The following is a 56020-nucleotide window of genomic DNA, read 5'->3' as shown; positions in this document are numbered from 1 at the left end:
GTGATGACCGACGATGGACCGCAACAAGCCTGGGTGGTGGCCACCAACGTGTACGCCAAGACCGCGCAGGGCTGGCGCCTGGTGGCGCACCACGCCAGCCCGGGCACGCGCACCGAGCCACCCGAGGTGCTGACCGCCAAGCCGGTGCTGCATTGAATTCGAACGGCTTCGCCTACCGCGCGCCGTGGTGGCTGCCCGGCGGCAATGCACAGACCATCTGGGCCGCCGTGGCCAGTCGCCGGCATTCCGGCGTGGCGCCGCGCTGGCAACGTGAGCGCTGGGCCACGCCCGATGGCGACTTCATCGACGTCGACCGAGCCTCGCACGCGTCCCCGGTAGACGCGCCGCTGCTGGTGCTCTTCCATGGTCTGGAGGGCTCATCGGCGAGCCAGTACGCGGTGGCCTTTGCAGACTTCGCCGCCGCCCACGGTATTGCCTTTGCCGTGCCACACTTTCGGGGCTGTTCGGGTGAACTCAACCACGCACCCCGCGCCTACCACTCGGGCGACTTCGCCGAAGTCGACTGGATCCTCCAGCAGTTTGCACAGGCCCACCCGCAGCGTCCTTTGCTGGCGGTGGGCGTCTCGCTGGGCGGCAACGCCTTGCTCCGCTGGGCCGGTGAAATGGGTGCCGCCGCGTCGCAACGCGTTCGTGCAGTGGCCGCCGTGTGCTCACCGCTGGATCTGGCCGCCGGGGGCCACGCCATCGGGCGCGGGTTCAATCGCCTGATTTACACCCGCATGTTTCTTCGCTCCATGGTGCCCAAGGCCTTGAAGAAGCTGGAGCAGCACCCCGGCCTGTTCGACCGCGCCTCGCTGCTGGCCGCGCGCGATCTGTACGAATTCGACAACCTCTTCACCGCGCCGCTGCACGGCTTTCAGGGCACGGATGATTACTGGAGTCGCGCATCGGCCAAGCCTGTGCTGCACCGCATCCGCGTGCCTGCGCTGGCGCTGAATGCCCGCAACGATCCCTTCGTGCCGGCCGCTTCACTGCCCACCGCGCAGGAGGCTGGGTCGCACGTGACACTGTGGCAGCCGGGGCAGGGTGGCCATGTCGGCTTCCCCGTGGCTTCCGGACCCTTCGGCCTGCCGGGCCATGTGCGTGCGATGCCCGAGGCCGTGGGAAACTGGCTGCTCTCCCACGTCTGATCGCACCCACCCATGGACGACATCGTCAAGGCCGCCATGGCCAAATGGCCCAACGTACCGCATTGCTTCGGCTGGCTCGGCCTGGATGCACGCGGCCAGTGGTACATGCGCGACGATCGCGTCCAGGCGGCCGGCAAATTCCAGGAAGCACGCGGCTCGCTGCTGCAGCACGAAAAGCTCATTGACTTCATCCACCGCAATTACGCCGCCGACGAGCGCGGCCAGTGGTATTTCCAGAACGGCCCGCAACGCGTGTATGTGGAGCTGGACATCACGCCCTGGATCTGGCGGCTGCAGCCGGACGGGCGCGTGCACAGTCACACCGGCCTGGCCGCCGAGGTGAAGGACAGCCTGCTCGACGAACACGGACATCTCTACCTGGTCACCGACCGGGGGGTCGGCCTGGTGCACAGCGCCGACATGGCCCTGGCCGCCGAAGCCGTCGATGCGGGAACCTGGTCGCCGCACGCGGTACGGGCTGACGATCTGCCTGCCCGATTCAACTACCTGCTCAGTCCCCAGGCAGCGCAGGCGCAGACGTAAAAAAGCCGGTCATCGACCGGCTTTTTCATGGGTGGGTGCAAATCCTACTTGGCCGCGTCCACCATGTATTGCACCGCGGCGCGAATCTCCGCATCCGAAGCGGCAGATCCGCCCTTTGGCGGCATCGCGCCCTTGCCCTTGATCACGCTCGCCGTCAGGGCGTCGATGCCCTGTGCAATGCGCGGTGCCCAGGCGGCCTTGTCGCCAGACTTCGGCGCGCCGGCCACGCCCGCTGCGTGGCAGACCGTGCAGGATTGCTTGTAGAGCGCTTCGCCCGCGCCAGCCGCCACCGTGGCGCCGGGGGCTGCGGCTGCCGCAGGTGCCGCTGCGGCGGCTGGCGCAGCGGCCACGGCAACAGGCGCAGGCGCTGCGGCCGCCGGGGTGGCGGGTGCTGCTTCTGCCACCGGGGCTGCGGCAGCCGGCGCCTGCGGCTCGGCAAACTTGCCACCGGCGGAATTGGCCAGGTGCACCACCGCGCGACCGATCTCGACGTCGGTGAAGGCACCACCCGCTTGCGCGCCCATCGCACCCTTGCCCTTGAGCGCGGAATTCAGCAGGGCTTCGTAGCCGGTGGCAATGCGCGCGGCCCAGGCGCCGGCATCACCGAACTTGGGCGCGCCCGCCAGACCCGCACCGTGGCAGGCCACGCATTGCGCCGCGTACACGGCCTCGCCCGACTGCAGCGGACGGTTGGCGTCGCGGAGCTCCACCGTGCCCACGCGCTGGATGCGTTGCGCCGTGGCCAGCTCCTGGTCCACCGCGCCAGCCGCAGGCTTGTCGCCCGAGGTCACGTAGTACACCAGGCCGATGATGATGAAGACAGGAGCGACAAACGCAAAAAAGGACGTCCACAGCAGTTGGGCGGGCGTCTTGATCGGGCCGGTGTGATGTTCGTGCGCGTGGTCGCTCATGGTGTCCTCAGGGGGTGGCGAGTCGGTGCCGGGGCGGGCTGTGTCGTGGGGCGTTAAAGCAACCCATGATTATAGCCAAGGGGCCTGAACCCCCGCCTTCCGCATGACCCCGCCTGATAGAATGCCCGTCTCGATGCGGCTGTAGCTCAGTGGATAGAGTATCGGCCTCCGAAGCCGAGGGTCGTGGGTTCGATCCCCGCCAGCCGCACCAGAAATTCAACGCACCCGGCCCCTTGCGCGGCCGGCATTCGCGAAACCCTCCCCTGTTTCCTCCGACGTGGCCCGCGATGCGGGCCGATGGTCAGGGGGTCTGACTGAAGTTCAGGCTGCCAAACAGGTGGACGGTGCCGACGGCGATGCAACTCGTCAAGTCGTTCTCCGGGCTTGAGGCCGATGGAAAGAATGCTGCAGATCAACCGGCACTTCTTTCTTTCCACTTCATGCCAGGAGTCAACATGGACAGGTCGGGTCAATCCAGTTTCAAGCCACAGGGACGCGGCGCCACCAGCCCCTTCCCGGCCCGCCAGGGCGGTTTCACGCTGGTGGAAATGGCGGTGGTCCTGGTCATCATCGGCGTCATCCTCGGCGCTGTCATGATCGGCCGCGATGCGCAACGCAACGCGGAATACCTGCGGATTCGCCAGACGTTCGTGAACCAGTGGGCGGTGGCTTACAACTCGTTTGTGCAGCGGACGGGGGTGCCGCCGGGGGATGACGTAACTGCGCCGCGATTGATGGTGAATGGGCTTGGTTTTGTTGTACCGCCGGGCGGTGTGTTTGCGGCGGGCGCCGCGGGACCTGGTGTTTTGTGTGAAGCTGCAGCGCCTCCGGCGGCCTCGGTTGGTCCGGCGGGGCCTGCGCCCGGCCGGGGAGCCGCGGCCCTAAACATGCGCAACCTGTTTTTGCAAATGGGTATTGAACTGCCCAATGGCCGGGGGCTGACTCTTGAGGACAGATACGTCTATCTGGACACCAATGGTGTTCCGCAGCAACTCCAGGTCTGCTTCCAGTGGAATCCACCGGGTACCGCTTCCGGTGCAGGTAATGTGATGGTGATATCTGGCCTGACGCCCGACTTGGCGAGGTCACTGGATGCTGCGATTGATGGCCAGGCGGCTGCCAACGGAGGGAGTTTTCGACAAGAGGGCGCCTTGCCTGGGGCGGCTGGCGCGTTCTGGACAGGAAACAACACGCAGAATGCTGCCGGCGGCGCGGGGACTCGTGACGACCAAGTGGCCAACGTCACCGCCCACTACAAGATGAACCAGTAGTGGAGCGCCCCATGAACGCCCACATCGACCCCAGCGAGGCCCGCCTCGCGGTAACGCGCCGATCTCTGGGGCGCAAACCGCGCTGGTCGTGGGTGGTGGGGGCCTTGCTGCTGCTGGTGGCCGCGGTCGCCTTCTTCTACTGGAGCGACCAGAACCTCACCGCTTCCAGGCAGGCGCTGGCCTCCACGCAGCAACTGTTGGCCGAAGCCAGGCAGGAAGAGGCGAACGCCATTGACGAAGCAAAGCGCGCGCAGCTGGCCAACGGGCTCATGCGGCACGCCGCCGAGCAAGGGCTGGAGCACTCGGCCTGGGCCGAGCGGCGCTTCAACGTGAGGCAGGCCACGATGACCCGGGCCTCGGCCAACGCCTTGTTGTCCGAGATGGTCAGTTCGCCGAACCGGCTGTTCGGCGCCGAAAGTTTCGAGATCTCCGTCACGCGGCGCAGTGAAAGCCTGTTCTCCGACGTCAAGGACCCGGAGTCGCAGGTGCAGGTCTCGGTGCGGGGCAGCCTGTTGTTCCGCACCACCGGGAGTGGGTCATGACGATTCTCGTGATGGGCCCCCGCTGGCTGGCGACCGAACACGGTGGCAGTCAGTACCGGGCGCTCGGCCACTACCCGGCCCTGCAGCGGGCCAGCAACCTGGTGTGGCATCCCGAGCAGGTGAGTGTTGGCATGGCGTCGTTCGAGGGGGATCCCCGGCATGCGGTCACGCTGCTGGAGCGCCGGTTGCGTTCGCAGGGCGAGATCTCGTCCGACGTGAAGATTCTCATCCTGCAACTGCAGCGCACCGGCCGCAGCTACCAGGTGCTGTACGTCACAGTGGCGCTGGACGAATGGCAGCAGATGCTGTCGTGGGCGGCGGCACAGGCCCACATCTGCCGTGTGTCGCTCATGGCGGTGCTGGCGTACAAGTTCGTGCAGCCGGGTCGCGCGGTCGTGCTCCAGGCGGACCGCCACTTCCATTTCTTCGCCCGGCACGAAGGCCAGCTCGTGCACCTGCAAGCGGTGGCGGTGGACCACACCCTGGCCGATCTTGAGGGCGTGGCGTCCATGCTGGGCCTGCAGGCCCGCGAAGAAATGGCGGCCAAGGGATGCACCGACTTCAATGTGGTGTGGCTGCCGGTGGCGTTCGAAGGGCCGCGCTCGGAGCTGGACGTGGTCACGGCAGCCTTTTCGCAGGCGGCGCAGGGCGTGTCGGTCAAGGTGGAGAGCGAAGCGCTGCGAGCGAGCGATGGTTCGGCTGCCGTGCTGCACACGGGCCTGAAATCCATGGTCCGCCAGGCGCAGTCGAAGGACCTGGTGAACGAAGGCAACGACCTCTGGCATGTGCTGGCGCGTGAATACCTGCCGTTTGGCGCCCTGGCGGCGCTTGCCCTCTCGACCGTGCTGGCCTACCTGGCGTACGGCTGGATGGTGCAAGCTGATGTGCTGCGGCAGCAGGCGCAGCGCCTGCAAGCCCAGGAAGCGGACATCCGCAAGAACATCGCTGTGATCCGGCGGGACACGAGGCTGGACGCGCCCGGCGTGAAGCGACAGGTGGAAGTCCTGACTTTGTTGAAGAAGATCCAGGGCGACCACGACCCCGTGCGCCTGCTGGATGCCTTGCGACAGGGCGCGCAGGGTGGCATCCGGATTCTTTCCGTGGGCACCCAGCGCTCGGGCTCTGGGGCGGGAGAAACGACCACCCGCGCCAGCGAGCCAGCCATCGTGGTCGACGGCACCCTGCCCGAGAACCTGATCAATTCGGATCGGGACACGCGCTCTCTATCGACGCTGGTCAAGACGCTCAACGATCACGGCTACCGCGCCGAACCGGTGGACATCCGCACCGGCGTGAGCGGCCAGGACAGCTCGACCCGCCTGTTTGCCTACCGGTTGACCCGGATCGAGGCCCGGCAGGAAGGTGGGCCATGAAACCCTTGCTGAAACCTCGCTGGAAACCGTTGGTGGGCTGGGCGATGCTGGTGCTTCCCGGCCTCTTCAGCACCTGGGTCATCTACCAGCGCCCGGTCATCTACGCCGGCCCGGCCCCCGCTCCGGCAGCGGCGCCCGCGGGGCAGGACGCTGTCGCGCAGGCTCTCAAGGATCTCGAATCCATCAAGGCATCGCCGTGGCTTCGGGGCAGCGTGACAGGGCCCTCGGACAACAGCACCCACATCATCGCGCCCTCGCCGGAAGCCGCCGCACTCGCGGCGGACGCAGCGGCCAGCGACGCCGCGGACCCGTCCCTCAAGGGTGCGGTGGTGGTGAGTTCGGGCAAGCGCCGTTACCTCGTGTTGGGCGACAAGCGCTACCGCGTCGGTGCCCGCATCGGCACCGGTGAGGAAATCCGCGCCCTGAACTTGCAGTCGGTGGAGCTGGTGTCGCCGGAAGGGCGCGCCCGCAAGGTGGACATCGGGCGGGGCATTGGCCTGCCTGCAGAACCTTTTGCCTGGTAGGAGATTTGGATGAAGAACCTGAAGATGGTGGTGGGCTCAGTGTTTGTCGTGATGTTCCTGGTCCTGGCTTACGTGGTGTTCAAAGGCGGCTGGCTCACTTCGCGCGAGGGCGCGCCGATGGGCATGGACGCCGCGGCCGTTGCGCCGCGAGCACCCGTGGGGGCAGAGGCCTTGGGATCCCCGGATAGGGTGACGGCGCCTGCGCGACCCGAGCCGGTGGAGCGAATGCGCTGCCGGCGTGGATGAATGGAAGCGACGAAGCCACGGTACCGGGCGCCGTGCCGCCCACCGGCGCCGCCACCAGCCAGGCACAGGCGGACCGAAGCCTGCGCATGCAGGCCGCCGTCCAGAAGCTGCAGACGCTGCAGGCCAAAGGGGCGGCCATCGATCCGCTGGAGGCCGAGCGCGCACTGAGTGATCTCGAGAAGGCCAACGGCTCCAGCGTCCTGCAAGGCATCCGGCTGGACGTGCTGCGTGAAAACCTGCGGGTGGCAGCGCAAATGCAGAAGGCCGCCGAGGAACTCCAGGTGCTTCAGCGTGGCGACAACAGCGCGGCCAAACAGGCCGAGATCGGCCGCAAGGTGGCCGAGGTGCAGGCGCTGCAGAAGCAGCTCCGCATGGATTTCCAGACCACGCAGTCCGCCCCTGCAGCGAGGCCGTGATGCCGCTGTGCCGATCCCTTCACACCCTTTCCTCCACGCGACGGCAGTCGGGTGCGGTGCTGCTGGAAGTGGGACTCGTGCTGCTCGTGGTGGGGGTCCTCACGGTGGCCACCTTTGAACTCCAGTCAACGCTGCGCCAGCGCCAGATCAACCAGGACGCCGACCACGTGCTGCATGCGGTCGACGCCGCGGTCCGCACGTTTGCCGTTCGACAGCAGCGACTGCCTTGTCCGGACACGACGCGCGACGGGGTGGAGGACCAAAGGGATGGGGTCTGCGGTGCCACCACGGGCGGCGTGCCCTTCTTCAGCCTCGGGATGGACCGCCCGCAGTTCGCGCAGAGCCGCGATCTGCGATACGGCGTGTCGGGCGCGCTGTTCAGCGCAGACCCTGCGTCGCCGTTTGTCACACGCGCGCGAGACGCCAGCCTGGCCGACGGCGCCTCCGATCCCCTGGTCGCAGGCATCGATGGCGCGGGGTACTTCACGGCCTGCGACACACCGGCTTTCCGCCCCGCCTACGCGCTGATGTGGACGCCACCCAACGCCGCAGTGCCCGCTCTTTGCTTTCGCGAAAGCGCAGACGGGCAGATGGGCGTGCTGGCGGTGGGGCGGGTGGAGTTCCTCGGCTGGCTCCAGTCGACGCTGGTGCGCTGAGCGGTAGCGACTTTTGAGGCACGGCCCCTGATGGATTCGATGTTGGAGAAACAGAATGAGACGTGAAATCGCCTTGATCGGCACGCTGCTGGCGCTGGGTGGGTGTGCCCATCTCCAGGAGCCGGCAGAAGTGTCCGCGGCGCAGAAGGCGGCCGAGGCCGAATCGCTGGCGCGCGCAGGCCAGCTGCTTGACAGCGATTCCGAGCGGCTGCGCGCCACTCAGGACGCCCTGGCGCGCGAGCTGGAGATTCGGTCCATGGCGCCCGTGGTGGCTGCGGCGCCTGAGAACGATCACCCGGGCATTCCGAGCGCGGGTGTGCTGGTCTCCAGGAAGTTCGGCATGAGCATGCAGGACGCCCGCATCGGCCAGCTGCTCTGGATCCTTGCCATGGAATACGGCATGGGCCTGTCCATCGATCCCGAGGTGCTGGCCACCGAGAAGACGGTGAACCTCTACCTCAAGGACGTCACCGGTCGCCAGGCGCTGGTGCATATCCTGCAGGCCTTCGATGTCCATGGCCGGGTGGGCGACGACAACGTGTTGCGCGTCAAGGCGCTGGAAGAACGCATCTTTCCGGTGGACGCCCTGGCCGTCACCGGCGCGCTGGGCGTCAACACGGGGGGCGATGCCCTCGGCGGCGGAGGCGACGCAGGTTCCAATGGCCTGCGCGACAGCGTCACGCTGACGGGAGGCATGGGCGACGGCAAGGCCGACGCGTGGACGCAGCTGGGCAAGACCATCGAAGTGCTGCTGGCCGAAGAGGAAGGCAAGAAGACTTCCGCCAGTGCTGCCGAGGCGGCCCGCTACACCCTGGACCGTTCCAGCGGAAGCCTTTACATCAAGGCCAGGCCGTCGAAGATCCGCATGGTGGAGAGGGTGCTGCAGCAGGGGCGCGCCTTCCGCGGCCGGCAGGTGCAGATCGATGCGCAGTTGCTTGACGTGACGCTCAACAACAACTCGCAACTGGGTATCAACTGGACATCGCTGGGCAACAGGGTCATGTCCACACTGGGTGCGGCGCCGGTCAACATCGGCCAGACCATGGGCACGGTGGGCGCCACGCCGAACCTGCTGGGCCGATCGGTCACGATTCCTTCGCAGGTGATGGGCACCACCGGTGCCACGGGTGGCGGCATCACCTTCTCGAACCGGGTGTTCTCGGCCACCATCAACGCGCTCGAAACCTACGGCCATGTCAAGGTGTTGTCCAACCCGTCGATCCGGGTGAACAACGGCATGCCCGCCTACATGAGCGTCGGCACCAACTTCCGTTACGTCAAGGAAATTACCAGCGCGGCCGGCTCGACCGCCAGCGCACCCACCGCCGTGACGCCCATCACCATGGAGGTGAAGACGGACTCCGTGTTCTCCGGCGTGGTGCTGGGGCTGGGCGCCGTGGTGAAGGACGGCGGCGAGATCGAACTCTTCGTGCGACCTTCGCAGACGCAGGTGGAACGCGACAGCCTCACGCTCGTGGAATTGGGCGGCGGCAACCGGTTGACGCTGCCGATCGTGAGCACCAAGAGCATCACGACCATGCTGAGCATGCGCGATGGCGACGTCGTGCTGCTCGGCGGCCTGATCGATCAGGAGGCGTCCAACGGACGCCAGGGTCTCCCGGGCCTGGGCGATGTGCCCGGCGTGGGCGCGCTGTTCCGTTCGTCGTCGCAGCTGGGCGGCACGCGCGAACTGGTGATGGTGCTGCGCGCACGCATCATCCAGTAAACACCTCCGGACCCACCCCATGTCCCAGGCGACCCGGCTCAGCGCAGAACAGCAGTCTGAACTGCTGGGGCAGATGCTCATCAGCAAGCGCAGGCTGGATGCGGTGGAACTCGAGTATGTGCGGCAGAAGCAGGCCGCAGGTGGCGGGATGCTGCGCACGATCCTCGCCCAGGAAGGGCTGGTCAGTGAACAGGACGTGGTTCGCGAGCTCAGCGAACTGCAAGGGCTGCCCTATGCGATCGTGAGCACGCTGGACGCACCGGAAAACGCGCTGCTGGCCATGTTCCCGCGCGAGTTGTGCCTCACCGCGCGCTTCCTGCCGCTCAGTCGCAAGGACCAGCAGCTCACCGTGCTGCTGGGCGACGCCGAACCTGAGGAAGTGGCGCAACTGGTGCTGCGGCGAACGGGCATGCGCTCGAACTTCGTGCGTGGCCAGTTCTCGGAAGTGATGCGCTTCATCCGCCACTGCTACCACTTCTCCCGGCATCCGCCCGAGGAAGACGTGAAGCGCGAGATCGAGCGGCTCATCGGCGACACCGAGCACGCGCATTCGCCCGAGAACTTCGTTGACAGCCTGATGCACTGGGCGGTGCGCGAGCGCGCCACCGACATCCACATCACGCCGGGTGCGAAGGGTTATCACATCCTCTGCCGCATCGACGGCGTGCTGCAGCCCATGATCGCCCTGCCGCCAACCTTGAGCCGGCTGACCAGCTACCTCAAGTTGCGCGCGGAAATGGACATCTCCGAGCAGCGCCGACCGCAGGACGGCAGCTTCCGTGTGGTGGTGTTCGAAGTGCCCATCACCATCCGCGTGTCCACCATCGTGACCGAGTACGGTGAGCGCATGGTGCTGCGGCTGCTGCCCGAGGCGCACGACATCCAGGATCTGGCCACGCTCGGCTTCTTCGAGGAAGACGTGGCGGCCATTGCCCGCGTGATGGAGAACCCGGTCGGCATGGTGCTCATCACGGGGCCCACCGGATCGGGCAAGAGCAGCACGCTGCATGCCGGCCTTCGCATGCAGCACCTCATTGAACGCAATGTGCTCACGGTGGAAGACCCGCTGGAATACCGCGTTCCCGCCGCTGGGCAGACCGAGGTGAACCGTCGCGCCGGCTACGACTTCGGCACCGCCTTGCGCCACTTTCTGCGGCACGATCCCGACGTGATCCTGGTCGGCGAAATGCGGGATGCAGAGACCGCGCAGGCCGCCTTCGACGCGGCTGCCACCGGGCACCTTGTGCTCAGCACGCTGCACGTCACCACGGTGTTCGGCGTGGTGCCGCGGTTGCGCCCGATGTCGCTGTCTCCGCAGGTGATCGCCGAGAACCTGAAACTGGTCATCAACCAGCGGCTGGTGCGAAAACTCTGCAGTGTCTGCGCCGAAGAGAAGCCGTTCACCGACGACGAGTGCGACTGGCTCGGCGTGCAGCACGGCACCTACGGATTCGCCGCCGTGGGCTGCACGCGCTGCCGCGGCACGGGATTTCATGGCCGGCTGCCCCTCTACGAACTGCTGATGGTGGACGACGACATGGCCAACGCCATTGCAGACGACGCCGGCCGCGAAGCCATCCGTACGCTGGCTTTCTCCAAAGGCTTCACCCCGATGACGGCGGTGTCCCGGCGCCGCGTGCTGCTCGGCCAGACCACCACCGCAGAGATCTTCCGGGTCACCGGCGAGGGGCCTGCGCGATGAGCGGCGTCTTCTTCTACGTGGTCATGTTCCCCGGCGGGCGAACAACGAAGGGCGTGGTGATCACGCCTTACGAAAGCGTCGACGCCGCGTCCACCTGGATCGAGAAGCGCACCAACGGCACGCTGGTGTACCTGCGCCGCATGAACAGCGGCCTGGCACAGGTGTACCGCTGGGGCCGGGCGGTCACGCACCTCTCGCCCAGCTCCAAGGACGTCGCGGGCCTCATGCGCGACCTGGCGGTCATGGTGAACAGCGGCATCCCCCTGCTGGAGGCTTTGCGCGTCATTGCAGAAGACGACTCGACCGAAGCCGACAAGGCGATCACGCACCTCAGCCGCCTCATGCTGGACGACATGGGTGCCGGCGCGTCGGTGTCCGAGACCTTCGGTCGTCAGTCCGATGTGTTCCCCGAGTCGGTTCGCAGTCTGGTGAGCATCGGCGAGGCCTCGGGCAACATGGCGCAGATGCTGCAGGAAGCCGCGGACCACATGGACCGCGTGCTCAACATGAAGGCCAATGCCAAGCAGGCCATGATCTACCCGGCCTTCTCGTTCCTGGCCATCTTCGGCGCAGCGGCCTTCTGGATCGTCTACGTCATGCCCGGCATGGTCGACCTGTTCAAGCAGATGAACGCCAAGCTGCCGCCCATCACGGTGGCGGTGCTCGCCGGGGCGGAATGGATCAACGACCACTGGGCACTGGTCGTCGGCGCGATGGTGACTTTCCTGGTCACGCTGATCTGGTCCTGGAAGTCGAGCCGGACCTTCCGCCGCCTCGGCTACATCGTCCTCCACAAGCTGCCCATCTCGCGCGTGCTTGTCACGTCGTCGGGCCTGGCTTTCCTCTCCGAGTACCTGGCCATCCTCACCCGATCGGGGCTCGACGTGGTCAGCAGCCTGCACATCCTGGAGCGCAGCACGCCCGACATCTACTACGAAGAGCGGTTGACCGCCATTCGCCTGTTCGTCGAACGCGGCGACCGCATTTCGTCAGCCATGCGCCTGATCGGCGGCTTTCCCAACCTCATGGTGCGCATGATCGCTGTGGGCGAGGACGCGGGCTCGCTGGACAGCCAGTTGTCGTATCTCGCGGCCGAATACGGCAAGCGCCTGAAGCGCACGGTGGAGACGATCGCCGAAATCATCAAGCCGCTGGTGGTGGTCATCGCCGGGGGCGTATTCCTGGTGCTGATCATCGCCCTGCTGCTGCCGGTCTACGACCTGGTGCGCCAGGCCATGGCCCGCCCCATGTGATGCAGGCCGTTGCGCGACACCCCACCACCCGCTGTGAACACGACCTTCATGAGGTACCCCACCGTGATCCACTCCTCCCATTCCCCTGATCGGCGACGCCTGAAATCGCATGCTCCGCCAATTGAACGACAGCGCGGCGTGGTCGCCATTGCGCTGGCCGTCATGGCCGTGGCGGCGGCAGGCGCGGCGCTGGGCAGCTTCATGTTGCAGCGTTCGCAGGGAACGCAGGTTGATGTGCAGGGACAGCGCGCCGTGCTGCAGTGGGCCGACAGTGCTGTCCGCGCCTTCGCGCTGAACAACCAGGGCCTGCTCCCCTGTCCCGCCAGTTCCCGAAACGGCCAACAGGACTGTGCCTCGGCCGGGCACAAGGGCTGGCTGCCGGTGAGTTCCCTCATTCAGGCAGGCGGTGATCCCCCGCCCCAGCACGCCTTGCTGAACCTGCGCTACATGGTGAACCGCAACGCGGTGGGCGCCGGCATCGCAGGCACCGCGCGCGACATGACGCAAACGCAGGCGGTGTTCGTCCCCACGCTCATCGATGGCGGGCCCATGGACGGCTACCCCTCCGGCATCTCCAGCAGCATGGACCTGTGCGCCAGTTTGCGAAACATCAACGAGCAGGCGGCAGCCCCCGGCGCTGCCACCACGCCGCGCTGGCGCATCCGACCCGACGCACCGCTCGTGCCCGGGGCCACGGTGCCCGAAGCGAGGATGTTGTACGGCGTGGCTGTGAGTGCGCCTCGAGCGACGGACGCGGCCTCGGGCGTCAACGCGAACTTTGGCGTGATGCAGCTCGAGTCGCCCAACCGGGCCAGCGACCACACCTACACCGATCTCGTCAGCGTCACGCGGCCTGGGTCCTATTACGACCAGCTGGCCTGCGGGTCCACCGTGGCCTCGCTCGACAATATGGCCATGGCTCAGACCTGGATCGGCGTGGCCGCAGGCCAGCGCGACGGCAACATCGCGGCCGGCAAGGCGTTCGGCGACATCCTTCTGCTGGGCACCATGGCCGACGCCATGTACCTGGTGACCAGTTTCGGTGACCTCGCCAACGGCATCTACAACATCGCCGAAAACGCCGTCAAGCTCGTCGCGGCGATCTTGTCTTTCCAGTTCGACAGGATCCCCAACTACGTGAAGGGCATGGCCATAGCCCCGGTGGGCATGGCCGGCTCCATCATCGACACCGCGCGCATTTCTGTGGCTCTCGCGCTGGACGCCACGACCATGGCCGCCTACTACAAGCTCGCATCGGACGCCGAGGCGCGGCAGGTGTGGCTGGGCGGCAGCGACATGGTGAGGGAGGCGCACCAGGCCGGCTTTGTTCCGGTGATGCCGGCAGGGGGTACGCCATGAGGGCCGCTGCCCCATGGCGCCCGCGGCGTGAACGGGGATGGAGCCTGGTGGAGGCCGTGGTGGTGGTGATGCTCATGGGCTTCACCGCCGCGGGTCTCTGGAAAACCATGGAACTCGTCAAGGGCAATGAAAGTGGCGAGCAGACAAGCGACCTGGTCGAGCGGGCCCAGTACGCCCTGCAGGGGCGCCTGATGCGCGACCACGTCCTGCCTTCGCCGGTGGATGCAGCCCCATCGCCCGGCCGACCCAACCACGTCGAGGGTTGGCTGCCGGTGGATGTGATGGGCTCCGAGCCGCCGCGCCGCATCCGCTACGTGGTGGACCGCGCTCTTCTGACGCCGCCCAGTCCTTTGTACCAATCGGACCCCATGAAGTTGTTGTCCGAAGGCGAACTGGCGCCTCGCACGTCGGCGAACGGGCTGGACGCCTGCATGCGGTTGATCCAGCGGGAGACCGCCAACGTGTCGACGTCCGGCGGCTTTCGCGTGGCCTTTGGAGTGCAGACACGCGCCGTCGCGGGCAGCGCGGGCACTTCGGCCCAGGAGTTCGTGCTGGAGAACCCGCTGGCCGCCAAGCCAGGCACGGCAGAGCAGATCAGCACCCGAGCCGTCGGCTACACCGAGCTGGTGCACCAGCTGGGCTGCTTCCCCGCTTTCGCTCGCCTGGCGACCGAAGTGAAGGCCGCCGTGCTCGCCACGGATCTCCAGGACCAGGCCGACCTGAACGTGAAACTCCACGATTTGCTCGTTCGCGCCACGCGGGAATCCATCGTCAATGCCACCTGGCGGATCGTGAATGCGTCGATCCGGCTGGCCGTGTCGACCTGGAACACCGCCCAGGCCCTGGTGACCACGGCCACCACCCCCTTGGGCCTCGCCACTGCGGCGGGCACGCTGGCTTCCTTCGCTGTCGAAGCGACGCTCTGGGGCTCCCTCCTCAAACTCTCCGGTGAGTCGCTGGCCGCCAACAAGGCGGCTTTGCCGGTGGCTGAAGCGGCGCAAGTCGCTGCACAGAACTATGCCGCCGAGATGGCCCGGCAGCGAGCGTGGCACCTGGGGCTTGCGGCAGCTTTCCAGCGTCAGGGGGTGATGCCATGAAGCGTGTGAAGCAGGGTGCGGCCACAACGCGCCGCCAATCCGGGTTTTCTCTGGTCGAGGCGGCTGTGGCACTCATGATCGCGGGCGTGGCGGCGGTGGGCTTCTGGCAAACCATGGGCATCCGGTGGGCAGAGGAAAACAGCGATCGGGTGAATTCGCAGATGACGCGGGCGGAGGCAGCAGCGGCATCTTTTGCCGGGATGTACGGGCGCCTTCCGTGCCCCGCCTCTGGTCCGAGCGGTGTGGAAGTCTGCACCGAGAGCGACGGCGCCTATTTCCACGGATGGTTTCCCTATGCCACGGTCGGGCTGCCCCAACCCGAGTTGGGCAAGCTGAAATACGCGGTGCGTGCCGACCTGATTGCCACGGACGGCTGGGCTTTCCGCGCCCTGGTCAACAGCAAGCCGATCGGCCTGGCGAGCGGCCCAGACGCGAAGCCGAGGAGTCTTGAAGATCTGGTGGCGAACACCTATGACCATGTCCTCGACCTGTGCGCGACGCTGTCTCAAGTCGCCGCGGGCAGCGCCGGCCCCCTCTCAGCTTTGGAGATCACCACCGCGGCCGATGATCTGAGAATGGCCGGCCTGGGCCAAGGCCAGCGCCTCGCGGTGAGTGCCGCGCAGGTGTCCGGGCACCTGGGCTGTGGGCCCATCGTGGCCGTGAGTGGTCGGGGCCAGTACAACGCCCACCTGTCGGGCGCCATCATGGCCAAGTCCGCGCAAGACTTTCGGGAGCAGCTCGAGCTGAGCTATGCCATCTACGTGCTGGAGGTGGCGGAAGGAGCCTGGTCGGTCGGCAGCCACACCTACGGCATGCTGATGGACTGGGCGAAGTTCCCGCAGACCGTCTCCGCCATCCATGCCAAGTTCTACAGCCCGGGGTTGGCTGGGGCCATCGCCACCAGTGCCCAGGCCATCGTGACCAAGGCCATGGGCCTGGCCTCCTGGGGCGCCAGAGTCTCCAACCTCGCACGCTTTTCCAACAACCTCGTGAACTACCGGGAGCACCTGCGCATCGCCAACGAGCTGGTGGACACGTCCCTCGCGAACTACGCCAAGGCCACCGAAAACGCCATGCTGGGCAGCACGAGTGCGTACTTTCTGCGCGAGCAGAGCGAACCTGCCGTGTTGCCGCCACCGCCCGGCGTAGCCAGCAAGTATGGTGAGAACGGCACCGCACAAGGCATGCTGGCCAAGGCACAGGATCGGGCCACTGGATTAGGCCAGGGGCCCGCGCTGAGCGCCCATCCCTCCCTGCCCGATGGCCCACCCAGAGAGAAGCTCATTCCGGAGGAAGGGATCCTGGACGTTGACGGCATCGTTGGCGCAATGGGCGGACGCAGCGAAACTTCCAATGAACCCCTGATCTCGGTGGATCCGGGAGATATCGCCGGCTTGAGGGGGCAGATCGCGGACCGCCAGAAGGACGCGCTCGGATTTGATGCTGCGGCGAGAGGTCAGCTGGATCCGGAGCTCAGTTCCTACGACTTCGGCTCCGGAAAGCTCGATCCCGACAACTTCGATCCCGAAACGTACGACGCGGGCGCCTACGATCCGAAAACCTTCGATCCAAAGGCCTTTGATGCCAGCAAGCAGAACTGGAGTGCGTACAAGAAATTCATCGAGCTACGCGGGTTCGACATCCCCGCAGATCCTCCTCCCACGAGCCCCCCATGATCACCAACGCCTCTGTCGAGAGTCGCTTCAAGAAGAAGCCAACGCGCCGCTGCGCCAGCGGTTTCAGCCTGCTGGAAATGTCCATGGTGCTGGTGATCATCGGCGTCATCATGAGCGCGGTGATGATCGGCACCGATCTGCTGCGGCACGCCAAGGGACAGAACGCGTTCTCCAGTTTCGTGGTGGGCTGGAGTGAGGCGTTTGCGCAGTACACGCGAGCTACAGGAAATTTGCCAGGTTTTCCTGCTCCAGCCACCAACAATTTGATCGATAGTAGGGTCGATACATTTCTGTGCGGTGCTTCGCTGGTCGGCAGCTTTGGTCAAGCCAGCATCCGGATTCCCGCCGGGATGGGGAATGGACTTGAGGACCAGTATCGATATCAGGCCTCGGATGGCTCACCTCGCACTTTGTCCGTATGCCTGGTGTCAGCGAACTGGGGAGTCCGCCAGGTCGACAGTGCGGGCATCGTCACATATCCCGTTGCGAACAGACACCTTCTGAGAATTGTGGGGCTCACCCCCGAACTCGCGATCCAGCTGGACACGCTGATCGATGGAAATCCTGATGCACGGTTCGGACGTTTCCGGGAGAGCGGGCCTCATGTCAGCGCCAACCCTGCCAGCGTCCCCTGGACGGCCATCGCGTCGGCAGGCGCTGTACAGCCCAACGTGACCGCCTTTCTCGAACTGCAGTAGGAAGTCGAACGGTCACGCAACTTCTGGTGCGCCTGTCTGGTGGGGTCGGGCCGGAAAGCGGTGGGTTCGTGTCTTCCTTGCATGGCCAGTTGAGGGCCGTCACACAATACCCACGCAACTGGTGATCGACCCGTTGTCTCCAAGGTGGGTTCGAGGCGCAAGCTGGACTCGCATTTTTTGCCCGTCCACTGCCACCGGTGGGCGGGCAACTTTCTTTGGAGGGCACAGTCCCGGCGGACAGGTCTACCGGGACGTTCAGGCCACCGAGGCGTCCTGGGGCTGTTGCCACAGCCGCACCCGCGATCCCACGGAACTGGTGGAGGCATGGGCAGCGGTGCCGTGCTGCGAGCGGCCCACACTTCGGGCGCCGTGACCATCGAGCAAGGCCGTCAGGGGACGCCGAAGTTCGGCGGTGTGACCGAAAGGCGCCGTCCAGTCAATCAGCCAGAGGCGGTCTCCGCTCTGCCAGTCCCGGATGGCGATTTTCTTCGAAGGGTGGGCCAGGTAGCGCGTCTCGGCCTGTGCGTCAAACCGCGCAAAGAGCAACAAGGCCAGTGGTCGATGCGACGGCGACTCGGTGTGCATCGAGCTGGCAGCGGCGGAGCGGCGTGCCAGCACGTATTGGCCCGCTTCGATGGGCGCCAGCAGCCGATGCTCCAGGTCACTCATCGCAACGCCTCTGCGCTGAAGGTCGTGCATCCACAGCCACACCGCCGCGCCCATTGCGGCGTCTGCGTGCACCGGCCTGCGTTGAAGCCAGGGCGCTTCGAGTTGCCAGACGTTCGCCTTCATGGTGGTTGCACGGCGTGCGTGGATACCGTGTCGTAGATGAGCAGGGCGAGTTTTTCGCGGGAAAGCGGCTTGTAGGCGATGACCACCGCCGTCGCGGTGCTTTCGGGTCCGTGCCGTATCTCCACGTCACCGGTCAGCAGGATGGCGGGAATCTGCGAACGGTGGCGCTTGCGCAGCCGCTTGATCAGTTCGTAGCCAGAAAAGCCGGCGTCGAGGTGGAAGTCCGTCAGGATCAGGTCGACGGGGCTGACCGTCATGCCCAGCTTCACATCGAGCTCGTCCCAGCCGTTGGCTGCGATCACGCGGCAGCCCCATTCTTCCAGCGTGCGCGCCATGCTCTCGAGCACGGTTTCGTCGTTGTCGATCACGACGATCCGCAAGCCGCGCAGGTAGGTGTTGGGCATGGGCGTGCCGGCTGTCGCGGTCTGTTGTCCCAGCGGGAGCTCCATGCTGAAGGTGGTGCCGGTGCCGACCACGGATGTGACCTGGATCGGCGACTTGATGAGATCGGCCGTCTGCTTGACGATGGCCAGGCCCAGGCCGATGCCGTCCACCGATGCCTTGCGGAAATGCAGGCGCACGAAGGGATCGAAGATCCGCTGCAGTTCGTGCGCCGGGATGCCGATGCCGCTGTCGCTGACCTCGATGTTCACCGTGCCCGGCGTGGAGGACATCGTGGCGGCTACCTTCACGCCGCCCTGCGGCGTGTATTTGATGGCGTTCGAGATCAGATTGACCAGGATCGTGCGCAGGTGGTTGGGGTCGGTGGTGACACTGAGGTCGTTGGACTTGAACTTCAGTTGCAGATGGCTGGCTTCAGCGGTTTCCTCGAACTCGTTGGCCAGGGACCTGAACAGGCGTTCCAGCGAGACGGATTCCGGCAGTGCGATGACCTGGCCCGAGTTGAGCCGGGTGACGGCCATGAGCATGGTCAGCGACTTGGAGAGCGAATTGACCACGTCGTTGACGGCCTCGATCTCGATCCTGAGGGAGGAGGACGACGCGTCCTGCCGGAAGCGGCCGAGCATGAGGCCCAGCGCGTGCACCGGCTGGCGCAGGTCATGGCTGACCATGGCGAGCAGGCGCGACTTGGAGGAGTGCGCTTCCTGCAGGTGTGAGATCTGCTGCAACAGACAGGCGCGTTCGTCCTGGCGATCGCTGAAGTTGCGCTGAAGCTCGGCCTGCTCGCGCCCGCGCGCGGCGGCGATGCTGTAGGCCAGCATCAGCACGGTGACCAGTGCAATCGCCTCCAGTCCACCCTGTTGCGAATCCGAGAGCAGCAACCACGCGCCGCTGAGGCAGGCGCACTGAACCGCCAGCAGCAACCAGGCGGCTTGTCGCAGCGATCCCCGGGCGTGGTAGTGCGAGGACAGCAGCGTCGAGATCAGGAAGGCCCAGCTCAGTGCTTCGAAGCTGGCGTCCGGCGCCATCAGGAACACCTGGGCGGCCATAAATGACCACGCCATTCCATGGACGATGGTCATGCCCATGAGGAACCTCTGGCCCGGCTGGGGAACCGCCGTGGTGGCGCGTTGGGCCCGGACAGCGTGCCTGACCACGAAGAACGCCCAGAGGGCGAGCGTCAGGACGCAGAGGCCGGTCGAAATCCAGCGCAGATGAAGACGGTCTGGCAATCGAAGCGACAGCGACGAAGCCAGGGGCACCAGCATGATGAGCACGGAGAGCAGTTGCACTCCGAGCAGGGCGGGCACCTGATCAGCCTGTTCCCGGACAACGGCTGCCGGTGTGGGCAGCTCGGGCAGGGAGGTTTGTCCGGAAAGGCTGGAGAAAGGTTCAGATCCCTTTGAAGACATACTCGAACGTCCTGCTGACGATCAAGCCTTCCGGGCGGCCCTTCATGTGGATGCGCAGACGACCCATTTCGTCCCGGCGCAGGAAATCGATTCGCTTGACGTTGACGATGGTGCTGCGGTGGATGCGCAGGAACACCGACATGTCGAGCTTGGCTTCGATGTCGGTGATGCCGTAGCGCATGAGCACATGACCATCGGGAAGCACGGCGGTGGTGTACTTGCGCTCGGCCTGCAGGTAGATGATGTCGGTGGGCTCGATCATCACCACGTCGCGGCCTCGTGAACCGCTCAGCCACTGGTTGGGTGCAGGGGCCGTGTTCTTGGGCAGGAAAGTCAGGCCGGTCTGGCGGGCGCGCCGGGCATAGAGCACGCCTTCTGCGCGTTCCAGCGCCTGGGCCAGGCGGGCGGGCCGCACCGGCTTGACGATGTAGTCGGCCACGGCGCTTTCGTAGGCTTCCAGTGCTTGCGAGGGGTCCCCAGTGATCAGGATGACCACCGGCGGCGATGTGTTGGCCCTGACGATCTCCAGCACACTGCGCGTGTGATTGGGCTGCTCGGGCATGTGAATGTCCAGCAGGAGGACATCAGGCACCACTTCTTCAAGCGCGGTGGTGAGTTGCGCCCGATCGTGCACCAGTTCCTGGACCTGCCATGAGGGTCTGAGCTGGGCGACCAACGCGGCGATGCCCTCGGCCTGGGTGGTGTCGTCCTCGGCGACCACGATCCGGATGTTTCCCATGTCCTTCTCCTTGTGATTCAAGGCCTCTGGCGTGTGCCGCCATGCGTGTATGCCCTCAACAGGCCAGATGCTTGATGCTCCGTGAAGGTGCTTTCGCTGCCAGACGGGCTTGAACACGGCATTCCTTCGCGGGCGGGCAGGGGGGCGTCGGAATGGACAGGATGGTCAGGGCATTGCTCGGTTCAATGATTCAAACGGAACGAATCTACAGAAAACGGGTACGAAATGCATTTTTTCGGCACGGAATCGCTTTGTTCCATGCGCAGGGCACAACGGCGGCTACTGCGCCGGAGCGGTCGCCGGCAGCGCGTGGAGCCTGGTGTAGTTCTGAAGACCCAGCATCCGCACAAAGTGAGCCATCAGGGGATGGGCGTAGGCAATGGCCACTGTCTGACCGAGCGAGTGCCGACGGATGACCCAGTTGAGCAGGTCGGTTCCGAAGAAGAAATCCATGGAAGTCAGCAGCCGGAAATCCAGCATGACCAGCCGACCTGGCCTGGCTGCGCGAATGTCCAGACGATCCAGTTCCTCGGCGTGTTCGCGCGTCAGGTCGCCCTGAAACCGGATGGCGCAAACCATGTCCTCGCTGGTTTCGCCGGACTGTTTGCTCAAGGGCTGGCAGACGCACCGAACCCCGACATAGGGGGGTGCTTCGCGATGGAATCGCCGCGCGTACGCCATAGATGCCGTTTGGTGGGCATGACGGAAACCCGCCCAGTTCAGCAGGGAAAGCCAGGCCAGCCAGGCATCAGCGCCGTGGTGTGGCTCGTGGAGCTCTTGCCGCATGGCGCGGATGAGTCGGGAGAGCCCCAGATGCACAAAGATGGTCTGGGACCGGATCGCCTTCTCCATGAAGCCCTGCAGTTCGCGCAGTGCCTGCGCGTGGATGCCTTGCAGCGCCGTCCAGTCGAGCACAAGTGGAGTTCCCCTTTTCGTCTGGTCCAGAAGCAGACTCAGCGACGCGACTTCATTCAAGCCCGGCGCATCGGGGCATGACCAGACGAGTGGCCTGGAGATCCGAAGCCTACCGGACCCCGCGCCTTGCAGTGGCGGTGGAACGATGCGACGGGCATCCCGCCCCCGCGTCTGCAGGTATTGCCGACGCATGGCGTCTGCCCGTTCGGTCTGGCCGCCTCGTTCGAAGAGATCGATGGCGCTGCGGGTGGCCCAATCGACGCCCTGCAGAGCTTCGCCTGACCCGAGGGCCTTGATCAGCAGGTCGGCAGCAGGGTTCCACCGCCTGGCCGCCACCATCAGCGCCGCGTCGTCCAACGGGTGCGTTTTCGATGATGTGCAATGGTCGGTGTCGGCGCTCTCCGAAGCGGCGGCGTTCAACTCGGGCGGCTGCAAGGGGGGCAGACCTGTCAGGCCCATGGGCTCGGAGAGCACCTTGACCTCCAGTTCATTGATCAGGCTGACCAACTGAGACCCGTCGGCCAGGCCAGGGGGTCGCGTGATGCTCGCGGGACTGGTGCCTCTCTCCCGCCGGCCCTGCGGGAGACTGGGCTTGTGCTTGCGCCTCTCCACCATGATCTCGCGAAGCTCGTTGAGCTCGCGGTTGCGGGTGACCAGCAGGCGCAGCATGTGGGCCCGTTGAGCTGCCTCCTGCTGCCGTCGTTGCAGCGCCAGACCTTCGCTGTCGAGCGCGTCATCCTCCGAGCCCGTGGACCGGCTCTGCAGAAGTCCGCCTATGCGCGATTTCAGGTTCATGACGATGGCCCGGTGGCTGTGGGCGGTGCTGCGACAGTGCGCAGTAAACAACTTGCCAATGCGGGTTGCGTGCCTTGGGTCTGAAGCCAGACGTTTCAGGAACGAAACGCTGTCTCGTTGAAACGGGGCGAACGAGCCTCCTTTCCCGAGCGATTGCCACTGCACCATTGCCGCTGACACCTCGTTCCGGTGTCGGTGGAATTGGTGTTCCACCCGGGTGAGTTCAGCATCTCTTCGCCGTCAGGAGCATGCCGTCGATAGATTGGCACTGGATTTCGATCCCCAGCGCGAGGAACCCATTCATCATGCAGTCTGTACAACGCCGCAATCCGAATCACGAGGTGGCTCCCGTGCTGCAATCCGACTCGCCTGGCACGAGCGGGCGTTGGTTCACGGCCGCCGTGTTGCTCTCTCTGGCTGGATTCTGCGCAGCGCAGGCCGTCATTCGACATGCCGCAGTTTGCAGCGACCGCATGGGTATCGTGGAAGGCGCGCTGATGTCACTGGGGGCCATCGTGGGCGGTGCCGCCTTCAACTGGGTGTCGATCGATGTGCTGTTGACGGAGGTCTGGCCCACCGGCGGGCGTCCTTCACTCACGCTCAGCAGCCTGCTTTCAGTGATTCTGATGTTTGGCGCCATCTGGATGTCGTCGATGGCCTTGCAGGTGCGGCGCTGGAATCCTGCCAGCGTGGGCTGCGTGTTTGTTGCCTGCGCACTCTTCTCGGTTTACGCCAGTTCCTCGGCACTGGGGATTTGCGTCATTTCCAGCAGATGGCTGGATTGACCGGTCTGGGCAGCCTTAACGCAGGAAAGCCCCAGAAACAGAAAAGCCCACTGCATGGTTGCAGCGGGCTTGTGGCTCTTGGCTTCAGCTGGCGAATGCCAGCTTGGGCTTAGAACTTGTGGCGCATGCCGAAACCGTAGAGTTGGTCTTGCGTGGATGCGGTGCCAGCAGCATTCTTGAGCTTGACGTTGGTCAAGCCAGCATAGACATTGGTACGCTTGCTCAGGTTGTAGATGTATTCCACGCCAAAGGAATCGGTCGAGGCGACTTTAGTACCGGCAACCTTGATGCGTTCGTTGCCGAAGCCTGCAGCGAGGGACCCTGCGGCACCAAGAGGCACTGCCACACTCAGCACGTATGCGTTTTCGCGTTGGCCGTTGGCCACGCCGTCGTTCTGGTTGATGAACTGGCCCAAGACCTTGACCACGCTGAAGTCGTAGCTGGCGCCGATACCAGTGGACTTGGCGGTTGCAGCGGCGCCGTTGGCCTTTTCTGTTTGGTACACGCCTTGAACAGCAATCGGGCCTGTAGCAAACGAGGCGGTCAGTGCCAGAGCACGGCCTGCGGAGGCGGCAGGCGTTGCGTTTTCACCAAAGGCGTATTGCGCACCAACACTGAAGCCGCCCATGTTTGGCGACGTGTACAGAACCGAGTTGTCCCAACGGGTGGTCACGCCCATGAGGCCAGCAACACCGGATGGGCCACCAACTGCGCTCGTGGCGGAGAAGGACGAGGTGGCTTGTGCATCAAAGCCGTCCATCAACAGGAACATCGGCGTGTACTGACGGCCGAACTCTACGGATCCGAACCCACCACTCAGACCCATCTTGCTGGTGCGGTTGAAGCCTGCGCCCACAGTGCCGTCGTCGGCATTGATGCCGGCTTCAAGCTGGAAGGTGGCCTTCAAGCCGCCGCCCAGGTCTTCAGCACCGCGCAGGCCCCAACGGCTGCCGCTCAGGCCACCGCTGGTCAGGCCCGTGCCAGGCTTCGTCTTGACGGTGACGGCGCCAACGGTGGTCTTGGTGGTGCCTTCACCCACATACATGTCCAACAGGCCGTAGAGCGTGACGCTGGACTGAGCGTGGGCTGCGCCGGCCAGGGCGCCGAAGGCGGCCAGGGCGATCATCGTTTTCTTCATGAAGATTCCTTGATAAGGGTTGAGGACACAGTTTTGAAAGGCCGCCAGGAAATGCTTCTTGGGCTTTTGGCGGCCCCGTCGTGGTCGGCTTGAAAACTTTCGTTTGCTGCTCGAGCACGTCGAAAGCAGGAATCTAGGGGGGCAGCCCATCCGCTTGCGCCGAAGGATTGAGTTGCGATCAATCGGGAATGGGTCAAAAGAAAATAGGAACTAAATGCCTATTTATGACGAATTCCACTGGTTTGGCCAGTCGACGGGGACGCCGGGCTGCTGCTCCTGTGGGATGGGTCTGAGGCACACCATTTGCCCGGCGGGAGCGGTGCTGAACTCCGCCTTTCGTGGACGCCATTCCTGACCTCGCCCTGCAGTTGGTGATCGAAAAGTGAAGGGAAATGTCTGAAAAGTGTCGTCCGGTGACTCGGCCGGCGGATCGTTGGCTCGGCGCCGAAAACCCGTGAAGGCCGGCTGCGGAGCGCCACGCGCCTCACTTTTCAACCGCCTGAAGCTGCTCTGCGCGACCTTTACCAAAGCAGCTGGCCGATCGCAAAAGCCAGTGTCGGACGCACTTTTTGTGTGCGTTGTCGCTTGAATCGTTGCAAAAAGGGGACATTCCCGGGTCAAACCGGGGGGCCGTCTGGCCTGCACGCGTCGGTGGGCCGGACTCTGCCGTGAACTGGTTGGCAATCGAAAACGGTACTAATTGGCACTTGGCAATTTGGTGGGACATGCCGCCCCGCTGGTGCGGTGATGGCCCCGGTTGGTGACTTCCTGTGCCGTGCGCAGCCCCTCGCTGATGCAATGGGTTCCACCAACCGGAGGAAGCACCATGGACGCCACCGATGCCTGTTTGCAGATGGACGCTGACGAAGCGAGATTCGACCTGATCCAGGGCGCGATCGTGGTCGACAGCCACGCCGTGGGCTTCTGGGGTGCGCGTGGCATCCAGCACGTGTTTCTCGGTTCAGGTCGAACGTTCGATCTCACCTGTGGTGTCGGCGGCGCAGACCGACTGTTCCTTCAAGGCGCCAGCAGCGACCACCAGGTGGACGTGGCAGATGACGTTCTGATCCTGAGTCACGCAGCGCAGGGCACCGAGATCCGTGTGCACGCGAGCCGGGGGCCTAGAGAGCTGGTGTTCGACGACGGCGCGGTCACGCTGGGCGCACTCTGGCGCAGTGTGCGCCAGACATCAGCCCTGCTCGACGTGGTGGGCGAAGCGGCGGCTGTTGCCCGGGCCACCGTGGCCAGTCATGTGAATGCCGGCCCCAGGCTTGCCTTGGGCGCCGTTCCCCATGGAGCCTTGCTTCAGCTGGAAGGACTGGGTGGCGTGGAAACGGTCTTCGTCGGGCAGCCCGGTGTTCAGGTGCACCTCGACGCCACGCTGGCTGAGCACAAGGCCAGGGTGGCGGGGCGCGCACTCGCGCTGAGCCGGCGCGCCAGCGGCTTGCTGGAAACGGCCTACGTGATCGGGTCCGCTCAGCTCGTCTTTGTCGATGGCAGTGTGCACACGGACGCGATGAGCCATGCCGTGATGTTCAATGAGCCGTGGCCCGTGCCGCAAGGCGAATCGGTGCCTGCGCTGCCGCGCATCACGGCGGTGGCGCTAGATGTCGATTCCGCAGACGTGGATTGGTCGGATGACTGGCCAGGCGCTTTGCCCAGCGGCCTCTTTGGTGGTTGCCGGGCCGGGCAGGTGTTCGAAGCCAGTGTGTCGCTGGAAGAGGCGGTGAAGGTGGAAGGCACGCCGCGACTTCACCTGTGTGTGGGAGGTCGTCACCGTGCCGCTCAGTTCAGCGGCGGCAGCGGAACCGACACCTTGCACTTTGTCTACACCGTCACTGAAGACGATGTGGCGCAGGGGACAGGCAGTCAGACGCGCGGGTTGACGCTCACCGGCTGTGGCAATCTGGACGTGGAAGTGGGCCCGGTCCTGTCCACCGGCGCCACCATCCGAGCGCTACAGCCGTCGTTGCTTGAGGAGGACCCTCCGGTTTCGCAGCCGAGCGCGACCGTGCTGGACGACAGTGGATGGCAGGCGCTGATCGATGAAAGCGACCGGAAGGTGGCGAGGGCTCTGGCCATGCTCAATGAAGGCGACACCGCGCATTGCGCGGTTCGAAGCAGCCACTTCACCCGTCCCGACCTGGAGCTGGACCTGCTGCTGGACATTGACCTGGCCGATCTTGAACTGACCGCCGAAGTAAGTGGTGGTTATCAGCGGCAACCGGCGGCCCGGGTCGCAGCGCAGGCCCATTGAACGCAAGGCGCCTGACGCGCGGCCTCAGGTGCTGGTTTCCGGCTCGTAGGCTGTGCGAAGCTCACAGGCGCACAAACCCGATTCCATCTGCCACGAACTGGATCCGCCGCCGCCTTCCAACGCCTTGCCCAACTCGGCAGCGTTTCCATCCACCTCGACCCGAACCTTCACCGTCTGGTCTTCGCTTTTGGTGGTCAGCACATCGATCTGGATGCGATGGACGGTGGGGACCTTCTGCAGGATCCACAGCAACTGGCGCAGAAGTGGGTTGGCGTGGATGCGCCGCACGCTTTCCCTCATCTGGACATTGACGCCGGGCAAGGTGGTCTGCCCCCGGTGATCGGCGACCACACGAACGTGGGCGAGCAGCCAGTTTTCCAGCGCGTTGCGATCGGCCCAGCCATCCTCCCGCTGGATGAGCGCGCTGTGAAGCAGGTAGTCTGACAGGAGGTACACGAGCGAAGGCTCGACGGGACGACCTCGTTCGGCGGACAGCGCCAATTTGTTCATGGCATTGAGAACGCTGTGGATGTCCCACAGCAAGGGCGCTGACTTGCCTGACTGACGGCCCGAGCGGAGCGCACCGCCGCCGGTGCGCCAATGCCAGAGCAATGCCCCCAGCGCGATGCCCGCCACGAAAGCGACGGAGACACCCGCCGCGCTGATCAACCAGTTCGTCATTGAAGTTCTCTCTTGAGCAGGTCAGGCCGACTCTACCGGGCCTGGCAGGCTCATGGGCCATGTGGGCGGGTGCGCGTTCTCTCGTTGCTGTTGCTGGCGACGGACCTGTTCCAGCATGGTCGGCGACAGCGAAGGCAGAGTGTCGGCGAGCGGCCGGGCCTGCGCAATCCGGCGGGCCACCTGACGTGCAATCTGTTCCAGATCGTCGCGCTGCTTCAGGTACCACGCCAGCGTCTGTTCGAGGGATTCACCCTCCCGCAGGCAATGCGCTGTGACCAGAAGGCCGCGCTTGAATCCGGGATCCAGTCCATCGAAGTACCAGTCGCTCAGTCGATCCGTGGCCTGAGCGGCGCCGGAGGCGGTGGGTCGGGGCAGCCACAACAGGGGGGTGCCCGCCTCCATGGCCCGGTTGGCCACGTCGCGCTGCCCGCAAAACAGCAGATCGCTGCTCCAGATGACTTCATCCTGCTGGCTCCAGCTCAGGGCGGGGAGGTCCAGCACGTGGACGTGCGCGGTGGCCGGGGAAGTGGGTACCGGGGTGTGTGAAGCGCCTGCTGGGGGCAGGTTTCGCAGCACCAGCACAGGCTGGTGAAATGCCTGCGCCAGGCTCTGGACGAACAGGGGGAAATCCGCAATGGCGGCGTCCCAGCAGCTGACGATGAGCGCACCCTTGGCCTTGTCACCGGGCAGACCCAGCGATTCCAGGGTGGTTTGTGTGAGGCTGGCGTGCGCTTTCCAGCGGGTGCGCAGCTCCACGTTGTTCCGCACGTCCTTGATCAGGCCGACACCTTGCACCTTTTCATCCTGTATCACGTCGAACACCATGGTGTTCATGCTCGCGTTCGCGGTGGTGGCTTCCCCGGAGGACAAGGAGTGCCCCAGGGGCCAGATGCGGAACTGCTTGCAGCGGTTGCTGGCGCCATATGCCATGCGCTCGCGGTAGCGGGTTGGCACTTCGGTGCCGCCCAGGCACACCACGTTGTCGGCCGGGGCAATGGCGTCGGCCAGGCGAAGGCGCCAGATTTCGTAGTTGGCCAGCGGCTGTACCCACAGGGTGCTTTCGATGCGTGCACTCATCACGCCCAGGCGGCCGGGATCGTCCAGAAAGATCCGCACGCGCTGGGTGGGCACGGTGGCCAGCTGGGCTGCGAGCAGGGGCAGGTCTCGCAGTCCGTCGATGCCTTCGGTCGGCGTGAACAGGTCCCAGGTGGTGTTCCGGGGAGGGGAGTGCCTAGACATGATGTTCTCCAACTTGCAGGTGCCAGGCGGGAAGGCCCTGGCTGCCCGCTGCAGTCGTCAAATCATCTTCTTAAGGCAACGCTCGGCAGTAAAAAGGGTATGAAGCGCCACCTTCTGGCCATGAAGTGCTGACCAGAGGTGTCGGATGCGCTTTTGTGAGTACTTCAGGCCTGAAGTTTCTGTCGACACGCTCCACGGGCCACGCGGGCGGCCAGCCGCGCAGCCACGCGCGCGGTGAGGCCATCCCGGTCGTGGACGGGGTTGAGCTCGGCGATGTCCGCGGCGACCAGCCGTCCGGAGGCCAGCACTTCGTCGATCAGGACCTGCGCCCCGGCGACCGGCACGCCCAGCGCAGCCGGGGCCGAGACGCCGGGCGCCTGGGCCCCTGGCAGAACGTCCAGGCAGATGGTGAGGTAGACCGCGTCGCAGGCTTGCAGGTCCCCCGCCAGCGCCAGCCTTGCCTGTTCCAGGCCCGCTTCGTTCTGGAGCTGGTCATCAAGCCAGTGACGCACGCCCATCGCCTGGGCGCGATCGAAGAGCGCCTGCGTGTTGGCGTATTCGCTGATCCCGAAGACGCGGTAGTTGAAGGGCCGGCCGTGCGCCATGCACCATTCGTGCATCTGTCGAAATGGCGTGCCCGAGTTGCCCTGAGACGCTTCGCGCAGGTCGAAGTGCGCATCCAGGTTGACGATCAGCAAGCGGTGGCTGGAAGGCAGCGCGCTTACCACCCCCTGGAAGGTGCCCCAGGCCATTTCGTGCCCGCCGCCCATCACGAGTGGCAAGCTCTTTCGCTCGACCGCGCTGGCCACCCGCATGGCCAGCTGCTCCTGGGCCAGCTCCAGCGCACCGTCCGTGCAGTGCACGTCGCCTGCGTCGTGCAGCTCAGGCTCGCCCCGCACCGGGAGGTTGGCCAGTGCCGCGCGAATCGCCCGAGGGCCATCAGCGGCGCCGACGCGCGCCGCGTTGCGACGAACCCCCTCGTCCACCGCAAAGCCGATGAGCGTGACGCCGCCCTGCGAATCGGGCCGGAGCGGCCTCACGCGTTCGTGCCACCTCGGCGTGGGCCCGCTCTCTTCCGGGTCGACGCGGCCTCGCCAGGCGAACGGGGTCGGGGTGTGGTCGGTGGTCATGGGCGTTCGCGGCCTCCCTGGATGGTGCGCATCACGGCATGGTGCCCGAACCAGTAGGCCAGTTCGTTGGGATGCTCCAGGTTCCAGGCCACGAAGTCGGCGCGCTGGCCGCGCACGAGCTGGCCGCGATCGTGGAGACCGAGGGCGCGTGCCGCGTTCAGTGTGATGCCTTGCACGGCCTCGAGCGGTGTGAGGCGGAACAGCGTGCAGGCCATGCTGGCCATGAGCAGCAGCGACAGGCTCGGCGAGCTGCCCGGGTTGTGGTCGGTGGAAACCGCCATGGGCACGCCCGCTGCGCGCAGTGCCGTCACGGGTGGCATCCGGGTCTCGCGCAGGAAATAGTAGGCACCGGGCAGGAGCACGGCCACCGTTCCGCAGCGGCGCATGAGCGGGATGTCGGCTTCGCTCAGGTGCTCCAGGTGATCGCAGGACAGCGCGCCCAGCGACGCGGCCATGGCCGCGCCATGCTGGTTCGACAGTTGCTCCGCGTGCAGCTTGATCGGTAGGTCCAGTGCACGCGCGGCGTCGAACACGCGGCGGGTGTGCTCGGGCGAGAAGCCGATGTGGTCGCAGAACGCGTCCACCGCGTCCACGAGGCCCTGGGCGTGAAGCTGCGGCATCCATTCGCACACGGCGTCGATGTACGCGTCGACGCGGCCATCGAAATCAGGGGGCAGGGTGTGGGCGCCGAGAAAGGTGGTCTGCACGCTCAGGGGCAGATCACGCCCCAGGCGGCGCGCCACGCGCAGGCAGCGTGCCTCGGCTTCCAGCGACAGGCCGTAGCCCGATTTGATTTCCAGGGTGGTCACTCCTTCGGCCATGAGCCGGCGGGCGCGCTGCTCGGCGACGTCGTACAGGTCCTGTTCGGTCGCGGCGCGCGTCGCCGCCACGGTGGACCGGATGCCGCCGCCGGCTTGCGCGATCGCTTCGTAGCTGATCCCGCGCAGACGCAGTTCGAGTTCGCTGGCGCGGTTCCCGGCGTAGACCAGGTGGCTGTGGCAATCGACCAGCCCCGGCGTGATGAGTGTGCGGCCCAGGTCGTGCTCGGTGGCCACGCGCTCACGGAGTTCCACGGGCATCTCGTTCACCGGCCCCACCCATTCGATGTGCTCGCCCAGTGTGAGCAAGGCGCCGTTGTCGATCAGGCCCCAGCCCTTGTTGGCCAGGGTGGAGATGCGCGCACTGCGCCACAGCACGAGGTTCTTCATGGCAACTCCGTTGAGAAAACTCAAGGATTCCAGACGGGCTGGAAGAGGGCGGCACTGCCCGCGCTGGCAGCACCCTGCATCACCAGCTGCCGGGCGGCTTCGATGTCGGGGGCGAACAGGCGGTCCTGTGCGTAGAAGGACACGCGCTCGCGCAGCGTGCTCTGGGCACGAGCCAGCGGGGGCGACGTGGTCAGCGGGTGGTGGAAATCCACACCTTGCGCCGCCGCCAGCCATTCGATGCCGAGGATGGTGGCGGTGTTCTGCGCCATCTCGTCGAGCCGGCGGCCGGCGAACGTGGCCATGCTCACGTGGTCCTCCTGATTGGCCGAGGTGGGCAGGCTGTCGACGCTGGCCGGGTGGGCGTGAGACTTGTTCTCCGACGCCAGCGCGGCGGCCGTGACGTGCGCGATCATGAAGCCCGAGTTCAGGCCGGGGTTGTCCACGAGGAACGGTGGCAGGCCGGAGAGGCCGGCGTCGATCAGGAGCGCAATGCGCCGTTCCGCCAGGGCGCCGATTTCGGCGATGGCCAACGCCAGCGTGTCCGCCGCGAAGGCGACTGGCTCGGCGTGGAAGTTGCCGCCCGAGAGAACCTCGGCGGTGTCGGTGAACACCAGCGGGTTGTCGGTGACGGCGTTGGCTTCGATCAGCAGCGTGCGCGCGGCCTGCACGATGAGGTCGCGGCAGGCGCCCATCACCTGCGGCTGGCAGCGCAGGCTGTAGGGATCCTGCACGCGCTCGTCGTCTTCCAGATGCGATTGCCGGATGGCACTGCCCTGGAGCAACTGGCGCATCACCGCGGCCAGCGCGATCTGCCCGGGCTGGCCGCGCGCTGCGTGGATGCGGGGATCGAACGGCGCGTCGCTGCCTTTGGCGGCGTCCACGCACAGCGCGCCGGTGACGGCTCCGGCTTCGAGCAGGCGTTCGGCCATGAAGAGGCCATGCAGGGCCAGCGCGGTGGAGACCTGCGTGCCGTTGATCAGCGCCAGGCCTTCCTTGGCCGCCAGCGTGAGCGGCGCGATGCCGGCCTGGCGCAGCGCCGTGGCGGCGGGCATGACCTGGCCGTTCACCCGCGCATCGCCTTCGCCCATGAGGGTGAGCGTCATGTGAGAGAGCGGCGCCAGATCGCCCGAGGCACCCACCGAACCCTTGATGGGAATGAGGGGCACGATGCCGGCGTTGAACACGGCGAGCAAGGTGTCGATGACGACCGGGCGCACACCCGAGAAACCGCGCGCCAGGCTGGTCGCCTTCATGGCCATCACCAGCCGCACCGTGGCGTCCGACATCGGCTCGCCCGTCCCCACCGAGTGCGAGAGGATCAGGTTGCGCTGGAGCAATTCCAGCTGGTCGTCGGGGATGCGCGTGCGCGCCAGCTTGCCAAAACCCGTGTTGATGCCGTAGGCCGCGTCGCCTTTTTCGACGATGCGCTGGATGGTAGCGGCGGATGATTCGATATTGGCTCGCGCTGCGGCGGGCAACTGGATCGGCATGGCCTGCTGCCAGAGGGTTCGCAGGTCGGCCAGCGTCATCTGGCCGGGGTTCAGGGTGAGGGGTTTCGCGTTCATTTTTCTGAAGTTCCTCAGCCGATCATGGGCAGTTTGAGTCCGTGTTTCCTCGCGGTGGCCACCGCGCGTTCATAGCCCGCATCGGCGTGGCGCATCACGCCCGAGCCGCAATCGTTCACCAGCACGCGCGCCAGCCGCTCGGCGGCCGCATCGGTGCCATCGGCCACGATCACCATGCCCGAGTGCTGCGAATACCCCATGCCCACACCACCACCATGGTGCAGGCTCACCCAGCTGGCGCCGCCAGCGGTGTTGAGCAGGGCGTTGAGCAAGGGCCAGTCGCTCACCGCATCGGTGCCGTCCTTCATGGCTTCGGTCTCGCGGTTGGGGCTGGCCACCGAACCGGTGTCCAGATGGTCGCGCCCGATGACGACGGGCGCCTTGAGCTCGCCGCTTCTGACCATCTCGTTGAAGGCGAGACCCGCCACATGGCGTTCACCCAGCCCCAGCCAGCAGATGCGCGCCGGCAGGCCCTGGAAGGCGATGCGTTCGCGCGCCATGTCGAGCCAGCGGTGCGTGTGCGTGTTGTCCGGGAACAGCTCCTTGATCTTCGCATCGGTCTTGTAGATGTCCTCCGGATCGCCCGAGAGCGCGACCCAGCGGAACGGACCCTTGCCTTCGCAGAACATGGGACGGATGTAGGCCGGCACGAAACCGGGAAAGTCGAACGCGTTCCTCACGCCCTGGTCGAACGCGATCTGGCGGATGTTGTTGCCGTAGTCCACCGTGGGCACGCCCATGGACTGGAAGTCCAGCATGGCCTGCACGTGTTGAGCGCAGCTGTGCGCGGCGGCGTCGGTCAGATGCCTGTGCTGGGCCGGATCGCGTTGGGCCGCGCGCCACTGCTCCAGCGTCCAGCCAGCGGGCAGGTAGCCATTGATGAGATCGTGTGCCGATGTCTGGTCGGTCACCAGGTCGGGCATGAAGCCGCTCGCGCGACAGCGTCGCACCAGTTCGGGCATGACTTCAGCGGCATTGCCGAGCAGCGCGATCGACACCACCTGCTTGCGCGCCGTGTGCTGTCGAACCAGCGCCAGCGCTTCATCGATGTCGCGCGCCTGCCGATCCACATAGCGCGTGCGCAGGCGAAAGTCGATGCTGCTCTGCTGGCATTCGATGTTGAGCGAGACCGCACCGGCCAGCGTGGCCGCCAGTGGCTGCGCGCCGCCCATGCCACCCAGGCCGGCGGTCAGTATCCAGCGGCCGGACCAGTCGTTGCCGTGGTGTTGCCGGCCGGCCTCGACAAACGTCTCGAACGTGCCCTGCACGATGCCCTGGCTGCCGATGTAGATCCAGCTGCCGGCGGTCATCTGGCCGTACATGAAGAGCCCCTTGCGGTCGAGCTCGTTGAAGTGGTCCCAGTTCGCCCATTTCGGCACCAGGTTGGAGTTGGCGATCAGCACGCGCGGTGCGTTGGCGTGCGTCCTGAACACGCCGACCGGTTTGCCGGACTGCACCAGCAGGGTTTCGTCTTCCTCCAGTTCGCGCAGCGAGGCCAGGATCTGGTCGTAGCAGGCCCAGTCGCGCGCGGCGCGGCCAATGCCGCCGTACACCACCAGGTGCTGCGGGTTCTCGGCCACCTCGGCGTCCAGGTTGTTCTGCAGCATGCGGTAGGCGGCCTCGGCTACCCAGTTCCTGCACGACAGCGTGTTGCCACGCGGGGCGCGCACACGTCGGGTGGGGTCCAGGCGGGGATCGGTGTTGGTGTTCATGTCGGACGGTGTTTCTGTAATGCTTCAGAACTAAAACTATGTACAAATTTGAAGAGTTTTATTTAAAACGTATATACATTATGAACACGACCGACGAAGTTCGTAAATACAATGACGCTGTTTCGGGGTTGGTGAAAACCCTCATGTGAAAAGGAAGCCCCTTGTCTCGCGTCCACGAACCTGCCTACCAGCGCATCAAGGCCCACGTGCTTGCCCAGATCCACAACGGCATCTGGCAGGAAGGTGACCTCATCCCGGGTGAAGAGGCGCTGGCGCGTGAATTCGGCGTCTCGCGCATGACCGTCAACCGTGCGATTCGCGAACTCAGCGATGAGCAGACCGTGGAACGCATCCAGGGATCGGGCACGTATGTGGCGCAACAGAAATACCAATCCACGCTGGTCGCCATCCGCAACATCGCCGACGAGATCGCCGCCCGCGGACATGTGCACCGCAGCGACCTGCAAAAGCTGGAAAAGGTGAAGGCGCCCGAGGCGCTGGCGCGTCAGTTCCGCGTTCCGCCCGGGCAGGCCCTGTTCCACTCCATCGTGGTGCATTTCGAGAACAACAAGCCGATCCAGGTGGAAGACCGGTACGTCAATCCCGCGGTGGCGCCCGACTACATGCAGCAGGACTTCTCCTGCCTCACGCCCAACGCCTACCTGATGCGCGTGGCGCCGCTGCAGGGCGTGCAGTTCGCCATCGAAGCGCGCCAGCCGGCTGCCGATGTGCGCGAGTTGCTGCACATGTCGCGCGAGGAGCCGTGCCTGGTGCTGCACCGCCAGACGCAATCGCAAGGCCAGGTGGCCGCGGTGGCCACGCTGTGGCACCCGGCCACGCGCTACCAGTTCACCGGCAACTTCTAGTTCGCCGCCAGCATCTCACCCAGCATCTGGCGCAGCCGTGCCGGGCGCAGCGGCTTGTGTTCCAGGCGGATCTGCTGTGCGGCAGCCCGAGCCTGGTGGTGCAGGCCGAGGTCCCCGGTGAGCACCACGGCCGGCATGCGCGTCTCGCCCGCAAACTGGCGCAGCGCTTCGATGGCCCGGAAGCCATCGTCGTCTTCTCCCAGGTGCAGGTCGGAGAGGATCAGTGCCGGCTTCATCTGCTGGTCGGACAGCAGCGCCTGCAACTCGGCGGAGGTGGACGCGGCCACGGGATGGCATCCCCATTCGCGCAGCATCGCGGTCAGCCCTTCCAGGATCACCGGGTCGTTCTCGACGACGGCCACCACACCCGCGAGCGCTGGCTCCAGGTCGGCGCCCGCGACCCCCCGGTCTCTGACCAGCACCGCCGGCCCCAGGTGAATGGAAAACCGGCTTCCCCTGGCCGGTTCCGACTCGACACTCACCCGATGGCCGAGCAGGTCCGAGCAGCGGCTCACGATGCCCAGGCCCAGGCCGATGCCAGTGTCGAAGTGGGGCGAATGGGCGCTGGAGGTCACGTAGTCCCGAAAGATGTCCTCGAGCCGGGACGGTTCGATGCCGGCGCCCGTGTCCTCGACCTGCAACGTCACGCCTTCGGCGCCATCCACCACGCTGATCCGGACGTGACCCTGGTCGGTGTATTTCACGGCGTTGGAGACCAGGTTGAAGAGCATGCGGCGCAGCAGCTGGGGATCGGTTTGGACGGCCAGCGTGGTGAGCTGCACGTGCAGGGCCAGCCCCTTGCGTCGGGCGATGGGACCGAAAATGCGCAGGGCCTCGTCCAGCGTCGGTTGAAGGGGTGCAGGCTGCTTGTCGACCGGAAAGTTGCCGCTGTCCATGCGGGTGAAGTCGAGCAGGTTGGACAGCATCTCGGAGAGCGATTCCACGCAGTCTGTGGCCATCACCAGGCGACGTCGCAGGGCCTGTGGATCCAGCGTGCGCTGGATGATCTCCATGAGCAGACCGAGCGCATGCACCGGCTGCCGGAGATCGTGACTCGCGGCAGCCAGCAGCAGGGTATTGGCCCGCGCCGTCTGCTCCAGCGTGTCGTTCTTCTGGCCGAGCACCCGGGCCAGGTGCGCGTTGCGCAGTTGAAGCTCGAACTTCTCGCGCAGGCCGCGGTGGAACTGGCGCGCCATGCCCACGTAAAGTCCTGCCAGCGAGACCAGGGCCACGGTGGCTGGCACACCCATCTCTCCACCCCACTGCAGCCACGGCAGGATGGCCAGGACCAGAATGGCCACCACGAGAGAGATGAACTGTGCCATCGTCAGCAGGCGCGGCGCGCCTGCCACCACCATCGTCAAGGCCAGCGTCCAGAGAAATCGCATCTCCAAGGGGGCGTCCTCAAAGGGAATCAGGGCGGCAAGCCCCCACGCGGCGCCGAACAGGAAAGCGGTGACGATCATCAACCGGTGCCACTTCCGCAGCCGCGCCTTTCGTTGCTCCACCGTCCACTGCGCGTAAAGGCGGTTCATGCGCGAACGGGCAAGGATGTAGCTGGCAAAGCCACCCGCCCAGAGCGCGCAGACCTGCGGGTCGGCGTAGGGCAGCATGAAACCCAGGAGCACCAGCAGGATGATGCAGTAAGGCACCACGACGCCGCGGGCCCCGTTCATGGACTGGTCGACTTCCATGTACTCGAGTTCCGCTTCCAGTGCTGCGGCGCTGAGGCCGAACTGGGTGGACGCCCGAGCCTCGGGGCCATCGCTGTCGGACACGGCAAGGGTCGGCGTCATGGTGCAGCCAGTCTTCAAAGGCACGAAGTTGCCGCCTGACCAGGCCGGTCTGTTCTTCAGATGATTCCCTGCACGAAATTTAGGCGAAACTGATCTGCAGGAAAAGTGCCGTCAGGCGATTGGCGAGCGCACTCACGAGGTGCTGAGCATCTCGCCCAGCACCGCCCGCAGCCGCGCGGGTTGCAGCGGTTTGTGCTCCATGCGGATGCCGCGAGTCTCGGCGCTCAGGTAGTGCACGCGGTTCACGTCGCCCGTCAGGATCAGCGCGGGAAGACGCGGTTGTTGAGCGCCGTTGCGCAAGATGTTGATGGCGTCGAACCCGCTCGCCTGAACGTCGAGGTGCAGGTCGGACAGGATTAGCTGAGGCGTCAGCCGATCCTGGTCGAGCATGCTCCACACCTCTTCGGCGGTGGCGCCGACAACCGGGAGGCACCCCCAGTCGCTCAGCATCCGGGCCAGTGCCTCCCGAAGCGTGAGGTCGTTCTCAACAACCGCCACCACCGCCCCCAGGCTGTCGCTGGCCGGCTCAAAGGGGGCATCCTCCACGCCTGGCAGCACGGGCATGCCCAGATGGATGGAGAAGCAGCTCCCCTGCCCGATCGACGACACCAACGTGACGTCGATGCCCAGCATGGCCGCACAGCGCCGCACGATGCCAAGGCCCAGTCCGACGCTGGGTCCATGGCCGCAAGACGCGTCCGCCGTGGTCACGTAGTCCTCGAACACGTCGGCACGACGGTCTTCCGAGATGCCGATGCCCTGATCCTCGACGTGCAGGACCACCTTGCCCGCCAGCAACTCCGAGCGGAGCTCGATCGTTCCTTCGATGGAGTATTTCACCGCGTTCGACAGCAGGTTGAAGAGCATGCGGCGCAGCACGTGGGGGTCGGTCCGGACGGCCAGCGACGTGTGGACGATGCGCAAGACCAGCCCTTTGCGGGCAGCGATCGGCGCGAAGACGCGCAACGCCTCCTCCAGCGTCGCCTGCAACAACACGGCCCTTGGAACGACCGGGAAGCGGTCGTTGTCCATCAGGGAGATGTCCATGAGATTGGTGAGCATCTCGGAAAGGGAGTCGACGCAGTCGTTGGCCAGCGAGAGCGGTCGCTCCAGGGATTCCGGCTTGGGCTCGCGCTGCACGATTTCCATCAACAGTCCCAGTGCGTGGACGGGCTGGCGCAGGTCGTGGCTGGCGGCGGCGAGCTGGTGGGTCCGCTCCTGGGCCATCTGCTCAAGCCTCGCGTTGCGACGCTCAAGCTCGGCGGCCAGGTGGGCATTGCGCAACTGCAGTTCGAATTTCTCCCGCAGCCCAAAATGAAACACCTGCGTGAGGACAAGAAACAACGCTGTCATGACGATCAGGACGATCGCCATGGGCGGCCCCAGCCAGTTCCCCCAGACCAGCCATGCGCCGCTGGTCACGATCAGGGGAGGGATGAGCAGCGCAACGAACTGTCGCTGGGTGACCAGCCGCGGAGCCGCCGCCACCACCATGGCCATGATCAGCGTCCAGAGCAACTGGATCTCCACCGGCGAACCCGGGAAGGCGATGAGAACCGCAGCCCCCACGATGGCGCCGAACACCCCCGAACTGGCGGTGATGTCGCGGTGCAACCTTTGAAGATGGGCCTTGCGCTCGTGGGCCTGGAGGCTCGCATAGCGGCGATTCAGCAGCCAGCGCGCAGCAATGCAGATGAGGAAACTGCCGGCCCACAGCAGGCAGGACCACAGGGGCGAGTAGGGCGCCATCAAGGCAAAGAGCAGGCCCGTGAGCACGCAGTAGGGGACGATCACGCCGCGCGCACCCGCCATGGACTGGTCGACCTCCAGATGCTCCAGTTCAAGCTCGAGCGCATCGGCGCTCAAGCCGTAGCGGGACATCGCGCTGCCCCCCGTGTTTTTTTCAGCATCCGTGGGAGACATGGCACGTCTGATTGAACTGGATCGCCCCAATGTAGGGGAAATCGGTTCGTGGCGCTGAGCGTCAGCGACAGAAGGATCAGACGGTTTCGGCGAGCTCTTGCGGACGCGGTGTCGCGCTGAGTGCTGCCCACAGCGCATCGCGCAGGGGCTGAGCTCCCATCGGGTGCGCCGCGCGCTTGCGCACGAGGAGAATTTCCAGCGAGGTCTGCAAGGGCTCGCCTGCGGGCACCAATGTTGTGCAGGCCAGTTCGTTGAGCACACAGTGCTCGGGCAGGATCGCCACACCGCGGCCCGCCACCGCCATGGCCTTCAGGCTTTCGGTGGAATCGGATTCGAAGACGCGGTGGCGATTCAGATCTTGCGCGTGGGTGGAGCTGGCGCGCTCGATCACCGAAGCGAGTTCGGAATTCGAGGCATGGCCCAGGTAGTGCACGGGTGGTCGGCCGGTGCCTGGCCAGACGTGCATGGGTCGCCCTCTGGCATCCGGTCGCGAGCACGGGATCAGTCGGTCGCGTCCCAGGGGCAGGGTGTCGAAACGCGCGGTGTGCAGCGCCTCCGATCCCCGCGCCACGCCGTAGGTGAGCAGCAGGTCGCATTCACCCTCGTCGAGGCGTTGCATCGCCTCGGCGGGATCCAGCGCGGTCAGGCGGGTTTTCGTGCTGCCCAGCGACTTGCTGTTTTCGCACAGCCAGCGTGTAAAGAAGCTGAAGGCCAGCGTGTGGGTGCAGCCGAAGGTCAGCACGTCCTGGCGGGTCTGCGCGCGGGCGCGCAGCGTGGCATGGGTTCGCAGCACCGAGGCCACGATGGCCGGCGATTCTGCACACAGAAGTTCGCCCGCGGCGGTGAGCGTCGGGGGATGGCAACTCCGGTTCACCAGCGCCACGGTGGCCCAGGCTTCCAGCGCCTGGATGCGGCGCGAGAAGGCGGGCTGGGTGACGTGGCGAAGCTCGGCGGCGCGGCTGAAGCTGCGCGTCTGCGCCAGCGTCATGAAATCGATCAACCAGTCCGTCTGCATGGGGCGGCCAGCATATCGGGGCACCCTCCACGCCGGTCGCGGGTTCATCAGCTGCAGGATCGCGTCCCTGAGGCAGGGATTTACGGCCACGCACGGTGCCAGCGCCGCCGGCACGCGTCTGCCAGAATCGCCTGCTCCCATGACGACTTCCACCTCCCTCCCGCAAGCCTCCCACGGCCCTCTCATCGCCAACCTGTTGTGCCAGCTCGCCTTCGGACTGGTGGCCATGACCATCTGCATTCCCTCCATGCAGGAGTGGGGCGCGCAGTTCGGCTCCAGCCAGGCTGCGGTGCAACTCACCTTCAGTGGTTATGTGGCGGCCTACGGGGGCTTCCAGCTGATTTACGGCCCGATGTCGGACCGGCTGGGGCGCAAGAAGATCCTGATGTTCGGCCTGGCGCTGGCCTGCCTGGGCTCGGCGCTGGGTGCACTGGCCACCGACCTCACCCAGCTCACGGCGGCGCGCGTGCTGCAGGGCGCGGGGGCGGCGGCGGGGATGGTGGTGGGGCGCGCCATGGTGCAGGACCTGTTCCACGGCCCCGAGCGCACCCGCGTCATGGCCTGGATCGGCATGGCCATGGGCCTGTGCCCGCCGCTGGCGACCATCGTCGGCGGCCAGTTGCACGTGCAGTGGGGCTGGCAGGCCAATTTCGTGTTCATGACCGTGATCGCGCTCGCCCTGCTGGTGGCCGCCTGGCGCGGCCTGCCGGACCACACGCCGGCCGCCGCCGCGCAACCGCACTGGCTGGGCGTCATGCTGGCGTCGTATGCGCGGCTGGCGCGCGAGCCCGCCTTCCTGCTGTACGTGACCATCCTCGCCATGACCACCGCCACGTTCTATGCGTTCCTGGCGGGCGCGCCCATCGTGCTGGGGAGCTACGGCGTGAGCCCGGACCGCATCGGCTACTACATCATGTGCGTCCCGCTCTCGTACATCGTCGGCAACTACCTCATCACGCACATGGCGCACCGCGCAGGCGACCGCACCATGATGAGGCTGGGCCAGGCGGCCACCGTCAGCGGGCTCTCGCTCATGCTGGTGCTGGGCATCGCCGGCGTGGACACGCCGCTGGCCTTCTCGTTGCCGCTGATCCTGCTGGGGCTGGGCCACGGCCTGCTGGTGCCGGCTGCGCTGGTGGGCACCGTCGGCCTCTTGCCCGCCCTGGCCGGCTCGGCGGCGGCCGTGGCCGGCCTGGCGCAGCAGGTGCTGGGCGCGTTCAGCGGTTATGCGGTCGGCCTGGTGCCGCACGACGGCGCGGTGAATCTGGGCTGGATCATGCTGGGTTTCGCGCTGTGCGCCACGGTCGCCATGCTGGCGCTGCACCGGCGCCGGCTGGCCTGACGCCGGCTCACTGCCATTCCAGGTCGAGCAGCTTCCAGTCGTCGCCCTCGCGTCGCCAGCGCAAGGTGATCGCGTAAGGCGTCACACGCTCGGGAATCAACCCCTGCGCGCCCGAAAGCAGCACTTGCGCCTCGGTCTGGCCCGACAGCGGCGTGGCCGGGTCCACCTGGCTGCGCCGCGTGACCGCCACCACCTTCACCTGCGGAAAGCGCAGGAACATCAGCGTCATGGTTTTCTGAGCCCACTCGCGGTCGAGCTCGGCCTGCGCGCGAAACCGCGTGTGCAGCATGTCCATCACCGCGCTGGTCTTCTTCGCTTCAATGTGGTCCTGCAACTGCTGAACCGCCGCCTCCAGCGAAGCCTGCGGATCGTCCCGGCCGCAGCCCGCCAGGAGAAAGGAGGTGGACAGGGCGAACACGGCGCTTCGGCGGTTGAACGTCATCGGAGGTCCTTGGGTGTCAGCGGATGGCGGCATAGCGTTGCTCCATGTCCTGTCGCATGGCCCGGCGCAGTTCTGCGGCCGCGTGGCGCCGGAGTTCGTCGGGGGTGGACGGCTTCAGCGGAGAAACCGGCGTCGGCTTGCCCTGCGCGTCCACGGCGACCATGGTGAAGAAGCAGCTGTTCACATGGCGTTTGGCCTGCGTGCGGATGTTCTCTGCAATCACCTTGATGCCCACCTCCATCGACGAGGTGCCGGTGTGGTTGACCGAGGCCAGGAACGTGACGAGTTCGCCCACGTGGATGGGCTGGCGGAACATCACCTGGTCCACGCTCAGTGTCACCACGTACGCCGCCGCGTACCGGCTGGCGCAGGCATAAGCCACCTGGTCGAGCAGCTTGAGGATGGTGCCGCCGTGCACATTGCCGGAGAAGTTGGCGGTGTCGGGTGTCATCAGCACCGTCATGCTGAGCTGGTGGTTGGGCAGTTCCATGGGGACCGGTGTCGGGTGGATCGAGGCTCAAGTATGCGTGGAGACACGGCATCCCCGGGTCAGGGCGCTGCGCACCAGAATGGCGCCAACGGCCCTATGGTCAGACAGATCATTCATTGCGAATATCGGCATTAATATTGCTATGCTCTTCGCTCCCTCATCCATCCCTCAATTGGAGAACGTCATGAAACCCCGCCTTCTCGCCCTTGCCGCCGTGGCCCTCATGAGCACCGCCGCGTGGGCCGGCCCACAAGACCCTTCGCCTTTCGACGGCACGAAGTACGCGCCGCAGAAGGCGCTGTACGACTTCAACTTCGCCAAGCCCCTGGAGGGCAAGGCGGCGTTCGGCTACGTCAAGAACCACCTGCGTGCCATCAAGGAATACGGCGACCCGGCCAAGTCGCACATCGTGATCGTGGCGCATGGCAACGAGCTGCACGCCTTCTCGCGCCTGAACCGCGCGGCCTATCCCGACATGTACGAAGAGCTCAAGGCGCTCAAGGATGCGGGCGTCACCATCCGCGTGTGCAGCAACGCGGCGCGTTCGCGCGGCTACAAGCCCGACGAGTTCTACGACGTCATCACCGTGGTGCCCGCGGCCGTGATCGACCTCGCCAAGTGGCAGAACGAGGGCTACAGCTACATGTATGCCGAGATGTTCCCGCGGCTCACGCGCGAGGAACTGGTCAAGCAGACCGTCGAACTGCAGTGATGCCCGGTGGCTGGTTCAGGCCGGCTCGGCCTGGGCCAGCGCGTCGGTGGCACGCAGCGCCTCGGCCTCGGTGCGGTACAGGTGCAGCCGGGGGCTCTCATCCAGGTGCCCGGCGAGCTTGAGCACGTTCTCCACCGGCAGCTTGATGCCCACCAGGTGCAGCTCGATGCGCTGGTCATCGAGTTGCTGGCGCAGCCGGCCGAAGGCTTCCACGCCGGTGGCGTCGATCCAGTTGATGGGGTGGGCGATCAGCATCACGTGGCGGGTGTCGGGATGCGCGGTCACGTGCTCGGCCACGGCGCGTTCGAAGCCGGCGGCGGTGGCGAAATCCAGCGCCGCGTCCATGCGCAGCGCGTAGAGGTGCGGCGCCAGCGGCGGCAGCTTCCACAGGTGGCGATCGCGCAGGCTGCCGTCGCCGTGCAGGCCCACTTCGATGATGCGCGGGTGCAGCCGCAGATAGAGAAAGTGCGAAAGCGCCATGAGCACGCCAGCGATCACGCCCCAGTACAGCCGCGGTGCGGCCAGCACCGTCACAGCGAACGTGATGCCGGCAATCACCGCTTCCACGCGCGAGAGCTTCCAGAGGTGGGTGAACGAGCGCGGCTTGATCAACCCCATCACCGCCACCAGCACGATGGCCGCGAGCACCGCGAGCGGCACGTGGTGCAGCAGCGGCGTGAGCAGCACCAGGGCGAGCAGCACCACGCCGACCGAGAACACGGTGGCCCAACCCGTCTTTGCACCGGCATACAGGTTGAGTGCCGAGCGCGAGAACGACGAACTGGTGGGAAATGCGCCGCTGAAGCCAGAGGCCAGCTTGGCCAGGCCCTGGCCGATCAGGTCCTGGTCCTGGTCCCAGCGCTGGCCGCGCTGGCTGTTGTCCACCTTGGCGCTGGAAGCCGTCTCCAGGAAACTCACCAGCGTGATCACCAGCGTGGGCACGACCAGTTGCCCCAGCGTGGACCAACCGGGCCAGTCCGGCAGGTAGGGCATGGGCAGGCCTTGCGGGAGCGTGCCGATCACCGCGCCGCCGCGCGCCTCGAAACCCACGGCGTAGCTGATGGCGGCACTGCCCACCACCACGGTGAGCACGGTGGGAAACCCGGGGCGCAGGCGCCGCGCAAGCATCAGCACGGCCAGGCTGGCCACGCCGAACAACAAGGCGGGCCAGTACACCTGGGGCTGCGTCAGAAGGGTGTCCCAGGCCTCGAAGCCCAGCAGCGCCGGCAACTGCGACGCGATGATGAGCACCGCGGCCGCCTGCGTGAACGCCATCAACACCGGCGAATTGACGAGGTTGAGCAGCCAGCCGAACCGCGCGAAGCCCAGCACGATCTGGAGCAGGCCGCTGAGCAGCGCCAGCCACACCGCCAACGCGATCCACTGTGCACTGCCCGGCGCGGCCAGGCCGCTGAGCGAGGCGCTCACGAGCAGGCAGGTGAGTGCCGTGGGACCGACAGACAGGCGCGGCGAAGCACTGAACAGCACCGCGATCAGCGCCGGCAGCAGCGAGGCGTAGATGCCCGTGATGAGCGGCATGCCGGCCAGCGCCGCGTAAGCCACGCCCTGCGGAATCACCATCAGCCCCACGGTGAGGCCCGCCATGGCTTCGCCACGCAGCAGCGTCGCGTCGGGGCGGGGCCAGGAGAGGAAAGGAAACAGGCGTTGCAGGCGCGACATGCGCTGATCGTACCGGCAGGCGCCCTTGTGCTCAGCGCTGGGGCATGTCCTTGGCGGAGTAGCCGAGGCTCACGGTGGCATCGGCGGGAATCGGCGGCACGCTCTCGTTCCACGCCAGCCATTGCGCGCGCATGCGCTCCAGCCGCTCAGGCTCCCGACCAGCCAGATTGGCGCGCTCCCGTTCGTCCTTGCCGATGTTGAACAGGTACTCGTGGCCGTCGACCTGCAGGTATTTCCAGTCGCCCTCGCGCAGCGCGCGCTGGCCGCGGTGGTTCATGCGCCAGTAGAGCGGCCGTTCGAAGGTGTGCGCGGGCTCGCGCAGCACCTTGAGCAGGCTCACGCCATCCAGCGGCCAGTCCGGGTTCGCCTGGCCGCCGCCGGCTTCCAGCAGCGTGGCCGACCAGTCCATGGTCATGCAGTGCTGCGTGCTCACCGTGCCCGGCTGGATGGCGGCTGGCCAGTGCGCGATCCACGGCACGCGGATGCCGCCTTCGGTCAGGTCCATCTTGCCGCCCACCAGCGGCCAGCTGTCGGAGAAGCGCTCACCGCCGTTGTCGCTGGTGAACACAACCAGCGTGTTCTCCTCCAGTCCATGGATGCGAAGCGCCGCCATGAGCTTGCCGATGCCTTCGTCCATGTGGTGGATCATGCGGCGGTAGGTGTGGATGTCGCCACCGTGCAGGTGGAACAGGTTCTTCGCCACGTCGCTCGCCACGTGCGCGTCGTCGCGCGTTTCCCACGGCCAGTGCGGCGCGGTGTAGTGCAGGCTGAGCATGAAGGGTGTGCCGGCCTTCGCATCGGCCGCGCGCTGGTGCACGTGGTCCACCGCGCGCTGCGACAGCACGTCGGTGAGGTAGCCCACCTCGTGGTGCTCGTCCTCGTCGATGTAGAGGTCGTGCTCCCCGGTGGAGGTGCAGTGCGTGAAGTAGTCGACCCCGCCAGCCATGATGCCGAAGAACTCGTCGTAGCCCGAGCGGCGCGGCCCGAAGCTGGGCGGGTAGCCCAGGTGCCATTTGCCGATGAGGGCGGTGTGGTAGCCCGCCTTCTTCAACAGCGAAGGCAGCGTCGGCACTTCGGGCGGCAGGCCCAAGGTGGTGCTGCCCTTGCTGCGGCTGTTGATGGGTTCTTCCATGGCGCCGCGCAGCCGGTACTGGTAGCGCATGGTGATGAGCGCAAAACGCGTGGGCGAGCACACCGGCGAGTTCGAGTACCCCTGCGTGAACTTGATGCCGCCTTCGGCCAGGCGGTCGATGTTCGGCGACACCGCGCCGAAGTTCGCCTCGCGCCCGCCGTAGCAGCCGAGGTCGGCGTAGCCCAGGTCGTCGCAGACGATGTAGATAATGTTGGGGCGCTGGGCGGACATGCTCGCGTTCACTCCACCTTCATGCCCGTGGCCTTCACGATCGGGCCATAGCGGTTGTAGAGCGCGTCCATCCGCTGCGTGGCCGCCGGACCCGTGAGGCCTTCGTAGAACAGATCCAGCGTGGCCATGCGCGTTTGCAGATCGGGCCGCTTGAGGGCGTCGACGATCCCCTTCTGCAGCGTCTGCACCACCGCGTCGGGCGTGGCGGCCGGCACCATCACCAGGTACAGCACCTCCTGCTCCAGGCTCTTCAAGCCGGCCTCGGCAACGGTGGGCAGCTCCGGCGCCAGGCGCGAACGCTGGCGGCTGGTCACGGCCAGCGCGGTGATCTTGCCGGTCTGCACGTGCGGCAGCATGCCCGGTGTGGCGAGCACGCCGCCGTCCACCTCGCCCGAGAGCACGGCCGTGACGGCCGGTGTGTTGCCGCGGTAGGGCACGTGCGTGATCTTCGCCTGCGTCGACTCCTTGATCACCTCCACCGCCAGATGACCCGGGCTGCCGCTGCCGGCCGAGCTGAAGTTCAGGCCCTTGCCCTTGGCGGCCTCCACCATGCCCGCGAGGTTCTTGATGCCGGTGCCCGGGTGCACACCCACCAGCAGGCCAGAAGACGCCATCACCACCACCGGCTTAAGGTCGGCGCGCTTGAACGGCATGTTGGGGTAGAGGTGCGGGTTCACCGTGAACGTGGTGTCGATGCCGAACAGCACGGTGTAGCCATCGGGCGCGCTCTTGGCAACATCGGCCGCACCGATGTTGCCGCTAGCGCCGGCCTTGTTCTCCACCACGAAGGGCTGCTTCATGCCTTCCTGAAGCACGGCCGCCACAGAGCGCGCGAGCAGATCGGACGGGCCACCCGCAGGAAAGTTGTTGACGAAGCGCACGGGCTTGGACGGGTAGGCATCCTGTGCAGCGGCGAACGGGACCACGGCGGCGGTGAGCAGGGCGATGGCGATACGGAAAGCGGAGATCTTCATGGAAATGGTCGGTAGGAAAAAGAAAAGGGTCAGGGCTGGTAGCCCGATTTCTGCACCACCGGCGCCCACTGCGCTCGGTAGGCCGCGAGCGCGGTGCGGGTCTGTGCCGGGGTGCTGGCCACCGGGCGCATGCGGGCTTCGTTGAAGCGCTTGACGGTCTGCGGGTCCTGCATCACTTCGCGAATGGCCTGGCCGAGTTGCTCCACGCGCGCAGCGGGCGTGCTGGCCGGGGCGTAGAAGGTGTTCCAGCCGTCGGCGCTCAGGTTCAGGCCGGCTTCGGCAAAGGTGGGAATGCTCGGCGCGAACGGCGAACGTTTCGCGCTCGACACGGCGAGGATGCGGATCTTGCCGGCCTCGTGCTGGGGCAGCAGCGTGTCGAAAGTGTCGAACGCCACCGGCACCTGGCCGCCCATGAGGTCGGTGAGCAGCGGGCCGGAGCCGCGGTAGCCGATCACCTGGGCCTTCACGCCGGCTTTCTCGCCCACCATGAGCCCGAAGAAATGCGGCAGGCTGCCGGTGGCGGGCACGCCGAAGTTGGCTTGCTCGGGGTTGGCGCGCAGCCAGGCCAGCAGGTGGTTGAGTTCACGTACGGGTACGCCAGCGCCCACCGCCACACCGAACTCGTAGGCGTTCGCGAGCGACACCGCCTGGAAATCCTTCTCGGGGTCGTAGCCCGCGTCCTTGAACACCAGCGGTGCCACCACCATCACGGCGGGGTTGGCCATCAGCAGCACGTTCTGGCTCGCCGGTGCGTTGCGCAGTTGCTGGGCAGCCAGGCGCCCACCAGCGCCGGTGCGGTTCTCCACCACCACCGTGGTGCCCAGCTTCGGACCGAGCTTGTCGGCCACCAGCCGCGCCACGCGGTCGGTGGAGCCGCCGGGTGCATACGGCACCACGATGCGCAAGGGGCCTTCCTGCGCGTGGGCGCGCAGCGGCAGCGCGGTGGCGGTCGCCATGGCGGCGGTGAGGGTGATCCACTGTCGGCGTGTCGTCATGGTGTCTCCTTCGAGGGACCGGGGTTTCCCGGTGCAGCCCACCATGCTATGCACGCACAATCAATTGCAGAAATCAATCGTTGCGGGTGTTTTCCCTACATGCCTGAGAAGACCGATCACGACCGGCTCGCGGATCCGCGCCACCAGGCCGATCTGCTGCTTTACCGCCTCTACCGCATCCACGTCACGGCCGGGCGGCTGGTGGTCCACCTTTGCGAGACCGACTACGGCATCACCCGTCGTGAGTGGCGCATCCTGTCCTTTCTCGCCGAGCGCGAAGGGGCCCTGTCATCCCAGCTCGCCGAACACGCCATGCTGGACCGTGCCCGCACTTCGCGCACCCTCACCTCGCTGGCGGCCAAGAAGCTGGTGTCGCGCCAGCCGCGCCCCTCGGACCGGCGCGAGGTGCACGTCTTCCTCACGGAAGAAGGGCGGCGTCTATATGGCGAGATCTATCCGCGCGTGGCCGCCATCAACCGCGAAATCGTTGCCACGCTGAGCGCGTCCGAGCGCGCGGTGCTCGACACCGCAGTCGATACCTTGCAGGCCGAGGCCAGCCGCATGGTGGCGGCCCGACAGGATTTGCCCCCTGCGGTGGACGGCGCGGAGTGACACAGGCGATAATGCAGGCCCTCATCGACGGCATGGCTGGCGCACCTTCAAGGCGCTGGTGGTGCCGGCCCTTGCTGACAGACCCGTTCCAGAGCGGGAACACCTGACACATCGGGCCACCGCCGCCGTCGTTTCCCTCACCACCGATCCGGTGCACCCACCTTCAGCCCGCGCCCTCACAGGCCGGGGTGAACTTGACCGCTTTCAAAAGGCGGCACATGGTGCTGGGCACCCCATTCCTGGAGGAGTCATTTCATGCAACTCATCGTCTCGGCCGGTCTCATCGTGGCCATCGTCATCTGGGGCGTTCTCGCCCCGGCGTCACTGGCCTCGGTGTTCGACACCGCGCTGGCCGCCACCACGCGCGATTTCGGCTGGTTCTACCTGTGGGTGGTGCTCGGCCTCGTGGTCTTCGCGCTCGTGCTCGCCTTCAGCCGCTACGGCGATCTCAAGCTCGGCAGCGAGGACGACGAGCCCGAGTTCTCACTCGGCTCCTGGTTCTCCATGCTCTTCGCCGCCGGCATGGGCATTGGCCTGGTGTTCTGGGGCGTGGCCGAACCCATCTCGCACTACGGTGCACCGCCACCCGGCATCGCCCCCAACACACCCGAAGCGGCCAACGCCGCCATGCGCTACAGCTTCTTCCACTGGGGCCTGCACCCCTGGGCGGTCTACAGCGTGGTGGCCCTGGCCATTGCGTTCTTCCAGTTCCGCAAAGGCGGCTCCGCGCTGGTGAGCACGGCGGTGCAGAGCCTACCCTGGGCCCCCATGAAGAAGCTCGGGCCGGTGGTCAATGTGCTGGCGGTGATTGCCACCGCGTTCGGTGTGGCCGCCTCGCTGGGCATGGGCGCGCTGCAGATCAACAGCGGGCTCAACGCCATGTTCGGCCTGCCGGTGGGCGATGCATCGCAGGTCGGCATCATCGTCGTCACCACCGTGCTGTTCCTGGCGTCGGCCGTTACGGGCGTCACCCGCGGCATCAAGTGGCTGTCCAACATCAACCTCCTGCTCGCCTCGATGCTGGCGCTGGCGGTCTTCGCCTTCGGCCCGACCGTGGCCATCATCGACACCTTCACCACCACGCTGGGCAGCTACGTCAGCGAGTTCGTGCGCATGAGCCTGCGCATGACACCGTTCCGCGACAGCGGCTGGGTGAGTGGCTGGACCATCTTCTACTGGGCCTGGTGGGTGAGCTGGTCGCCGTTCGTGGGGCTGTTCATCGCGCGCGTCTCGCGCGGGCGCACCATCCGCGAATTTGTGCTGGGCACCATGCTCGCGCCCACGCTGGCGGCTTTCGTCTGGTTCTCCGTGTTCGGCGGCACCGCGCTCCATTTCGAGATCATGCGCGACCTGCCAATGGCAGAAGCGGTCAAGGCCGACGTGTCCACCGCCCTGTTCGCGCTGTTCGAGGCCTTGCCCATGGCGGGTCTGATGTCGGGCATCGCCACCATCCTCGTCATGCTCTTCTTCATCACCTCGGGCGACTCCGCCACGCTGGTGCTGGGCATGATGAGCTCGGGCGGCAATGAAAACCCCAGCGCGCGCATCAAGATCGTGTGGGGGGTGCTGATCTCGGGCATCGCCATCAGCCTGTTGCTGGCCGGCGGACTCAAGGCCGTGCAGACCGCGACCATCGTGTTCGCCTTGCCCTTCACGCTGGTGATCGTGCTCATGGCGGTGGCCCTGTGGCGAGGCGTGCGTGACGACCACCACGAAGAGCAACGGCGCGAGCGCGAGCTGCGTCGCCGCATGCGCAGCATGGTGGAACCTCCGCCCGCTGCATGACCTTCGAACTGCTGCTCGCGCTGGGCAAGAGCTTCCTGTTCGTGTTCGCTGCGTTGCTGCCGATCCTGAACCCGGCGGCCACCGCGCCCATCTTCCTCGGGCTCACCGAGGGCGCGGCGCCGGCCACGCGTGCGTTGCTGGCCCGGCGCATCGCGCGCAACATGATCTTTCTCATGGTGGGGTCGATGCTGGTGGGCAGCTACGTGCTGGACTTCTTCGGCATCTCGCTGCCCATCGTGCGCGTGGGGGGTGGGCTCATCGTGGCCTCGGCCGCCTGGCGCCTGCTCAACACCAGCCACGCCAGCGACGACCGTCGCGCCGCGCTGGCCGAGGCCTTCACGCCAGAGCAGGCCCGCCGCCAGGCGTTCTACCCGCTCACCTTTCCCATCAGTTGTGGCCCCGGCTCCATCGCGGCGGCCATCACGGTGGGCGTGGCCTTGCACGATCAGCAGCTCGGCCTGTCGCTGGCCCGCATCGGCGGCGGCGTGCTCGCGGTGCTCGCCATCGGCGTCGTGCTGTACCTCGCCTTTCGCTATGCCCAGCGCCTGCTGCGGCCGCTCGGCGAGGCCGGCACGGTCATCTTCCTGCGCCTGTCGGCCTTCATCCTGCTGTGCCTGGGCGTGCAGATCGTGTGGGATGGCTTGAGCGAGCTGTTGCGCGGCCTGCTGGTGGACTGAGACATTTCCCTCTTCCTGCGATCGGCATCTGCACCTAGACTGAGCCATCGTTCCACCCAGGAAGGCCCGGCATGAGAAGGCGAACCCGGTTGCTGCTGGCGCTCGTGGCGCTGCTGACCCTGCTCTCGGCCAGCTTTCTCTGGTGGCAGTCGGAGCGCTCCAGGCATCAGCAGCGCGAGCAACTGCTCGCGCAGGCCGACCAGCGCAGCCTGCAGCTGGCCGACGCCATGGCCAACCAGGTGGGCGCGCTGCTCAGCGTGCTCGACCTCGAACTGGGCGGCCTGCGGCGCGAATGGGCGCGCGATCCCGCTGGCATCGATGTGGAGGCGCAGGCCCTGCTGGCGGCGCTGCCGGCCGGCTTCGTCACCCATATCTCGCTCACGGACGCCCAGGGATACGTCGTCTACAACAGCCGTGGTGTGCCCGAACGCCCCTTCGTGGGAGACCGCGAGCACTTTCAAATTCTGCAGAAATCCGGAGCCGACCGTCTGATCATCGGCAAGCCGGTCTACTCGCGCGTGGTCAATGAATGGACTTTCGTGGTCAGCCGCCCGCTGCGGCGCAACGGCCGCTTCGACGGCACCGTGCAGTTCCTCGTGTCGACCGATTACCTCTCGCGACGGCTGGCCGCCCTGCAGCTGTCGCCCAGGGACGTGGTGGCCCTGGTTCACACCGACGGCACCTTTCTCGCTCGCAGCCGCGACAACGCCAGCGCCATGGGCCAGCGCGTGCCGGCAGACCGCCCGTACCTCGACACCACCCGGACCGAACAGGCCGGGATCTTCCACGTGGAGGGCCTGCTCGATGGCACGCCGCGCACCTACGGCTGGCACCGAACGCCTGAGCATGGCCTGGTGGTGGCGATCGGTCTGGAGCGGGCCTCTGTGCTCGAACCGGTCGAGGCGGGACTGGCGCGTTCACAGGCGGCTACCGGCGCACTGGTGTTGCTGCTGTTGCTGTGCGGCGGTTACATCGTCTGGCTGCTGCTGCGCGCCGAGCGGGCGCAGGTGGCGCTGAAAGACAGCGAAGCGCGCCTGAAGGAAGCACAGAAGCTTGCGCAGTTGGGCAGCTGGCAACTGGACCTGCACGACAACCGCCTGAACTGGTCCGACGAGATCTACCGCATCCTGGAGGTCGACCCCGGGGAGGCGCCGTCGTACAAGCACTTCATCGGCGCCGTGCACCCGGAAGACCGCGCCCTCATCAACCGCACCTACAAGGTTTCGGTGGAAGGCCGGACGCCGTATGAGGTGGTGCATCGACTGCTCATGGGCGATGGCCGGGTGAAGCACGTGCGAGAAGCCGGCTTCACGCAGTTCGATGGCGACCAGCCCGCGCGCAGCGTGGGCACCGTGCAGGACATCACCGAAATGCACCGGGCTGAAGAAGCCCTGCGCAAGCTCAACGAAGAACTGGAGGTGCGCGTGGCCGAGCGCACGCGCGAACTCTCCATGCTCAACCGCGAACTCGAAGCCTTCGCCTACAGCGTCTCGCACGACCTGCGCACGCCGCTGCGCACCATCGACGGCTTCGCGCGTGTCATCGAGGAAGACGACGGCGACAAGCTCAGCCCGCAGGGGCGGGGCCACCTGCGGCGCATCATCGCCGCGGTGCATCGCATGGGCCGGCTGACGTCCGACCTGCTGGCGCTCGCGCAGGTCAGCCGCGCCGAACTGCGCCTGGAGCCGGTGGACCTGAGCGCGATCGCGCGCACGGTGGCCGACGAGCTGGCCCGCAGCGATGCGGACCGCAGCGTGGCCTGGCACATCGAGGACGGCCTGCAGGTGGTGGCAGACCCGGGCCTGATGCGCGTGGTGCTGGAGAACCTTCTGGGCAACGCTTGGAAGTACACCGGCCAGACGGCGAACGCGCGCATCGAGTTCACGCGCGCTCCCGAGGGCCTTGACGACGGAGCGCCAGCGTTCTGTGTGCGCGACAACGGCGCCGGCTTCGACATGACCTACGCCTCGCAGCTCTTCGAACCCTTCAAGCGGCTGCACCGCCCGCAGGAGTTCGAAGGGTCGGGCGTGGGGCTGGCCACGGTGCACCGCGTGATCGAACGCCATGGAGGGCGCGTGCGGGGCGAGGGCGTGGTGGGGCAGGGCGCGGCATTCTCTTTCAGCGTGGCCGCGCCCGGCCACTGAACATCACCTCAGGTCGTAGCGGTCCAGGTTCATCACCTTGGTCCACGCGGCGGCGAAGTCGCGCACGAAATCCGTCTGCGCATCGCTGGACGCGTACACCTCGGCCAGTGCGCGCAGCACCGAGTTGGAGCCGAACACCAGGTCCACGGCGGTGCCGGTCCACTTGAGCGCACCGCTGGTGCGGTCACGCCCTTCCAGGACGCCCGCTGTGGTGGCGGAGCGCGTCCACACCGTGCGCATGTCCAGCAGGTTGACGAAGAAGTCGTTCGTCAGCGTGCCGGGCCGGTTGGTGAACACGCCGTGCGCGGTCTGGCCGGCATTCGCGTTGAGCGCGCGCAGGCCGCCGATCAGCACCGTCATCTCCGGTGCGGTCAGCGTCAGCAGGTTGGCCCGGTCCAGCAGGCGTTCGGCCACCGAGTTTTCCAGGCCGGCCTGGGCGAAGTTGCGGAAACCGTCGGCGGTGGGCTCCATCACCGCAAAGGCTTGCACATCGGTCTGCTCCTGCGATGCGTCGGTGCGGCCGGGTGAGAACGGCACGGTCACGCTGTGGCCCGCCTTCTTCGCCGCTTCCTCCACAGCGGCGGAGCCGGCCAGCACGATCAGGTCAGCCAGCGAAATCTTCTTGCCGCCCGGCTGCGCGCTGTTGAATTCCTGCTGGATCGCTTCCAGTTTCTGCAGCACCTTGGCCAGTTCGGCGGGCTGGTTGACTTCCCAGTCCTTCTGCGGCGCCAGGCGAATGCGTGCGCCGTTGGCGCCACCGCGCTTGTCCGAGCCGCGGAAGGTGGATGCCGATGCCCAGGCCGTGATGACGAGCTGAGAGACCGACAGGCCCGAGGCCAGCACCTTCGTCTTGAGCGCTGCCACGTCCGCTTCGTTCACCAGCGCGTGGTCCACGGCAGGCACCGGGTCCTGCCAGATCAGTTCTTCCCTGGGCACCAGCGGACCCAGGTAGCGCGAGAGCGGGCCCATGTCGCGGTGCGTGAGCTTGAACCAAGCGCGGGCAAAGGCGTCGGCGAATTCCTGCGGGTTCTGGTGGAAGTGGCGCGAGATCTTTTCGTACGCCGGGTCCATGCGCAGCGCCATGTCGGCCGTGGTCATCATGGGCGCGTGGCGCTTTGAAGGGTCGTGTGCGTCGGGCACCAGCGTGGCGGCCGCGGGGTCTTTCGGTTTCCACTGGTGAGCCCCGGCCGGGCTCTTCGTGAGTTCCCATTCGCGACCGAACAGGGTGTCGAAATAGCTCATGTCCCACTGTGTGGGCGTGGGCGTCCACGCGCCTTCGATGCCGCTGGTGATGGTGTTCACGCCGTGACCGGCACCAAAACTGTTCTTCCAGCCCAGGCCCTGTTCTTCCAGCGTCGCGCCTTCAGGTTCCTTGCCCATGTACTGGCCCGGGTCGCCCGCGCCGTGGCTCTTGCCGAAGGTGTGGCCGCCGGCCACCAGGGCCACGGTCTCGTAGTCGTCCATCGCCATGCGGGCAAAGGTGTCGCGGATGTCGCGCGCCGAGCCCAGGGGGTCGGGTCGGGCGTTGGGCCCTTCGGGGTTCACATAGATCAGGCCCATCTGCACGGCGCCCAGCGGGTTCTCCAGGTCGCGGTCACCGCTGTAGCGCTCGTCGCCCATCCATTCCGATTCCGGGCCCCAGTAGATGTCTTCGGGTTCCCACACGTCGGGGCGGCCGCCGGCGAAGCCGTAGGTCTTGAAGCCCATCGAATCCAGCGCCACGTTGCCGGTCAGGATCATCAGGTCGGCCCACGAGATCTTGCGGCCGTACTTCTGCTTGATCGGCCACAGCAGGCGGCGCGCCTTGTCCAGGTTGCCGTTGTCGGGCCAGCTGTTGAGTGGCGCGAAACGCTGCGTGCCCGAACCCGCACCACCGCGACCGTCGGCAATGCGGTAGGTGCCGGCGCTGTGCCAGGCCATGCGGATGAAGAACGGGCCGTAGTGTCCGTAGTCGGCTGGCCACCAGTCCTGCGAATCGGTCATGAGCGCGTGCAGGTCCTTGATCACCGCGTCCAGGTCCAGCGTCTTGAATTCCCTGGCGTAGTCGAACTCGTCGCCCATGGGGTCGTTCAAGGGTGAATGCTGGTTGAGCAGCTTCACGTTGAGCTGGTTCGGCCACCAGGTGGCGTTGTTGGAAGCACCGCCAATGGTGTTGCGGGGGGCGCCCGAGAAGGGGCACTTGGCTTCGGTCGACATGGGATTCTCCATTGAGGTTGTTGTTCGCGAGAGGGTGAGCCGGCAGTCTAGTTTCTGCCGGCGCATCGTCCAACGAAGTTTTCCCAATGACGCCCATAGCCCAGCAAAGAGCTCGGCTTTGCATTCAACTCAAGAAGGTCGCACGAACTTCGAGCGAGCGCGTTCCGCTTGCGCCCGCGTCACGCAGCCGGTGGCGTGGTCATTGACCAGCCCCATGGCCTGCATGAAGGCGTACACGGTGGTCGGGCCCACGAACTTCCAGCCGCGCTTCTTCAGGTCTTTCGACAAGGCGATCGAGGTCGCCGATGTGGACGCGGTCTGCGGCTCGCCCAGCGTGGCAACGTCGGGCTCGTGCCGCCAGAAGTAGGCGGCCAGCGAGCCTTCCTGCGCGGCGAGCTCCTGTGCCATGCGCGCGTTGTGAATCACCGCCTCGATCTTGCCGCGGTGCCGCACGATGCCCGCGTCGCTCAGCAGCCGTTCGATGTCGATTTCGCCAAAGCGCGCCACTCTCGACACATCGAAGCCATGGAAGGCCGCGCGAAAGTTGTCGCGCTTGGCCAGGATGGTGCGCCAGCTCAGGCCCGACTGGAAACCTTCCAGGCACAGCTTCTCGAACAGGCGCAGGTCGTCCTTCACCGGAAATCCCCACTCGGTGTCGTGGTAGTGGAAGAACTCGGGTGCGGCCGCGCACCAGCGGCAACGCGGCTGACCATCGGGGCCAGGAATGGTGGTGTTGCTCACGGCTCTCGGCAGGCGCTTGCGCTCAGTCGCGCAGCACGTCGCGGATCGACGGGTCCTTGTCGAACTGCGACTTCGCAAACGGGCAGAGCGCGATCACCTTGGTCTTCGACTCGCGCGCCCACGCCACCAGTGCGTCGAGCAACTGGCGTCCCATGCCCTGTCCTTTCAGGCTTTCGTCCACCTCGGTGTGGTCGATGACGATCAGCGATTCATTGACGCGGCTGTAGGTCATCTCCGCCAGGCGCCTGCCTTCGTGCTGGAACACGAAAGCGCCTTTCGAGCCTTCTTCCTGTTGCTGGATCGGATGGGTCATGGGTTCACTCCTGGGCCAGCACGTCGCGAATGGAGGGGTC

At 66.1% G+C, this 56020-nt stretch carries 51 protein-coding genes and 1 tRNA gene (2 of these 52 only partly in view); 27 read left to right on the top strand and 25 right to left on the bottom strand.

All coding sequences use genetic code 11. The features are described 5' to 3' along the window. The 3 genes in view from ACTIEY_RS20250 to ACTIEY_RS20240 are tightly spaced (at most 12 nt apart) and all read left to right on the top strand, a layout consistent with a single transcriptional unit that may run on beyond the window. Positions 1-156, top strand: partial view of a YybH family protein gene (locus ACTIEY_RS20250; protein WP_439520957.1) — the final stretch only. The gene continues 282 nt to the left of window position 1, outside the view; the window shows 156 of its 438 coding nt (coding positions 283-438); the start codon falls outside the window, past its left edge; the stop codon is at positions 154-156. Continuing rightward, the gene (locus ACTIEY_RS20245; protein ID WP_439520956.1) at positions 153-1151 is read left to right on the top strand and encodes a YheT family hydrolase; all 999 of its coding nucleotides are present in this window, start codon (positions 153-155) and stop codon (positions 1149-1151) included. Before ACTIEY_RS20250 ends, ACTIEY_RS20245 begins: the two co-directional genes overlap by 4 nt. 12 nt (positions 1152-1163) lie before the next feature. Continuing rightward, a complete protein-coding gene (locus tag ACTIEY_RS20240; protein WP_439520955.1) occupies positions 1164-1694 on the top strand; it encodes a DUF2946 family protein in 531 nt (176 codons plus the stop codon). A 44-nt stretch (positions 1695-1738) separates the two neighbouring features. Here ACTIEY_RS20240 and ACTIEY_RS20235 read toward each other — a convergent pair whose 3' ends face one another. Further along, the gene (locus ACTIEY_RS20235) at positions 1739-2605 is read right to left on the bottom strand and encodes a c-type cytochrome (protein WP_439520954.1); all 867 of its coding nucleotides are present in this window, start codon (positions 2603-2605) and stop codon (positions 1739-1741) included. Between the two features lie 135 nt (positions 2606-2740). Here ACTIEY_RS20235 and ACTIEY_RS20230 point away from each other — a divergent pair. The 15 genes from ACTIEY_RS20230 to ACTIEY_RS20160 all read left to right on the top strand — a co-directional run bounded on the left by ACTIEY_RS20230 (position 2741) and on the right by ACTIEY_RS20160 (position 17144). Next, a tRNA-Arg gene (locus ACTIEY_RS20230) sits at positions 2741-2816 on the top strand. Between the two features lie 145 nt (positions 2817-2961). Then, a complete protein-coding gene (locus tag ACTIEY_RS20225) occupies positions 2962-3876 on the top strand; it encodes a type II secretion system protein (RefSeq protein ID WP_439520953.1) in 915 nt (304 codons plus the stop codon). 11 nt (positions 3877-3887) lie between these two features. Further along, positions 3888-4418 (top strand): hypothetical protein, encoded by a 531-nt coding sequence (locus tag ACTIEY_RS20220; RefSeq protein WP_439520952.1) that lies wholly within the window; start codon positions 3888-3890, stop codon positions 4416-4418. Next, on the top strand, positions 4415-5791 hold the full coding sequence (locus ACTIEY_RS20215) for a hypothetical protein (protein WP_439520951.1): 1377 nt from the start codon (positions 4415-4417) through the stop codon (positions 5789-5791). Before ACTIEY_RS20220 ends, ACTIEY_RS20215 begins: the two co-directional genes overlap by 4 nt. Next, a complete protein-coding gene (locus ACTIEY_RS20210) occupies positions 5788-6315 on the top strand; it encodes a hypothetical protein (protein ID WP_439520950.1) in 528 nt (175 codons plus the stop codon). The genes ACTIEY_RS20215 and ACTIEY_RS20210 overlap by 4 nt, the downstream gene beginning before the upstream one ends. A 9-nt stretch (positions 6316-6324) precedes the next feature. After that, positions 6325-6561: a hypothetical protein gene (locus ACTIEY_RS20205; RefSeq protein WP_439520949.1), complete on the top strand. Its 237-nt coding sequence runs from the start codon at positions 6325-6327 to the stop codon at positions 6559-6561. Next, a complete protein-coding gene (locus ACTIEY_RS20200; protein WP_439520948.1) occupies positions 6558-6977 on the top strand; it encodes a hypothetical protein in 420 nt (139 codons plus the stop codon). Before ACTIEY_RS20205 ends, ACTIEY_RS20200 begins: the two co-directional genes overlap by 4 nt. Next, on the top strand, positions 6977-7633 hold the full coding sequence (locus ACTIEY_RS20195; protein WP_439520947.1) for a hypothetical protein: 657 nt from the start codon (positions 6977-6979) through the stop codon (positions 7631-7633). Before ACTIEY_RS20200 ends, ACTIEY_RS20195 begins: the two co-directional genes overlap by 1 nt. Positions 7634-7688: 55 nt before the next feature. Beyond that, positions 7689-9359: a pilus (MSHA type) biogenesis protein MshL gene (mshL, locus tag ACTIEY_RS20190; RefSeq protein ID WP_439520946.1), complete on the top strand. Its 1671-nt coding sequence runs from the start codon at positions 7689-7691 to the stop codon at positions 9357-9359. A gap of 19 nt (positions 9360-9378) precedes the next feature. Further along, entirely contained in the window at positions 9379-11061 is a 1683-nt protein-coding gene (locus ACTIEY_RS20185) for a GspE/PulE family protein (RefSeq protein WP_439520945.1), read from the top strand. Next, entirely contained in the window at positions 11058-12314 is a 1257-nt protein-coding gene (locus ACTIEY_RS20180) for a type II secretion system F family protein (RefSeq protein ID WP_439520944.1), read from the top strand. Before ACTIEY_RS20185 ends, ACTIEY_RS20180 begins: the two co-directional genes overlap by 4 nt. A gap of 48 nt (positions 12315-12362) precedes the next feature. Further along, on the top strand, positions 12363-13673 hold the full coding sequence (locus ACTIEY_RS20175; protein WP_439520943.1) for a hypothetical protein: 1311 nt from the start codon (positions 12363-12365) through the stop codon (positions 13671-13673). After that, positions 13670-14770, top strand: coding sequence for a hypothetical protein (locus ACTIEY_RS20170; protein WP_439520942.1), 1101 nt, complete (start codon positions 13670-13672; stop codon positions 14768-14770). Before ACTIEY_RS20175 ends, ACTIEY_RS20170 begins: the two co-directional genes overlap by 4 nt. Continuing rightward, on the top strand, positions 14767-16446 hold the full coding sequence (locus ACTIEY_RS20165) for a type IV pilus modification PilV family protein (protein ID WP_439520941.1): 1680 nt from the start codon (positions 14767-14769) through the stop codon (positions 16444-16446). Before ACTIEY_RS20170 ends, ACTIEY_RS20165 begins: the two co-directional genes overlap by 4 nt. Then, complete coding sequence (locus ACTIEY_RS20160; protein WP_439520940.1) at positions 16443-17144, top strand: type II secretion system protein; 702 nt, start codon at positions 16443-16445, stop codon at positions 17142-17144. The genes ACTIEY_RS20165 and ACTIEY_RS20160 overlap by 4 nt, the downstream gene beginning before the upstream one ends. 255 nt (positions 17145-17399) lie before the next feature. Here the strand turns inward: ACTIEY_RS20160 and ACTIEY_RS20155 are convergent, their stop codons facing one another. The 4 genes from ACTIEY_RS20155 to ACTIEY_RS20140 form a co-directional block, all read right to left on the bottom strand. Further along, positions 17400-17936, bottom strand: a complete 537-nt coding sequence (locus ACTIEY_RS20155; RefSeq protein WP_439520939.1) for a toxin-activating lysine-acyltransferase — start codon at positions 17934-17936, stop codon at positions 17400-17402. Further along, a complete protein-coding gene (locus ACTIEY_RS20150; protein ID WP_439520938.1) occupies positions 17933-19648 on the bottom strand; it encodes an ATP-binding protein in 1716 nt (571 codons plus the stop codon). The genes ACTIEY_RS20155 and ACTIEY_RS20150 overlap by 4 nt, the downstream gene beginning before the upstream one ends. Before the next feature lie 82 nt (positions 19649-19730). Continuing rightward, entirely contained in the window at positions 19731-20489 is a 759-nt protein-coding gene (locus ACTIEY_RS20145; protein WP_439520937.1) for a LytR/AlgR family response regulator transcription factor, read from the bottom strand. Between the two features lie 279 nt (positions 20490-20768). Continuing rightward, positions 20769-22412, bottom strand: coding sequence for a hypothetical protein (locus tag ACTIEY_RS20140; RefSeq protein WP_439520936.1), 1644 nt, complete (start codon positions 22410-22412; stop codon positions 20769-20771). A gap of 92 nt (positions 22413-22504) precedes the next feature. Between ACTIEY_RS20140 and ACTIEY_RS20135 the strand changes: the two genes are divergently transcribed. Further along, on the top strand, positions 22505-22984 hold the full coding sequence (locus ACTIEY_RS20135) for a hypothetical protein (RefSeq protein WP_439520935.1): 480 nt from the start codon (positions 22505-22507) through the stop codon (positions 22982-22984). 109 nt (positions 22985-23093) lie between these two features. On the opposite strand, the gene ACTIEY_RS20130 is transcribed toward ACTIEY_RS20135, so the two are convergent. Further along, complete coding sequence (locus ACTIEY_RS20130; RefSeq protein WP_439520934.1) at positions 23094-24122, bottom strand: porin; 1029 nt, start codon at positions 24120-24122, stop codon at positions 23094-23096. A gap of 826 nt (positions 24123-24948) precedes the next feature. Between ACTIEY_RS20130 and ACTIEY_RS20125 the strand changes: the two genes are divergently transcribed. Further along, positions 24949-26379 carry a hypothetical protein gene (locus ACTIEY_RS20125; protein WP_439520933.1) on the top strand — a complete coding sequence of 477 codons (1431 nt, stop codon included), beginning with the start codon at positions 24949-24951 and terminating at the stop codon, positions 26377-26379. 24 nt (positions 26380-26403) lie between these two features. On the opposite strand, the gene ACTIEY_RS20120 is transcribed toward ACTIEY_RS20125, so the two are convergent. The 6 genes from ACTIEY_RS20120 to hutU form a co-directional block, all read right to left on the bottom strand. Beyond that, on the bottom strand, positions 26404-27048 hold the full coding sequence (locus ACTIEY_RS20120; RefSeq protein ID WP_439520932.1) for a hypothetical protein: 645 nt from the start codon (positions 27046-27048) through the stop codon (positions 26404-26406). Positions 27049-27081: 33 nt separating this feature from the next. Continuing rightward, positions 27082-28299: an elongation factor P maturation arginine rhamnosyltransferase EarP gene (gene earP / locus ACTIEY_RS20115; RefSeq protein ID WP_439520931.1), complete on the bottom strand. Its 1218-nt coding sequence runs from the start codon at positions 28297-28299 to the stop codon at positions 27082-27084. 164 nt (positions 28300-28463) lie between these two features. After that, a complete protein-coding gene (hutG, locus tag ACTIEY_RS20110) occupies positions 28464-29429 on the bottom strand; it encodes a formimidoylglutamase (protein ID WP_439520930.1) in 966 nt (321 codons plus the stop codon). Further along, positions 29426-30637, bottom strand: coding sequence for an imidazolonepropionase (gene hutI, locus ACTIEY_RS20105; protein WP_439520929.1), 1212 nt, complete (start codon positions 30635-30637; stop codon positions 29426-29428). Before hutI ends, hutG begins: the two co-directional genes overlap by 4 nt. Positions 30638-30657: 20 nt before the next feature. Further along, positions 30658-32202 (bottom strand): histidine ammonia-lyase, encoded by a 1545-nt coding sequence (gene hutH / locus ACTIEY_RS20100; protein ID WP_439520928.1) that lies wholly within the window; start codon positions 32200-32202, stop codon positions 30658-30660. A 14-nt stretch (positions 32203-32216) separates the two neighbouring features. After that, positions 32217-33914, bottom strand: a complete 1698-nt coding sequence (hutU, locus tag ACTIEY_RS20095; RefSeq protein WP_439520927.1) for a urocanate hydratase — start codon at positions 33912-33914, stop codon at positions 32217-32219. Positions 33915-34075: 161 nt separating this feature from the next. Here hutU and hutC point away from each other — a divergent pair, with 161 nt between their 5' ends. Next, positions 34076-34780 carry a histidine utilization repressor gene (gene hutC, locus ACTIEY_RS20090; protein WP_439520926.1) on the top strand — a complete coding sequence of 235 codons (705 nt, stop codon included), beginning with the start codon at positions 34076-34078 and terminating at the stop codon, positions 34778-34780. Here hutC and ACTIEY_RS20085 read toward each other — a convergent pair. The 3 genes from ACTIEY_RS20085 to ACTIEY_RS20075 all read right to left on the bottom strand — a co-directional run bounded on the left by ACTIEY_RS20085 (position 34777) and on the right by ACTIEY_RS20075 (position 39514). After that, on the bottom strand, positions 34777-36576 hold the full coding sequence (locus ACTIEY_RS20085) for an ATP-binding response regulator (RefSeq protein WP_439520925.1): 1800 nt from the start codon (positions 36574-36576) through the stop codon (positions 34777-34779). The genes hutC and ACTIEY_RS20085 overlap by 4 nt on opposite strands. A gap of 132 nt (positions 36577-36708) precedes the next feature. Next, positions 36709-38499 carry an ATP-binding response regulator gene (locus tag ACTIEY_RS20080; protein ID WP_439520924.1) on the bottom strand — a complete coding sequence of 597 codons (1791 nt, stop codon included), beginning with the start codon at positions 38497-38499 and terminating at the stop codon, positions 36709-36711. A 76-nt stretch (positions 38500-38575) separates the two neighbouring features. Then, positions 38576-39514 carry a LysR family transcriptional regulator gene (locus tag ACTIEY_RS20075; protein WP_439520923.1) on the bottom strand — a complete coding sequence of 313 codons (939 nt, stop codon included), beginning with the start codon at positions 39512-39514 and terminating at the stop codon, positions 38576-38578. 139 nt (positions 39515-39653) lie between these two features. Between ACTIEY_RS20075 and ACTIEY_RS20070 the strand changes: the two genes are divergently transcribed. Further along, positions 39654-40856, top strand: a complete 1203-nt coding sequence (locus ACTIEY_RS20070; RefSeq protein ID WP_439520922.1) for a Bcr/CflA family efflux MFS transporter — start codon at positions 39654-39656, stop codon at positions 40854-40856. Positions 40857-40863: 7 nt separating this feature from the next. Here ACTIEY_RS20070 and ACTIEY_RS20065 read toward each other — a convergent pair whose 3' ends face one another. Both ACTIEY_RS20065 and ACTIEY_RS20060 read right to left on the bottom strand, forming a co-directional pair. Then, positions 40864-41298: a hypothetical protein gene (locus tag ACTIEY_RS20065; RefSeq protein ID WP_439520921.1), complete on the bottom strand. Its 435-nt coding sequence runs from the start codon at positions 41296-41298 to the stop codon at positions 40864-40866. Positions 41299-41314: 16 nt separating this feature from the next. Continuing rightward, positions 41315-41788, bottom strand: a complete 474-nt coding sequence (locus ACTIEY_RS20060) for an acyl-CoA thioesterase (protein WP_439520920.1) — start codon at positions 41786-41788, stop codon at positions 41315-41317. A 184-nt stretch (positions 41789-41972) separates the two neighbouring features. On the opposite strand from ACTIEY_RS20060, the gene ACTIEY_RS20055 reads away from it, so the two are divergent. Further along, positions 41973-42500, top strand: coding sequence for a DsrE family protein (locus ACTIEY_RS20055; RefSeq protein WP_439520919.1), 528 nt, complete (start codon positions 41973-41975; stop codon positions 42498-42500). A gap of 15 nt (positions 42501-42515) precedes the next feature. Here ACTIEY_RS20055 and ACTIEY_RS20050 read toward each other — a convergent pair whose 3' ends face one another. The 4 genes from ACTIEY_RS20050 to ACTIEY_RS20035 are packed head-to-tail and all read right to left on the bottom strand — an operon-like array spanning position 42516 to position 47512. Further along, a complete protein-coding gene (locus ACTIEY_RS20050) occupies positions 42516-44180 on the bottom strand; it encodes a SulP family inorganic anion transporter (protein ID WP_439520918.1) in 1665 nt (554 codons plus the stop codon). 31 nt (positions 44181-44211) lie between these two features. Next, positions 44212-45543 carry a sulfatase family protein gene (locus ACTIEY_RS20045; RefSeq protein ID WP_439520917.1) on the bottom strand — a complete coding sequence of 444 codons (1332 nt, stop codon included), beginning with the start codon at positions 45541-45543 and terminating at the stop codon, positions 44212-44214. An 8-nt stretch (positions 45544-45551) separates the two neighbouring features. After that, positions 45552-46517: a Bug family tripartite tricarboxylate transporter substrate binding protein gene (locus tag ACTIEY_RS20040; protein WP_439520916.1), complete on the bottom strand. Its 966-nt coding sequence runs from the start codon at positions 46515-46517 to the stop codon at positions 45552-45554. Between the two features lie 29 nt (positions 46518-46546). Continuing rightward, positions 46547-47512 carry a Bug family tripartite tricarboxylate transporter substrate binding protein gene (locus tag ACTIEY_RS20035; protein ID WP_439520915.1) on the bottom strand — a complete coding sequence of 322 codons (966 nt, stop codon included), beginning with the start codon at positions 47510-47512 and terminating at the stop codon, positions 46547-46549. A gap of 99 nt (positions 47513-47611) precedes the next feature. Between ACTIEY_RS20035 and ACTIEY_RS20030 the strand changes: the two genes are divergently transcribed. The 4 genes from ACTIEY_RS20030 to ACTIEY_RS20015 all read left to right on the top strand — a co-directional run bounded on the left by ACTIEY_RS20030 (position 47612) and on the right by ACTIEY_RS20015 (position 52730). Continuing rightward, positions 47612-48124, top strand: a complete 513-nt coding sequence (locus ACTIEY_RS20030) for a MarR family winged helix-turn-helix transcriptional regulator (protein ID WP_439520914.1) — start codon at positions 47612-47614, stop codon at positions 48122-48124. A 255-nt stretch (positions 48125-48379) separates the two neighbouring features. Further along, positions 48380-49909, top strand: a complete 1530-nt coding sequence (locus tag ACTIEY_RS20025; protein ID WP_439520913.1) for a BCCT family transporter — start codon at positions 48380-48382, stop codon at positions 49907-49909. Continuing rightward, positions 49906-50586 (top strand): MarC family protein, encoded by a 681-nt coding sequence (locus ACTIEY_RS20020; RefSeq protein WP_439520912.1) that lies wholly within the window; start codon positions 49906-49908, stop codon positions 50584-50586. Before ACTIEY_RS20025 ends, ACTIEY_RS20020 begins: the two co-directional genes overlap by 4 nt. Positions 50587-50657: 71 nt before the next feature. Further along, a complete protein-coding gene (locus tag ACTIEY_RS20015) occupies positions 50658-52730 on the top strand; it encodes an ATP-binding protein (RefSeq protein WP_439520911.1) in 2073 nt (690 codons plus the stop codon). A 3-nt stretch (positions 52731-52733) separates the two neighbouring features. Here the strand turns inward: ACTIEY_RS20015 and katG are convergent, their stop codons facing one another. The 4 genes from katG to ACTIEY_RS19995 form a co-directional block, all read right to left on the bottom strand. Then, complete coding sequence (gene katG / locus ACTIEY_RS20010; protein ID WP_439520910.1) at positions 52734-54926, bottom strand: catalase/peroxidase HPI; 2193 nt, start codon at positions 54924-54926, stop codon at positions 52734-52736. A 129-nt stretch (positions 54927-55055) separates the two neighbouring features. Then, positions 55056-55667 carry a DNA-3-methyladenine glycosylase I gene (locus ACTIEY_RS20005; RefSeq protein ID WP_439520909.1) on the bottom strand — a complete coding sequence of 204 codons (612 nt, stop codon included), beginning with the start codon at positions 55665-55667 and terminating at the stop codon, positions 55056-55058. A 22-nt stretch (positions 55668-55689) separates the two neighbouring features. Further along, positions 55690-55980 carry a GNAT family N-acetyltransferase gene (locus ACTIEY_RS20000; RefSeq protein ID WP_439520908.1) on the bottom strand — a complete coding sequence of 97 codons (291 nt, stop codon included), beginning with the start codon at positions 55978-55980 and terminating at the stop codon, positions 55690-55692. Between the two features lie 4 nt (positions 55981-55984). Continuing rightward, positions 55985-56020, bottom strand: the end of a protein-coding gene (locus ACTIEY_RS19995) for a GNAT family N-acetyltransferase (RefSeq protein ID WP_439520907.1). 258 nt of this gene lie beyond the right edge of the window; 36 of the gene's 294 nt are visible here — the last part of the coding sequence; its start codon lies beyond the right edge, outside the window; the stop codon is at positions 55985-55987.

It is taken from the genome of Hydrogenophaga sp. (genome assembly GCF_051858985.1).
Classification (GTDB): Bacteria; Pseudomonadota; Gammaproteobacteria; order Burkholderiales; family Burkholderiaceae_C; genus Hydrogenophaga.
This window is presented reverse-complemented; position numbering and strand designations above follow the sequence as displayed.

Bases quoted from the DNA above. Each gene is read 5' to 3' on its own strand.
- ACTIEY_RS20240 (WP_439520955.1), top strand. From the start codon at position 1,164: ATGGACGACATCGTCAAGGCCGCCATGGCCAAATGGCCCAACGTACCG.
- ACTIEY_RS20235 (WP_439520954.1), bottom strand. From the start codon at position 2,605: ATGAGCGACCACGCGCACGAACATCACACCGGCCCGATCAAGACGCCC.
- ACTIEY_RS20225 (WP_439520953.1), top strand. From the start codon at position 2,962: ATGCAACTCGTCAAGTCGTTCTCCGGGCTTGAGGCCGATGGAAAGAAT.
- ACTIEY_RS20220 (WP_439520952.1), top strand. From the start codon at position 3,888: ATGAACGCCCACATCGACCCCAGCGAGGCCCGCCTCGCGGTAACGCGC.
- ACTIEY_RS20215 (WP_439520951.1), top strand. From the start codon at position 4,415: ATGACGATTCTCGTGATGGGCCCCCGCTGGCTGGCGACCGAACACGGT.
- ACTIEY_RS20210 (WP_439520950.1), top strand. From the start codon at position 5,788: ATGAAACCCTTGCTGAAACCTCGCTGGAAACCGTTGGTGGGCTGGGCG.
- ACTIEY_RS20205 (WP_439520949.1), top strand. From the start codon at position 6,325: ATGAAGAACCTGAAGATGGTGGTGGGCTCAGTGTTTGTCGTGATGTTC.
- ACTIEY_RS20200 (WP_439520948.1), top strand. From the start codon at position 6,558: ATGAATGGAAGCGACGAAGCCACGGTACCGGGCGCCGTGCCGCCCACC.
- ACTIEY_RS20195 (WP_439520947.1), top strand. From the start codon at position 6,977: ATGCCGCTGTGCCGATCCCTTCACACCCTTTCCTCCACGCGACGGCAG.
- mshL (WP_439520946.1), top strand. From the start codon at position 7,689: ATGAGACGTGAAATCGCCTTGATCGGCACGCTGCTGGCGCTGGGTGGG.
- ACTIEY_RS20185 (WP_439520945.1), top strand. From the start codon at position 9,379: ATGTCCCAGGCGACCCGGCTCAGCGCAGAACAGCAGTCTGAACTGCTG.
- ACTIEY_RS20180 (WP_439520944.1), top strand. From the start codon at position 11,058: ATGAGCGGCGTCTTCTTCTACGTGGTCATGTTCCCCGGCGGGCGAACA.
- ACTIEY_RS20175 (WP_439520943.1), top strand. From the start codon at position 12,363: ATGAGGTACCCCACCGTGATCCACTCCTCCCATTCCCCTGATCGGCGA.
- ACTIEY_RS20170 (WP_439520942.1), top strand. From the start codon at position 13,670: ATGAGGGCCGCTGCCCCATGGCGCCCGCGGCGTGAACGGGGATGGAGC.
- ACTIEY_RS20165 (WP_439520941.1), top strand. From the start codon at position 14,767: ATGAAGCGTGTGAAGCAGGGTGCGGCCACAACGCGCCGCCAATCCGGG.
- ACTIEY_RS20160 (WP_439520940.1), top strand. From the start codon at position 16,443: ATGATCACCAACGCCTCTGTCGAGAGTCGCTTCAAGAAGAAGCCAACG.
- ACTIEY_RS20155 (WP_439520939.1), bottom strand. From the start codon at position 17,936: ATGAAGGCGAACGTCTGGCAACTCGAAGCGCCCTGGCTTCAACGCAGG.
- ACTIEY_RS20145 (WP_439520937.1), bottom strand. From the start codon at position 20,489: ATGGGAAACATCCGGATCGTGGTCGCCGAGGACGACACCACCCAGGCC.
- ACTIEY_RS20135 (WP_439520935.1), top strand. From the start codon at position 22,505: ATGCAGTCTGTACAACGCCGCAATCCGAATCACGAGGTGGCTCCCGTG.
- ACTIEY_RS20130 (WP_439520934.1), bottom strand. From the start codon at position 24,122: ATGAAGAAAACGATGATCGCCCTGGCCGCCTTCGGCGCCCTGGCCGGC.
- ACTIEY_RS20125 (WP_439520933.1), top strand. From the start codon at position 24,949: ATGGACGCCACCGATGCCTGTTTGCAGATGGACGCTGACGAAGCGAGA.
- earP (WP_439520931.1), bottom strand. From the start codon at position 28,299: ATGTCTAGGCACTCCCCTCCCCGGAACACCACCTGGGACCTGTTCACG.
- hutG (WP_439520930.1), bottom strand. From the start codon at position 29,429: ATGACCACCGACCACACCCCGACCCCGTTCGCCTGGCGAGGCCGCGTC.
- hutI (WP_439520929.1), bottom strand. From the start codon at position 30,637: ATGAAGAACCTCGTGCTGTGGCGCAGTGCGCGCATCTCCACCCTGGCC.
- hutH (WP_439520928.1), bottom strand. From the start codon at position 32,202: ATGAACGCGAAACCCCTCACCCTGAACCCCGGCCAGATGACGCTGGCC.
- hutU (WP_439520927.1), bottom strand. From the start codon at position 33,914: ATGAACACCAACACCGATCCCCGCCTGGACCCCACCCGACGTGTGCGC.
- ACTIEY_RS20085 (WP_439520925.1), bottom strand. From the start codon at position 36,576: ATGACGCCGACCCTTGCCGTGTCCGACAGCGATGGCCCCGAGGCTCGG.
- ACTIEY_RS20080 (WP_439520924.1), bottom strand. From the start codon at position 38,499: ATGTCTCCCACGGATGCTGAAAAAAACACGGGGGGCAGCGCGATGTCC.
- ACTIEY_RS20075 (WP_439520923.1), bottom strand. From the start codon at position 39,514: ATGCAGACGGACTGGTTGATCGATTTCATGACGCTGGCGCAGACGCGC.
- ACTIEY_RS20070 (WP_439520922.1), top strand. From the start codon at position 39,654: ATGACGACTTCCACCTCCCTCCCGCAAGCCTCCCACGGCCCTCTCATC.
- ACTIEY_RS20065 (WP_439520921.1), bottom strand. From the start codon at position 41,298: ATGACGTTCAACCGCCGAAGCGCCGTGTTCGCCCTGTCCACCTCCTTT.
- ACTIEY_RS20060 (WP_439520920.1), bottom strand. From the start codon at position 41,788: ATGGAACTGCCCAACCACCAGCTCAGCATGACGGTGCTGATGACACCC.
- ACTIEY_RS20055 (WP_439520919.1), top strand. From the start codon at position 41,973: ATGAAACCCCGCCTTCTCGCCCTTGCCGCCGTGGCCCTCATGAGCACC.
- ACTIEY_RS20050 (WP_439520918.1), bottom strand. From the start codon at position 44,180: ATGTCGCGCCTGCAACGCCTGTTTCCTTTCCTCTCCTGGCCCCGCCCC.
- ACTIEY_RS20045 (WP_439520917.1), bottom strand. From the start codon at position 45,543: ATGTCCGCCCAGCGCCCCAACATTATCTACATCGTCTGCGACGACCTG.
- ACTIEY_RS20040 (WP_439520916.1), bottom strand. From the start codon at position 46,517: ATGAAGATCTCCGCTTTCCGTATCGCCATCGCCCTGCTCACCGCCGCC.
- ACTIEY_RS20035 (WP_439520915.1), bottom strand. From the start codon at position 47,512: ATGACGACACGCCGACAGTGGATCACCCTCACCGCCGCCATGGCGACC.
- ACTIEY_RS20030 (WP_439520914.1), top strand. From the start codon at position 47,612: ATGCCTGAGAAGACCGATCACGACCGGCTCGCGGATCCGCGCCACCAG.
- ACTIEY_RS20025 (WP_439520913.1), top strand. From the start codon at position 48,380: ATGCAACTCATCGTCTCGGCCGGTCTCATCGTGGCCATCGTCATCTGG.
- ACTIEY_RS20020 (WP_439520912.1), top strand. From the start codon at position 49,906: ATGACCTTCGAACTGCTGCTCGCGCTGGGCAAGAGCTTCCTGTTCGTG.
- ACTIEY_RS20015 (WP_439520911.1), top strand. From the start codon at position 50,658: ATGAGAAGGCGAACCCGGTTGCTGCTGGCGCTCGTGGCGCTGCTGACC.
- katG (WP_439520910.1), bottom strand. From the start codon at position 54,926: ATGTCGACCGAAGCCAAGTGCCCCTTCTCGGGCGCCCCCCGCAACACC.
- ACTIEY_RS20000 (WP_439520908.1), bottom strand. From the start codon at position 55,980: ATGACCCATCCGATCCAGCAACAGGAAGAAGGCTCGAAAGGCGCTTTC.